The sequence below is a fragment of the Streptomyces sp. NPDC006207 genome (assembly GCF_040613835.1).
In the GTDB taxonomy this organism is placed as follows: Bacteria; Actinomycetota; Actinomycetes; order Streptomycetales; family Streptomycetaceae; genus Actinacidiphila.
In genome coordinates, this window is record NZ_JBEXSX010000004.1 from 113,006 (window position 1) to 169,234 (window position 56,229).

General features: G+C 73.6%; 49 protein-coding genes and 1 pseudogene (1 of these 50 running past the window's edge). 17 read left to right on the forward strand and 33 right to left on the reverse strand.

Annotated elements, in window-relative coordinates:
* Positions 1-596, forward strand: the 3' portion of a protein-coding gene (locus tag ABZ312_RS04470) for an acyl-CoA dehydrogenase family protein (protein WP_500322387.1). The gene continues 529 nt to the left of window position 1, outside the view; the window shows 596 of its 1,125 coding nt (coding positions 530-1,125); its start codon lies off the left edge, out of view; its stop codon occupies positions 594-596.
* 1 nt (position 597) lies between these two features.
* On the opposite strand, the gene ABZ312_RS04475 is transcribed toward ABZ312_RS04470, so the two are convergent.
* The 5 genes from ABZ312_RS04475 to ABZ312_RS04495 all read right to left on the reverse strand — a co-directional run bounded on the left by ABZ312_RS04475 (position 598) and on the right by ABZ312_RS04495 (position 9,023).
* A complete protein-coding gene (locus tag ABZ312_RS04475; protein WP_500436448.1) occupies positions 598-1,416 on the reverse strand; it encodes a TrmH family RNA methyltransferase in 819 nt (272 codons plus the stop codon).
* 46 nt (positions 1,417-1,462) lie between these two features.
* The gene (cobA, locus tag ABZ312_RS04480) at positions 1,463-2,710 is read right to left on the reverse strand and encodes a uroporphyrinogen-III C-methyltransferase (protein ID WP_500436450.1); all 1,248 of its coding nucleotides are present in this window, start codon (positions 2,708-2,710) and stop codon (positions 1,463-1,465) included.
* An 857-nt stretch (positions 2,711-3,567) separates the two neighbouring features.
* Positions 3,568-6,810: a nicotinate-nucleotide--dimethylbenzimidazole phosphoribosyltransferase gene (cobT, locus tag ABZ312_RS04485; RefSeq protein ID WP_500436452.1), complete on the reverse strand. Its 3,243-nt coding sequence runs from the start codon at positions 6,808-6,810 to the stop codon at positions 3,568-3,570.
* Positions 6,811-7,061: 251 nt separating this feature from the next.
* Positions 7,062-8,285, reverse strand: coding sequence for a precorrin-6y C5,15-methyltransferase (decarboxylating) subunit CbiE (gene cbiE, locus ABZ312_RS04490; protein WP_500322381.1), 1,224 nt, complete (start codon positions 8,283-8,285; stop codon positions 7,062-7,064).
* 102 nt (positions 8,286-8,387) lie between these two features.
* Positions 8,388-9,023, reverse strand: coding sequence for a GNAT family N-acetyltransferase (locus ABZ312_RS04495; protein ID WP_499510843.1), 636 nt, complete (start codon positions 9,021-9,023; stop codon positions 8,388-8,390).
* A 212-nt stretch (positions 9,024-9,235) separates the two neighbouring features.
* Between ABZ312_RS04495 and ABZ312_RS04500 the strand changes: the two genes are divergently transcribed.
* Positions 9,236-10,003, forward strand: coding sequence for a class I SAM-dependent methyltransferase (locus ABZ312_RS04500; protein ID WP_500322380.1), 768 nt, complete (start codon positions 9,236-9,238; stop codon positions 10,001-10,003).
* Positions 10,004-10,042: 39 nt separating this feature from the next.
* The gene (locus tag ABZ312_RS04505) at positions 10,043-10,429 is read left to right on the forward strand and encodes an MmcQ/YjbR family DNA-binding protein (protein ID WP_500322378.1); all 387 of its coding nucleotides are present in this window, start codon (positions 10,043-10,045) and stop codon (positions 10,427-10,429) included.
* 34 nt (positions 10,430-10,463) lie between these two features.
* On the opposite strand, the gene ABZ312_RS04510 is transcribed toward ABZ312_RS04505, so the two are convergent.
* From ABZ312_RS04510 to ABZ312_RS04520, 3 genes are read right to left on the reverse strand one after another with little or no spacing between them, the layout of a single operon-like run.
* Positions 10,464-11,294, reverse strand: a complete 831-nt coding sequence (locus ABZ312_RS04510) for a MetQ/NlpA family ABC transporter substrate-binding protein (RefSeq protein ID WP_500322377.1) — start codon at positions 11,292-11,294, stop codon at positions 10,464-10,466.
* 37 nt (positions 11,295-11,331) lie between these two features.
* Positions 11,332-12,051, reverse strand: a complete 720-nt coding sequence (locus ABZ312_RS04515; protein WP_500322376.1) for a methionine ABC transporter permease — start codon at positions 12,049-12,051, stop codon at positions 11,332-11,334.
* A complete protein-coding gene (locus ABZ312_RS04520) occupies positions 12,048-13,085 on the reverse strand; it encodes a methionine ABC transporter ATP-binding protein (RefSeq protein ID WP_500322374.1) in 1,038 nt (345 codons plus the stop codon). The genes ABZ312_RS04515 and ABZ312_RS04520 overlap by 4 nt, the downstream gene beginning before the upstream one ends.
* Before the next feature lie 452 nt (positions 13,086-13,537).
* Here ABZ312_RS04520 and ABZ312_RS04525 point away from each other — a divergent pair, with 452 nt between their 5' ends.
* Both ABZ312_RS04525 and ABZ312_RS04530 read left to right on the forward strand, forming a co-directional pair.
* Positions 13,538-13,906, forward strand: a complete 369-nt coding sequence (locus ABZ312_RS04525; RefSeq protein WP_499510848.1) for a hypothetical protein — start codon at positions 13,538-13,540, stop codon at positions 13,904-13,906.
* Entirely contained in the window at positions 13,899-14,342 is a 444-nt protein-coding gene (locus ABZ312_RS04530) for a hypothetical protein (RefSeq protein WP_500436454.1), read from the forward strand. Before ABZ312_RS04525 ends, ABZ312_RS04530 begins: the two co-directional genes overlap by 8 nt.
* A 13-nt stretch (positions 14,343-14,355) precedes the next feature.
* Here the strand turns inward: ABZ312_RS04530 and ABZ312_RS04535 are convergent, their stop codons facing one another.
* The 3 genes from ABZ312_RS04535 to ABZ312_RS04545 form a co-directional block, all read right to left on the reverse strand.
* A complete protein-coding gene (locus ABZ312_RS04535; protein ID WP_500322372.1) occupies positions 14,356-14,865 on the reverse strand; it encodes a GNAT family N-acetyltransferase in 510 nt (169 codons plus the stop codon).
* Positions 14,866-14,988: 123 nt separating this feature from the next.
* A complete protein-coding gene (locus tag ABZ312_RS04540; RefSeq protein WP_500322371.1) occupies positions 14,989-15,513 on the reverse strand; it encodes a sigma-70 family RNA polymerase sigma factor in 525 nt (174 codons plus the stop codon).
* An 89-nt stretch (positions 15,514-15,602) separates the two neighbouring features.
* Positions 15,603-16,796 carry a glycerophosphodiester phosphodiesterase gene (locus ABZ312_RS04545; protein WP_500322370.1) on the reverse strand — a complete coding sequence of 398 codons (1,194 nt, stop codon included), beginning with the start codon at positions 16,794-16,796 and terminating at the stop codon, positions 15,603-15,605.
* Between the two features lie 301 nt (positions 16,797-17,097).
* Here ABZ312_RS04545 and ABZ312_RS04550 point away from each other — a divergent pair, with 301 nt between their 5' ends.
* On the forward strand, positions 17,098-17,754 hold the full coding sequence (locus tag ABZ312_RS04550) for a lysophospholipid acyltransferase family protein (protein ID WP_500322404.1): 657 nt from the start codon (positions 17,098-17,100) through the stop codon (positions 17,752-17,754).
* 21 nt (positions 17,755-17,775) lie between these two features.
* Here ABZ312_RS04550 and ABZ312_RS04555 read toward each other — a convergent pair whose 3' ends face one another.
* On the reverse strand, positions 17,776-22,194 hold the full coding sequence (locus tag ABZ312_RS04555; RefSeq protein WP_500436456.1) for a tetratricopeptide repeat protein: 4,419 nt from the start codon (positions 22,192-22,194) through the stop codon (positions 17,776-17,778).
* Between the two features lie 161 nt (positions 22,195-22,355).
* Between ABZ312_RS04555 and ABZ312_RS04560 the strand changes: the two genes are divergently transcribed.
* Positions 22,356-23,078 carry a hypothetical protein gene (locus tag ABZ312_RS04560; RefSeq protein WP_500322367.1) on the forward strand — a complete coding sequence of 241 codons (723 nt, stop codon included), beginning with the start codon at positions 22,356-22,358 and terminating at the stop codon, positions 23,076-23,078.
* Positions 23,079-23,109: 31 nt separating this feature from the next.
* Here ABZ312_RS04560 and ABZ312_RS04565 read toward each other — a convergent pair whose 3' ends face one another.
* The 4 genes from ABZ312_RS04565 to ABZ312_RS04580 form a co-directional block, all read right to left on the reverse strand.
* A complete protein-coding gene (locus tag ABZ312_RS04565; RefSeq protein WP_500358401.1) occupies positions 23,110-24,558 on the reverse strand; it encodes an MFS transporter in 1,449 nt (482 codons plus the stop codon).
* The gene (locus tag ABZ312_RS04570) at positions 24,555-25,112 is read right to left on the reverse strand and encodes a TetR/AcrR family transcriptional regulator (RefSeq protein ID WP_500322364.1); all 558 of its coding nucleotides are present in this window, start codon (positions 25,110-25,112) and stop codon (positions 24,555-24,557) included. Before ABZ312_RS04570 ends, ABZ312_RS04565 begins: the two co-directional genes overlap by 4 nt.
* 99 nt (positions 25,113-25,211) lie before the next feature.
* On the reverse strand, positions 25,212-26,639 hold the full coding sequence (gene argH, locus ABZ312_RS04575; RefSeq protein WP_500322363.1) for an argininosuccinate lyase: 1,428 nt from the start codon (positions 26,637-26,639) through the stop codon (positions 25,212-25,214).
* A gap of 90 nt (positions 26,640-26,729) precedes the next feature.
* Positions 26,730-27,923: an argininosuccinate synthase gene (locus ABZ312_RS04580; RefSeq protein ID WP_499510858.1), complete on the reverse strand. Its 1,194-nt coding sequence runs from the start codon at positions 27,921-27,923 to the stop codon at positions 26,730-26,732.
* Between the two features lie 280 nt (positions 27,924-28,203).
* On the opposite strand from ABZ312_RS04580, the gene ABZ312_RS04585 reads away from it, so the two are divergent.
* From ABZ312_RS04585 to ABZ312_RS04600, 4 genes are read left to right on the forward strand one after another with little or no spacing between them, the layout of a single operon-like run.
* Complete coding sequence (locus tag ABZ312_RS04585; protein ID WP_500322362.1) at positions 28,204-29,589, forward strand: ferredoxin reductase family protein; 1,386 nt, start codon at positions 28,204-28,206, stop codon at positions 29,587-29,589.
* Positions 29,590-29,596: 7 nt separating this feature from the next.
* Complete coding sequence (locus ABZ312_RS04590) at positions 29,597-30,133, forward strand: FMN-binding protein (RefSeq protein ID WP_500322360.1); 537 nt, start codon at positions 29,597-29,599, stop codon at positions 30,131-30,133.
* A 2-nt stretch (positions 30,134-30,135) separates the two neighbouring features.
* Positions 30,136-30,912: an FAD:protein FMN transferase gene (locus tag ABZ312_RS04595; RefSeq protein ID WP_500436458.1), complete on the forward strand. Its 777-nt coding sequence runs from the start codon at positions 30,136-30,138 to the stop codon at positions 30,910-30,912.
* 34 nt (positions 30,913-30,946) lie between these two features.
* Positions 30,947-31,726, forward strand: a complete 780-nt coding sequence (locus ABZ312_RS04600) for an SDR family oxidoreductase (protein WP_500358404.1) — start codon at positions 30,947-30,949, stop codon at positions 31,724-31,726.
* Between the two features lie 19 nt (positions 31,727-31,745).
* Here the strand turns inward: ABZ312_RS04600 and ABZ312_RS04605 are convergent, their stop codons facing one another.
* From ABZ312_RS04605 to ABZ312_RS04635, 7 genes are all read right to left on the reverse strand, one after another.
* On the reverse strand, positions 31,746-32,282 hold the full coding sequence (locus ABZ312_RS04605) for an arginine repressor (RefSeq protein WP_499510863.1): 537 nt from the start codon (positions 32,280-32,282) through the stop codon (positions 31,746-31,748).
* A gap of 7 nt (positions 32,283-32,289) precedes the next feature.
* Positions 32,290-33,507 carry an acetylornithine transaminase gene (locus ABZ312_RS04610; protein WP_500322356.1) on the reverse strand — a complete coding sequence of 406 codons (1,218 nt, stop codon included), beginning with the start codon at positions 33,505-33,507 and terminating at the stop codon, positions 32,290-32,292.
* Positions 33,504-34,436, reverse strand: a complete 933-nt coding sequence (argB, locus tag ABZ312_RS04615; RefSeq protein ID WP_499510865.1) for an acetylglutamate kinase — start codon at positions 34,434-34,436, stop codon at positions 33,504-33,506. The genes ABZ312_RS04610 and argB overlap by 4 nt, the downstream gene beginning before the upstream one ends.
* Complete coding sequence (gene argJ / locus ABZ312_RS04620; protein WP_500436460.1) at positions 34,433-35,584, reverse strand: bifunctional glutamate N-acetyltransferase/amino-acid acetyltransferase ArgJ; 1,152 nt, start codon at positions 35,582-35,584, stop codon at positions 34,433-34,435. Before argJ ends, argB begins: the two co-directional genes overlap by 4 nt.
* Positions 35,581-35,769 carry a hypothetical protein gene (locus ABZ312_RS04625; protein ID WP_499510867.1) on the reverse strand — a complete coding sequence of 63 codons (189 nt, stop codon included), beginning with the start codon at positions 35,767-35,769 and terminating at the stop codon, positions 35,581-35,583. The genes argJ and ABZ312_RS04625 overlap by 4 nt, the downstream gene beginning before the upstream one ends.
* Positions 35,766-36,794: an N-acetyl-gamma-glutamyl-phosphate reductase gene (gene argC / locus ABZ312_RS04630; protein ID WP_500322353.1), complete on the reverse strand. Its 1,029-nt coding sequence runs from the start codon at positions 36,792-36,794 to the stop codon at positions 35,766-35,768. Before argC ends, ABZ312_RS04625 begins: the two co-directional genes overlap by 4 nt.
* Before the next feature lie 494 nt (positions 36,795-37,288).
* Positions 37,289-37,894, reverse strand: a complete 606-nt coding sequence (locus tag ABZ312_RS04635; RefSeq protein ID WP_500322352.1) for a class I SAM-dependent methyltransferase — start codon at positions 37,892-37,894, stop codon at positions 37,289-37,291.
* Between the two features lie 150 nt (positions 37,895-38,044).
* On the opposite strand from ABZ312_RS04635, the pseudogene ABZ312_RS04640 reads away from it, so the two are divergent.
* Positions 38,045-38,260, forward strand: a pseudogene (locus ABZ312_RS04640) (hypothetical protein); the annotation flags it as partial.
* 239 nt (positions 38,261-38,499) lie between these two features.
* Here the strand turns inward: ABZ312_RS04640 and ABZ312_RS04645 are convergent.
* The gene (locus ABZ312_RS04645) at positions 38,500-39,252 is read right to left on the reverse strand and encodes a LysR family transcriptional regulator substrate-binding protein (protein WP_500322351.1); all 753 of its coding nucleotides are present in this window, start codon (positions 39,250-39,252) and stop codon (positions 38,500-38,502) included.
* A 59-nt stretch (positions 39,253-39,311) separates the two neighbouring features.
* Here ABZ312_RS04645 and ABZ312_RS04650 point away from each other — a divergent pair, with 59 nt between their 5' ends.
* From ABZ312_RS04650 to ABZ312_RS04665, 4 genes are all read left to right on the forward strand, one after another.
* Positions 39,312-39,707: a DUF5997 family protein gene (locus ABZ312_RS04650; protein WP_500322350.1), complete on the forward strand. Its 396-nt coding sequence runs from the start codon at positions 39,312-39,314 to the stop codon at positions 39,705-39,707.
* A gap of 593 nt (positions 39,708-40,300) precedes the next feature.
* Positions 40,301-41,761: an aldehyde dehydrogenase family protein gene (locus ABZ312_RS04655; RefSeq protein WP_500436462.1), complete on the forward strand. Its 1,461-nt coding sequence runs from the start codon at positions 40,301-40,303 to the stop codon at positions 41,759-41,761.
* 32 nt (positions 41,762-41,793) lie between these two features.
* Positions 41,794-42,537 (forward strand): nucleotidyltransferase domain-containing protein, encoded by a 744-nt coding sequence (locus ABZ312_RS04660; RefSeq protein WP_500436464.1) that lies wholly within the window; start codon positions 41,794-41,796, stop codon positions 42,535-42,537.
* Between the two features lie 95 nt (positions 42,538-42,632).
* Positions 42,633-42,836 carry a DUF1918 domain-containing protein gene (locus ABZ312_RS04665; protein WP_499510881.1) on the forward strand — a complete coding sequence of 68 codons (204 nt, stop codon included), beginning with the start codon at positions 42,633-42,635 and terminating at the stop codon, positions 42,834-42,836.
* 82 nt (positions 42,837-42,918) lie between these two features.
* Here the strand turns inward: ABZ312_RS04665 and ABZ312_RS04670 are convergent, their stop codons facing one another.
* The gene (locus tag ABZ312_RS04670; protein WP_500436466.1) at positions 42,919-44,208 is read right to left on the reverse strand and encodes a glycoside hydrolase family 10-like protein; all 1,290 of its coding nucleotides are present in this window, start codon (positions 44,206-44,208) and stop codon (positions 42,919-42,921) included.
* A gap of 314 nt (positions 44,209-44,522) precedes the next feature.
* Between ABZ312_RS04670 and ABZ312_RS04675 the strand changes: the two genes are divergently transcribed.
* Positions 44,523-45,386 (forward strand): 3-hydroxybutyryl-CoA dehydrogenase, encoded by an 864-nt coding sequence (locus ABZ312_RS04675; protein WP_500330591.1) that lies wholly within the window; start codon positions 44,523-44,525, stop codon positions 45,384-45,386.
* Here ABZ312_RS04675 and ABZ312_RS04680 read toward each other — a convergent pair.
* From ABZ312_RS04680 to rplT, 8 genes are all read right to left on the reverse strand, one after another.
* Positions 45,377-47,968, reverse strand: coding sequence for an AAA family ATPase (locus ABZ312_RS04680; RefSeq protein ID WP_500330593.1), 2,592 nt, complete (start codon positions 47,966-47,968; stop codon positions 45,377-45,379). The two genes, ABZ312_RS04675 and ABZ312_RS04680, sit on opposite strands and share 10 nt — an antisense overlap.
* A gap of 217 nt (positions 47,969-48,185) precedes the next feature.
* A complete protein-coding gene (locus ABZ312_RS04685; RefSeq protein WP_499510885.1) occupies positions 48,186-48,479 on the reverse strand; it encodes a hypothetical protein in 294 nt (97 codons plus the stop codon).
* 88 nt (positions 48,480-48,567) lie between these two features.
* Positions 48,568-49,743, reverse strand: coding sequence for a PP2C family protein-serine/threonine phosphatase (locus ABZ312_RS04690; protein WP_500330595.1), 1,176 nt, complete (start codon positions 49,741-49,743; stop codon positions 48,568-48,570).
* A gap of 218 nt (positions 49,744-49,961) precedes the next feature.
* Positions 49,962-52,463, reverse strand: coding sequence for a phenylalanine--tRNA ligase subunit beta (pheT, locus tag ABZ312_RS04695; RefSeq protein WP_500330597.1), 2,502 nt, complete (start codon positions 52,461-52,463; stop codon positions 49,962-49,964).
* Complete coding sequence (gene pheS / locus ABZ312_RS04700) at positions 52,463-53,596, reverse strand: phenylalanine--tRNA ligase subunit alpha (protein ID WP_499510888.1); 1,134 nt, start codon at positions 53,594-53,596, stop codon at positions 52,463-52,465. Before pheS ends, pheT begins: the two co-directional genes overlap by 1 nt.
* A 136-nt stretch (positions 53,597-53,732) precedes the next feature.
* The gene (locus tag ABZ312_RS04705; protein ID WP_500330598.1) at positions 53,733-54,857 is read right to left on the reverse strand and encodes a sensor histidine kinase; all 1,125 of its coding nucleotides are present in this window, start codon (positions 54,855-54,857) and stop codon (positions 53,733-53,735) included.
* A gap of 45 nt (positions 54,858-54,902) precedes the next feature.
* Positions 54,903-55,736, reverse strand: coding sequence for a TrmH family RNA methyltransferase (locus tag ABZ312_RS04710; protein ID WP_500330600.1), 834 nt, complete (start codon positions 55,734-55,736; stop codon positions 54,903-54,905).
* Between the two features lie 106 nt (positions 55,737-55,842).
* Positions 55,843-56,226, reverse strand: a complete 384-nt coding sequence (gene rplT, locus ABZ312_RS04715; protein WP_018564305.1) for a 50S ribosomal protein L20 — start codon at positions 56,224-56,226, stop codon at positions 55,843-55,845.
* Positions 56,227-56,229: the final 3 nt, after the last annotated feature.

Consider the following 56,229-nt stretch of genomic DNA (forward strand, 5'->3'; position numbering starts at 1 on the left):
TCTACGAGGTGCGCACCGACGCGCCCGGGGTCGCCCTGTCCGTACCGGTGCCCCTCGACCTGACCCGGCCGATCGCGGACGTCTCCTTCGACGGGGCGGCGGCCCGCCGGCTCGCCGGGCCCGAGACCGCTGCGGCGGCCGTGGAACGGGCCCTGCTGACGGGGGCGGGGCTGCTGGCCTCGGAGCAACTGGGCCTGGCCCAGTGGTGCCTGGACGAGACGGTGGCCTACCTGAAGGAGCGTCACCAGTTCGGCCGGGTCGTGGGCTCCTTCCAGTCCCTCAAGCACCGGCTCGCGGACCTGTGGCTCGAGGTCGTCCAGTCCCGCGCCGCCGCGCGCAACGCCGCCGACGCGCTCGCGGCCGACAGCGCGGACGCCCCGGTCGCGGTCGCCATGGCACAGGCGTTCTGCGCACCGGTCGCCGTGCGGGCCGCCGAGGAGTGCGTCCAACTGCACGGCGGCATCGGCATGACCTGGGAGCACCCGGCCCACCTGCGGCTGAAGCGCGCCAAGGCCGACGAGATCGCCCTGGGCACACCCGGCCGCCACCGGGCGGCCCTCGCCGCCCTGGTGGACCTGCCGGCCGCGGCGGGCTGAGTCAGTCCCGGGGGCGGCCGGTCGCCACCGCGTAGAACGCGACCGCGGCGGCCGCCCCCACGTTCAGCGAGTCCACCCCGTGCGCCATGGGGATGCGCACCCACTCGTCGGCGGCCACCAGGGCGCGGGTCGACAGGCCGTCGCCCTCGGCGCCGAGCATCAGCGCCGCGCGTTCCAGCCGGTGCGGGGCGGCATCGTCGATGTCGGTGGCCTTCTCGTCGGGGGTCAGCGCGAGCAGCTTGAAGCCCGCCTCCCGGACCGCCTCCAGGTCCCGGGGCCAGCTCTCCAGCCGGGCGTACGGGACGGAGAAGACGGCGCCCATCGAGACCTTGACCGACCTGCGGTACAGCGGGTCGGCGCAGTCCGGGGAGAGCAGGACGGCGTCCATGCCGAGGGCGGCCGCGCTGCGGAAGATGGCGCCGATGTTGGTGTGGTCGTTGACCGACTCCATGACGACGATCCGCCGCGCGTCGCCCAGCAGGGCCGCCGCGTCGGGCAATTGCCTGCGCTGCATCGAGGCGAGGGCGCCGCGGTGCACGTGGTAGCCGGTCACCTGCTCGGCGAGTTCGGGGCTGACCGCGTAGACCGGAGCCGGGACCTCGTCGATGACGTCCCGCATGACGTCGACCCACTTGGCCGACAGCAGCATGGAGCGCATGCGGTAACCGGCCTGCCGGGCGCGCCGGATGACCTTCTCGCCCTCCGCGATGAACAGCCCCTCGGCGGGTTCGCGGCGTCGGCGCAGCTCCACGTCGGTCAGCGACGTGTAGTCGTGCAGACGCGGGTCGTCGGGGTCGTCGATGGTGATGAGCTCAGCCACAGGGTGATACTGCCTTGTCCGAAGTGCGGTGCCAACGGCACCGACGTCACTTGTTACCGCCGGTTACGCGATCGCCCACGGCGACGACCTCGCCGACGACGATCACCGCGGGCGGCCGGATGCCCTCCTGCGCCACCCGCTCCCCCACCGTCGCGAGCGACGCGTCGACCCGACGCTGGGCCGCCGTCGTGCCCTCCTGGATCACCGCGACGGGGGTGTCCGCGCCCCGGCCGTGCTCCACGAGCGCCGCCGCGATCGAGCCGATCCGCTCCACGGCCATCAGCAGCACCAGCGTTCCGCGCAGCCGGGCGAGGGCCGCCCAGTCCACGAGCGAGCGCGGGTCCTCCGGGGCCACATGGCCACTGACCACGGTGAACTCGTGCGCCACCCCTCGGTGCGTGACCGGGATGCCGGCGGCGGCCGGGACGCTGATGGAACTGGAGATCCCCGGCACGACGGTGCACGGGATGCCCGCCTCCGCGAGCGCCTCCGCCTCCTCCATCCCGCGCCCGAAGACGTACGGGTCCCCGCCCTTGAGCCGCACGACCGCCTTGCCCGCCTTCGCGTGCTCGATCAGCGCCGCGTTGATCGCCTCCTGGGCCATCGCCCGGCCGTACGGGATCTTCGCGGCGTCGATCACCTCGACGTGCGGCGGCAGTTCGTCGAGCAGGTCGCGCGGGCCGAGCCGGTCGGCGATGACGACATCCGCCTCCGCGAGCAGCCGGCGGCCGCGCACCGTGATCAGGTCCGGGTCGCCCGGGCCACCGCCGACCAGCGCTACGCCCGGGGTCCTCCCCCGGTGCTGCGGCGCGGCGAGCGAGCCGTCGCGCAGGCCCTCGACGATCGCGTCCCGCACGGCCGCCGAACGCCGCGGGTCCCGGCCGGTGAGGACGGCGACGGTCACACCCTCCGTACGGCCGGTCGCCGGCGTCCACGCGGTCGCCGCCTCGGCGTCGTCGCTGCGGACGCACCACACGCGGCGCTCCTCCGCCTCCGCGGAGGCCGCGGCGTTCGCCTCGGGGTCGGTGGTGGCGATGAGCGCGTACCAGGCGTCGGCCAGGTCGCCCGGCCGGTAACGGCGGCGCTCCCAGCGGATCTCGCCCGCCGCGGCCATCGCGTCCACGGACGGCGTCGCGGACGGGGAGACCAGGACGACGTCGGCGCCGGCCGCGACCAGCGGGGGCAGCCTGCGCTGGGCGACCTGGCCACCGCCGAGGACGACCACGCGGCGGCCCGTGAGGCGCAGTCCGACGGGGTAGGCGGGTGCGTCGTTGCGGTCCTCGGCGGCAGTCATGGCGGTGCGGCTCCTCGGGTGTGCCTCGCGGCGTGTGCCTCGCGGCGCGACGGGGGGTGGGGTTGCGGGGGTGCGGGGCGACCCTGCCCCGCCCCAACCCTACGGTGCGGGGTGGCTGCGCCGCAGCGCCCAAGATCACACCTGCGGTGCGCTTGCCGTCGTGGTCGTGTGCGGGTTGTTCGCGCCTGCGGCGGGCATCCCCCACCCACCCTCCCTCCCCCAGCCTTCGGCCGGGGGGACCCCCATCCGGCACGGTTGGTGCGGGCCTGCGCGCGTGCATGGTGGGCCAGGGTCGGGGCCTTCGGGGCTGGGCATTCTGGACCGCATATTTATGTGCATGGCGGGCGGTCCAGGTCGGTGCCGTCTCTGCTGCACAACACATACACGTCAGCGTCCAGAACGCCCACCCTCCCCCAGCCTTCGGCCGGGGGTGCCCCCAACGACCCTCCGTATCGTGCGGCGACCAACGGCCGGTGGGAGGTAGGAGGGCGGTCCGGGGTTGCCGCAGGTGCCCTAATTACCCCCCACCGGCCGTCATGCGCCCCAACCGGCATGAGGAGGTGTGGCGGGGTGCGCCCATGGGGGTCCCCCCGGCCGAAGGCTGGGGGAGACGAGCGGCGAACCCGGGCGCCGAACGAGGTAGGGCCAAACCGCGAGCGCAGTGGGGGTCCCCCCGGCCGAAGGCTGGGGGAGTGCGCCGGCGCGGCCCCGACCCCACCACGTACGCAGCGAGGCGGTCACTGACCGCGCCGGGCAATCGGGCGGGCGGGCGGCGGGGAAACCGCCCGCCGCAGGCGCAACGCACCCGCACACAACAACCGGGCCACGAGCCAACCCGCCCACCACGACCGCCCGCGTCAGGACTTCTCGGTGACCCCCGCAGAGTCGAACGTCGCCACCTCGTGCATCGCCCGCGCAGCACTCTGCACCAGCGGCAGCGCCAGCAGCGCGCCGGTGCCCTCGCCGAGGCGCAGGTCGAGTTCGACGAGCGGGCGCAGGCCCAGCTTGGTCAGCGCCGCGCGGTGGCCGGGCTCCGCGCTGCGGTGGCCGGCGATGCAGGCCGCGAGGACCTCGGGGGCGATGGCGCGGGCCACCAGGGCGGCCGCGCCCGCGCTGACGCCGTCGAGGATGACCGGGGTCCGCAGGGACGCGGCGCCGAGCAGCAGGCCCACCATGGCCGCGTGCTCGAGGCCGCCGATCGCCGCGAGGACCTCGATCGGGTCGGACGGGTCGGGCCGGTGGAGTTCGAGGGCGCGCCGCACGACGTCGATCTTGCGGGCGTGCATCTCGTCGTTGATGCCGGTGCCGCGTCCGGTGACCTCCGCCGGGTCGACCCCGGTGTAGACGGAGATCAGGGCCGCGGAGACGGTGGTGTTGGCGACCCCCATCTCCCCGGTGAGCAGCGCCTTGTTGCCCGCGGCGACGAGGTCGCGGGCGGTCTCGATGCCGACCTCGATCGCGCGCAGTGCCTCCTCGCGCGACATGGCGGGCCCGGCGGTCATGTCGGCGGTGCCGGGACGGACCTTGCGGGGCAGCAGACCGGGGGTGCTGGGCAGGTCGGAGGCGACGCCGACGTCCACCACGCACACCTCGGCGCCCACCTGGTGGGCGAAGGCGTTGCACACGGCCCCGCCGCCGAGGAAGTTGGCGACCATCTGGCCGGTGACCTCCTGGGGCCAGGCGGTGACGCCCTGGGCGTGCACCCCGTGGTCACCGGCGAAGATCGCGACGGCCGCGGGCTCCGGGATGGGCGGCGGGCACTGCCGGGACAGGCCGCTGAGCTGCGCGGAGATGATCTCCAGCATGCCGAGTGCGCCGGCCGGCTTGGTCATCCGCTTCTGCCGCTCCCAGGCCTCGCCGAGCGCCTTCGCGTCGAGCGGGCGGATGCCACGGAGGGTCTCCTCCAGGAGGTTGTGCGGCTCCTCGCCGGGCAGGGCCCGGTTGCCGTACTCCTCCTCGTGGACGACCCAGGCCAGCGGGCGCCGCTTGGACCAGCCGGACCGCACCAGTTCGGGGTCCTCGGGGAACTCGTCGACGTAGCCGACGCAGAGGTACGCGACGACCTCGAGGTGCTCGGGCAGCCCGAGTTCGCGGACCATCTCGCGCTCGTCGAAGAAGCTGACCCAGCCGACGCCGAGGCCCTCGGCGCGCGCGGCGAGCCAGAGGTTCTCCACGGCGAGCGCCGACGAGTACGGGGCCATCTGCGGCTGGGTGTATCGGCCCAGCGTGTGGCGGCCGCCGCGGGTGGGGTCGGCGGTGACGACGATGTTGACCGGGGTGTCGAGGATCGCCTCGATCTTCAGCTCGCGGAACTGCTTGGCGCGGCCCTTGGGGAGGGACTTGGCGTACGCCTCGCGCTGCTGCATGGCGAGCTCGTGCATGCGCTCCCGGGTCTTGGCGGAGCGGATGACGACGAAGTCCCACGGCTGGGAGTGGCCGACGCTCGGCGCGGTGTGCGCCGCCTCCAGCACGCGGATCAGCACCTCGTGCGGGATCGGGTCCTTGCGGAAGCCGTTGCGGATGTCCCGGCGCTCGCGGATGACGCGGTGCACGGCGTCCCGCACGGTGGGGTCGTAGCCCTCGGCGGCGGGCAGCAGCAGCTCCGGGTCCTCCTCCTCGCCGGCGACCGGCGCCTCGGGCTCCTCGGACGCCTGGGGCTCCTCGGGTGCCAGGTCCGCCTCATGCTGCGGCTCGGCGACGGTGACCGGAGTGTCCTCCTGCACGACCGCGGCGGGTGCGGGCTCGGCGACCGGCTCGACTGCGACGGGCGCCTCCGGCTCCACGACGGGCACGGGCTCGGGCTCCATCTCGGCCTCGACGACCGGCTCGGGCTCCGGCTCCGGCACGACGGCGACCGGCTCCAGCACCACGGCGACCGGCTCCAGCACCACGGCGACCGGCTCCGGCACGACCGCGACCGGCTCGGGCTCCGCGACAGCTTCAGGCGCCGCGACGGGCTCGGGCGCCTCCGGTACGACCGGTGCCACGGGCACCTCGGCGGCGGGCTCCATGCCGAACGGCAGCGGCTCGTCCGGGGTTTCCAGCGGCGACGCGAGGATGGCCACCGGCTCGGGCTCCGGTGCGGGCACGGGCGCGGGCGCGGGCACGACGGCCTCCGGCACCGGGGCCGTCCAGGTCTCGCCGGACGCGGGGGCCGGCACCGGCGCCTGGGTCTCGGCGGGGGCCTCGTCGCGGGGGATGTCCAGGTACTCCGGTCCGATGGTGGGCGGCCCGGACTGGGGCATGGGCGCCGGGACCGGCTGCGGCGCGGGCGGCGGCGTGGCCGGGCCGCGGTCGGCCAGGGAGCGCACGATGCCGCCGCCGTTGGACGGGTCCGGGATCGGGGGGCCCATGTGCAACGGGCGCCGCGGCGGTACGGGTGCGGCCTCCTGCAGCTGCACCTGCGCGGGCACATGGGGCTGCGGGACCGGCTCGGCCGCCCGGACCTGGACGGCCTCCTCCGCGGGCCCGGGCTGCGCGACGGGCTCCGCGGCCACGGGTACGGCCTGCTCCGGCACCGCGTGCTCGATCACGAACGGGGCGGGCTGCGGCGGCACGGCCTGCTCGGCCGGGAGCGGTTCCGGCGCCGCCATGCCGGGTGCGACCTGCATCTCCGTGCGGACGGCGGAGTAGTCGAGGGAGACGGAGTCACGGCCGCCGCTCTCGTGGGCGTCGTGCTCGATGCCCTCGGGCGCCACCGGGACCCCGTGCGGGGTGTGCTCGACCGGCACGGGGGTGGGGGCGGGGGCGGGGGCCTGCGCCGGGACCGGCGCGGCCGGGATCACGGGAGCGGGCGCCGGAACGGGTACGGCGGCGACCGGCGCCGGCTGCGGCGGCACGGGCTGCGGGTCGCCCCAGGACCCCTGCAGACCGGGCATCAGCAGCATCTCCTCGTCCTCCTCCACCGGCACCGGGCCGGACGGCTGGTCGAGGTAGTGGTACTCGGGAGGAACCGGCGCGGTGAGCGGATCGACGTCCCACGAGGGGACGGACTGCTGCTGCGCGCCACTGCCGGGAAGGTCGGCGTGCGGCTGCAGAACCGCTTCTTCGCCTGCGTTCTCCGGCAGTCCCTCACCCGGGACCTGGCCGGTGTCAGTCATGCGTGCCCCTCGCCCATCGGTTTCGCTCCTTCCATCGCTGCGCCGAGCACACTGCCCACAGAGAGAACGAGCGTGGGCGGCAACCGGCACGACGACGGCGATTGACCGGTACTGACCATTACTGATCAGCCCTCACGCGACGTCAATGCGCGACAACGGCACAGCGGTCCGTCAGCCTACCGTGCGTGTGCCCGCGCATGCTCAGGGGGGTTCACCTCAAACCGGTGCCAATGCGGGCGCAACCCACTGGCTCACCTGCGGTGTCCGAGGAGCGCGAAGACCACCGTGCGCTCCCGCTCGGACCACTCGTCGTCCAGCTCGACTGCCTGCAACAACGTGCGTTCCACGGCGTATCCGCCCTCGTCGAGGGCGCGGCTGACGGCTTCGGCCTCGTCCCGGTTCGCGGCGCTCGCGGCGATTCGCTCCGGCCGGCGCGCGACGCAGGCGGCGACGACCTCCGGTCCGCCGCCTCCGATGCGCACGATGTCCGGTTCCGGAAGGTCCTCCAGCACGTGCGGCGCCAGGCCGTGGACGACCCGGACCTGGACCCCGAAGTCCCGTGCGGTGTCCTCGATCCGGCCGCACGCCTCGGCGTCGGCCTCCACCGCGATGACGGCCGCGCCGAACCGCGCCGCCTCCACGGCGACGGCCCCGCCGCCGGCGCCGATGTCCCAGAGCAGGTCGCCGGCCCGCGGTCCGAGCCGGGCCAGTTGCAGGGCGCGCAGGTGCGCCGGGCCGTCCCCGGGCACGTACCGCTCGGCGGGCAGTGCCCAGCCCCGTACCCGGTCGGACGAGTCGGGGTCCCCGCCGGCGAGCCAGCCGGCCTGCGCGGCGGCGGCCGGAACCGGAACGTGGGCGGGGGCGGCGGCCGGGGCGGCACCGACGACGAGGACGACGTTGGGGTCCCGCCAGGTGTGGTCGGCCACCTTGTCGGAGGTGAGCACGGTGACCTGCTCGTGCTCGGTGCCGAGGGCCTCGCAGATCACGAAGGTGCGGTGCTCGTCGCCGAGCAGCAGGGCGAGTTCGGCCGGCCCGGCGCCGGGGGCCGTGAGCACGGCGACCTTGGGATGGGCGCGGCAGACGTTGACGGCCCGCCGCAGGGTGCGGGTGTGCGCGACGACCACCCGGGCGTCGTCCCAGGGCATCCCGGCCCGGGCGAAGGCCTGGGCGACCGAGGAGACGCCGGGCACGACCTCGACCTCCAGCCCGTACTCGGGGGTGCGCAGGGCGCGGACGACGCCGAAGAAGCCGGGGTCGCCGTCGGCGAGGACGACCGCGGTGCCCCGGTGCCGCGCGATGCGGCGGGCGGCCAGGTCGATGCTGCCCAGTACGATCCGCTCGGCGTCCTCCGGCACGAACGGCAGTGCCAGGTGGTGCCGGGTCCCGGCCACCAAGGTGGCGGCCGACAGCGCGGAGCGCGCTGCCTCGCCCGGTGGTGAGCCGTCCCACCCGATCACGGTGACACGGTCGGCCATCGTCGTCCTGCCTCCTGGGCGCGTCGCGGTGTGGTGCCCGGGGGGTGAGGTGATCCCGGGGTGTGCACAGTACCCCGGCCAGGATCTTGCGCTAGCCCGTGCTCACTGCCAGTCGGCGTACGCCGCGTAGTCGGAGCCGTCGGCGGACTCCTCCGCGAGGCCGTCGAGGTCCTCCGGGAGCAGGCTCCAGACGATCAGGTCGGTGCGGATCTCCTCCCAGCGGCCGCCCTCCGTCTGCGTGCGGACCAGGCCGGCGTTGCGGAGCACGCCCTCGCTGATGCAGCCGATCTTCTGCGCGACCTGCTGCGAGGCGGCGTTGTCGGCGGCGGTGCGCAGTTCCAGTCGCTCGAACTTCTGGTCGTCGAAGAGCCACTGGGCGGTGGCCTGGACGGCCTCCGCCGCGTAGCCCTCGCCGCGTGCCCAGGGGGCGATCATGTAGCCCGCCTCGCTGCTGCGGATGCGCCAGTCGGTGCGCTGCAGGTGGACGGTGCCGACCAGCCGCTGGGTGAGGAACTCGGTGACGGCGAGCACGATGCCGCGGCCTTCCGCGCGCTCGGCGGGGGCGAACCCGGCGATGAAGGAGCGGGCGTCCGCCTCGGTGTAGGGATACGGCACGGAGGTCCAGGCGATGACGGACTCGTCGTTCATCATCTCCGCCAGGGCGGGGACGTCGGACTCCTCGTACGTGCGCAGCACCAGCCGCTCCGTACTGATGGAGATCTCCGGGAAGCTGGTCATTCGACGCTCCGTAGCCAGGGCATGTGTGAAGTGCACAGCATGCAACATCCACCGGGTCACCGCAGGACCGGGTCGCCGCGGGGGCCTGCGCGGCCGTCGCCCCAGCGTACGTCCAACCATCGGCACGACGGGAGCAGTTGGTGTGCTGTTCCCCGGCTTTTCCGCAGGTCCGCTACGCCTGTGGTCCTACGGTCCTGCTAGCGTCTGCCCGCGTGACGGTGCACCACGCAGCAGGAGTCGGATATCAGCGGGCCGCGGGTGTGTACGAGCGGTCGCGACCCTCGTACCCCATGGCGGCCCTGGCCGAGTTGGCGGACGCGCTGCCCCTCGAGGCGGGCCGCACGGTGGTCGACCTGGGCGCCGGCACCGGCAAGTTCACCCGTCTGCTGGCGCTGACCGGCGCCGAGGTGATCGCGGTCGAGCCGGTGACGGAGATGCGGGAGCGGCTCGCGGAGCTGCTGCCGGGGGTGCGGGTGTCGGCCGGGACGGCCGAGGCCACGGGCCTGCCGGACGGGTGCGCGGACGCGGTGGTGGCCGCGCAGTCCTGGCACTGGTTCCAGGAGGAGGAGGCCCTGGCGGAGGTCGAGCGCCTGCTGCGGCCGGGCGGTTCGCTGGCACTGGTGTGGAACACCTACGACACCTCGGTCCCCTGGGTGCGGGACTACCAGGACATCGTCTTCCGGCTCGCGCCGCGTGACCTGCCGAGCCCTCTGGACGACGGCTGGCGCAAGGCCTTCACCGGCCGCCGGGGCTGGTCGCGGGTGCACGAGCGGCACTGGCCGAACCTGCACTCCACGACGGTCTCGGACGTGGTGGAGCGGATGACGTCCTCCAGCCACATCGCGGTGATGGACCCGGCGGAGCAGGAGCGGGTGCTGGCCGAGGTGGAGGCGGTGCTGGCCGGGCACGACGCCACGCGCGGCAAGGACGCCGTGGACATGCCCTACACGACGGACGTGTACTGGGTGCGGCGGCGCTGATCTCGCGGGTGTGTCGGTGGCACCCTGTTGAATGGCCGGATGGACGCGGACCGGCTCAGGGGCTTCTGCCTCGGCTTCAACGGCGCGGCGGAGGAGAACCCCTTCCCGCGGAACACCGAGGTGACCGTCTTCAAGGTCGGCGGGAAGATCTTCGCCATCAGCGCGCTGGGGGACGAGCCGCTGAAGGTGAGCCTGAAATGCGAGCCCGACCTGGCGGTGCGGCTGCGGGCGGAGCATGCGGCGATCGCGCCCGGCTGGCACCTGAACAAGCGCCACTGGAACACGGTCACGCTGGACGGTTCGCTGCCCGACGCGATGGTGCGCGAGCTGGTCGAGGACTCGTACGACCTGGTCGTGGCGCGGCTGCCGCGCGCGCAGCAGCTGCTGCTGGACTGGCCGGGGGCGGCGGGGAGCGGGGCGCGGTGAACGCGCTGCCCGCCCCCCGCCCGGGCCCGGCGGGTCAGAAGGAGGGGATGACGGAGCCGGCGTACTTGTCCTCGATGAACTTCTTCACCTCGGGCGAGGTGAGCAGCTTCTTGAGCTTCAGCACGCGCGGGTCCTTCTCGTCGCCCTCCTTGACGGCGAGGAAGTTGCCGTAGGGGTTGTTGTCGGCGGACTCCAGCACCAGGGCGTCCTTCGCGGGCTTCAGGCCCGCGGAGATGGCGTAGTTGCCGTTGATGACGGCGGCGTCGACGTCCTGCAGGGAGCGCGGCAGCTGGGCGGCCTCCAGCTCCTTGAACTTCAGGTTCTTGGGGTTGGCGGTGATGTCGGCGGGGGTTGCCTCGTTGCCGACGCCCTCCTTGAGGGTGATCAGGCCGTTGGTGGCGAGCAGCTTGAGGCCGCGGGCCTCGTTCACCGCGTCGTTGGCGACGGCTATCGTGGCACCGTTCTTGATCGCGTCGGCCGACTTCAGCTTGTCGGAGTACAGGCCCAGCGGCTCCAGGTGCACCGTGACGACGGGCACGATATGGGTGCCCTTCTTCTTGTTGAAGTCGTCCAGGTAGGGCTGGTTCTGGAAGTAGTTGGCGTCGACGGAGCCGTCCTCGGTGGCGGTGTTCGGCGTCACGTAGTCGCTGAACTCCTTCACCTCGAGCTTGAGCCCGGCCTTGGCCGCCAGGTTGTCCTTGACGAAGTTGAGGATCTCCGCGTGCGGGACGGGGCTCGCGGCGACGACGAGCGGGTCGCTCGCGCTGTCCTTCTTGGAGCCGGAGTCCGCGCCGCAGGCGGTCAGGCCGAGGGTGAGGCCGGCGGCGGCGAGGACGGCGGTCGTGATCTTGATGCTGGTACGCACGAAAAGTGCCTTTCTGGAACGGTGTTGCCTTGCGGTGTCAGGAGGCTTCGGGGGTCGCGGCCGGGCGCAGCAGGCGCAGCCGGGGCGTGGTGGAGCTGCGGCCGCGGTGCGAGGCGCTGCGGGCGGCGAGGTCGCCGGCGAGCTGGACGGCGGTCACGATGACGATCAGCACGCCGATCGTGACGAGCATCAGGGAGGTCTCGAAACGCTGGTAGCCGTAGCGGATGGCCAGGTCGCCGAGGCCGCCGCCGCCGATGGTGCCGGCCATGGCGGAGTAGCCGATGAGCGCGATCACCGTGGTGGTGAGCCCGGCGATCAGGGAGGGCAGCGACTCGGGCAGCAGGGCCTTGCGGACGACGGTCCAGGTGCTGCCGCCCATGGCCTGGACGGCCTCGACGAGTCCGTCGTCGACCTCGCGGACGGAGGTCTCCACCAGCCGCGCGAGGAACGGGATGGCGCCGATGGAGAGCGGGACGACCATGGCCTCGGCGCCGATGGTGGTGCCGATCACCCAGCGGGTGAAGGGCAGCACCGAGATCATCAGGATGAGGAAGGGCAGCGAGCGGCCGAGGTTCACGACCACGCCGACGACCTTGTTGACCGTGGCGTTGCGCAGCAGTCCGCCGCGGTCGGTCAGCACCAGCAGGACGCCCAGCGGAAGTCCCCCGGCCACCGCGATCAGGGTGGACCAGCCGACCATGATCAGCGTTTCCCAACAGGCCTGCGACAGCAGCGGCTGCATTTCCGACCAGCTCACTTCGCGCCCTCCTCGACCAGTTCGTCGCCGCCGACGGGGGCGACGTCGACCTGGAGGCCCTTCTCGCGGAGGAAGCCGATCGGCACCACGTTGTCCTCGAAGGCGCCGGGCAGCTCGATCCGCATCCGGCCGACCTGGCGGCCGCCGATGGTCTCCAGGGCGGCGCCGAGCACGGAGATGTCGATGTTGTAGGTGCGGGAGAGCTGGGAGATGACGGGCTCGGTGGCGGCCTCGCCGTGGAAGGTGAGGTCGACCACGGTGCGGCCGGCGCCGGACGGCTCGCCGCCGACCGGGAAGAGTTCGTGGGCCAGTTCGGAGCCGGGCGTGGCGAGCAGGTCGGTGACCTTGCCGGATTCCACGATGCGGCCTCCCTTCATCAGCGCGGCGGAGTCGCAGATGGCCTTGACCACGTCCATCTCGTGGGTGATGAGCAGGATGGTCAGGCCGAGCTGCTGGTTGAGTTCGCGCAGCAGCTGCAGGATCGAGCGGGTGGTCTCGGGGTCGAGCGCCGAGGTGGCCTCGTCGGACAGGAGCACCTTGGGGTCGCCGGCCAGGGCGCGGGCGATGCCGACGCGCTGCTTCTGGCCGCCGGACAGCTGCGCCGGGAAGGTGCGGGCCTTGTCGGCGAGGCCGACGAGGTCGAGTAGTTCGAGGGCCTTGCGGCGGCGCTCGCGGCCGGAGACGCCGAGGATCTCCAGCGGCAGCTCGACGTTGTCCCGGACGGTGCGCGAGGACAGCAGGTTGAAGTGCTGGAAGACCATGCCGATGCCCGTGCGGGCGGTCCGCAGCGCGGAGCCCGCCCGGTCGGAGCGGCCGGCGAGCGCGGTCAGGTCCCGGCCGGCCACCTCGACGGTGCCCGCCGTGGGCCGCTCCAGCAGGTTGACGCAGCGGATGAGCGTGCTCTTGCCGGCGCCGCTGCGACCGACGACGCCGTACACCTCACCCTCGCGGACGTGCAGATCGACGCCGTCGAGGGCCACCGTCTCCCGGTCACGGGAACGGTAGACCTTGGTCAGGCCCGTTGTGGTGATCACTGGATTTCCGTCACTGTCGAGTGCGCGGCGGACGAAAGCCGCACACGGGGCGTATGGACCGCGGACATGGCATGGCTGCGCCCCTCGGAGGGCGTGGGAGAAAGGTCAGCAGTGGGTGCCGGGCGGCTGGGGGTCGTGCGCCAGCCGGCAGCGGCGGAAGGTCTGCTGCAGTTCCAGGTCCATGGGGAGGTGCGATCCGTGGCAGGAGGGGCGGGTCTCGCTTCGGGGCGCGAGACTCAGGTGGCGTGGGCCCTCAGCGTGCACACATTCGACACATACGACGAACACCGGGCGTCATCGCCTCGGTCGCGCGGCAGCGGCGGTTCGTCGTGGTCATGCGCACCAGTAAAGCAGACGCCCGTACGGCGTACCAATATCCGATCCCGCCGTCCGGAATGTGGACACCCAGGGGGTGGGGACCCGGCGATTCCCGCCCGTAATAGAGTCGCGCCATGCTCGACGCGCTCACGATCGTGGTCTCGGCCACGGCGCTGCTCCTGGCCTCCTGGTGCGGTTACGCGGCCTTCCGCGACCAGCCCACCAAGGACTGGCACTTCATCGGCATGGCCCTGGTGGCGGTGCTGGCGCTGGTCCAGCTGGTGATAGGAGTGGTCAAGCTCACCGGTGGCGAGAAGCCGGTGGACGGAACGACGATCTTCGTGGCGTACCTGATCGGCGCGGCCTGCACCGTCCCGGCGGCGGGCTTCATGTCGCTGACCGAGCGGACCCGCTGGGGCTCGGCGATCGTGGCCGCAGGCGGGGTGGTCCTGGCCGTGCTCGAGGTGCGGCTCCACGACATCTGGGGAGGCGTCAGTGCCTGAGACCGCGAAGGGCAGTACTGCGCCGGCCGCCGCCGAGCGCGGGATCGGCCGCGGGCCGGGCAGGCTGCTGCTCTCCCTGTACGGGGTCTTCACCGTCGCCGCGCTCTCCCGCGCGGTCGTGCAGATCAGCCTGCAGTTCGACGAGGCGCCGCTGGCCTACCTGCTCTCGCTGCTGGCGGGCGTCCTCTACACGGTGATCACGGTGGCCCTGTGGCGGGGCGGCGAGGGCGCGCGGAAGGTGGCGCTGGTCAGCTGCACCCTCGAACTGGTCGGCGTGCTGACCGTGGGCACGCTGACGCTGGTCGACTCCGGGGCGTTCCCGGACCAGACCGTGTGGTCCGACTACGGCATGGGCTACCTGTTCCTGCCCGTCGTCGTGCCGGTGACCGGCCTGCTGTGGCTGCGCCGGCAGGCACGGCCACAGCAGGACTCCTGATCCTGACGCGGGCTCAGGCGCTCGCGGCGTAGGTCTCGGGCCGGTCGGCCGGCTTCTCCATGTGCACCAGGCTCAGTTGCCGGGTGACCGGTTCGACGCTGCCCACCTGCGCGTAGCCCAGCTTGCGGTACAGCCGCAGGTTGAACTCGCTGCGGTGACCGGTGAAGAGCCGGTACCGCTTGGCCTCGCTCTCCGCGGCCAGCCGCTCCTCGATGGCCCGCAGCAGACGGCCGCCGAGTCCGTGCCGCTGCATGCGGGGGTGGACGATCAGCTTGGCGATCCGCGCGGTGCCGTCCTCGTCCACGGAACCGCGGACCGAACCCACCACCTCCTCGCCGAGCCGGGCCACCACCACGACCCCGCCCTCGAGTTCGGCGCGCAGCGCGTCGAGGGTCTGGGTCAGCGGTTCTATGCCGTAGTCCCCGTACAGTGCGGCTTCGTCCTGGTAGCAGAGGTACTGCAGTTTGAGGATCTTCTCGGCGTCGTCGACGGTCGCCGCAGAGATGGTCACGCTCATGCCCATGTGCGCTGGCCTCTCCTTCGAGTCCGCCCGGGCCGCGGGGGGTGAGGGTGCGGCGCGGGACGTTGCCCTGAATCGTTTCCGGAAGGCGGCGCGGCCGTGCACAAGCGTCCGTACGCCGACTGTTTACGGTGCATTACCCCGTCGTACGGGTGCTGCAACCCCGGTTGCGAGGATCGTACGCAGGCAACTCAAGCACCGGGAACGCATCGGCCCGAGGCTGCCCTGTGAGATTCCCAACTCCCGGGAGATTTCCCGGTAAGTGGGGTCGGAACGGGAGATCAGGGCGGATACCAGCTCGGGACAGCGCCCGGGCAGCCGGCGTGCGGCGGCCAGCAGGGTGCGCCGCTGCTCGGCGGCGAGCACCTGCTGTTCGGTGCTCGGCAGGGCCGCGGCGGCGGGGTGGCGGCCGGGGCCGTACGGCGTCTCCCGGCGGGCCCGGCGCACGGCGAGGCGGGCCTCGGCCCGCACCGCACGGCGCAGCCAGCGGGCGGGGTCGGCGGGCGGCTCGGGGAGCTCCAGCAACCGCAGCCACACGGACTGTTCGAGGTCGGCCGCCTCGATGCAGGCGGGGACCGACTCGGCCGCGGCCTCGGCGGCGAGCAGCGGCCGGATGGCGGCCAGTTCTTCGTGTCGTACGCGCGGGGTCATGCCCGCCGGGACACCCGTGCCGCGCCGGGTGGTTGCCCCCTGGCGGGGGAACCACCCGTGCGCGGGAGGGGATCACCTCGTGTTGACGATCACTTCCGGCCGAGGAAGTCCGCGCGGGCCAGGAGCGCGGTGTCGCAGTTGTCCGAGAAGATGCCGTCGATGCCCTGCTCGAAGTAGACCTTGAAGGCGCCGAAGGCGTCGCCGTAGGCGTTGGGGTCCGTGCCGACCCGGAAGTCGGCGGGCAGGAAGCTGTTCTCGTTGCGCATCGTGTAGGGGTGCAGGATCAGCCCGGCCTTGTGGGCGTCGCGCACCAGCGTGGTGGGCGTGCCGAGCTTGCCAGCCGCGTCACGCGGGATGATCAGGTTCAGGGTGGGGCCGATGCCCTGGGCGAAGCCGGCGATCCACTTCAGGCCGGCCGGGGTGACGAGGTCGGCGACCGTGCGCGGGTCCCCGGCGGCGACGAAGTCGTACGGACGGGTGGTCGCCGCGTCCAGCAGGACGACCTTGGGGTTGCGCAGGCCGAGCGCGCCGAGCCGCTGGATGCTGCCGGGCTCGAAGGACTGCAGGAACAGCGGGGAGTTGCGCTTGTCGCGGCCGTAGCGGCGCAGCAGCTTGGCGAGCCGCTCCTCCAGGCCCAGGCCGATGCCGCGGAAGTAGGTGGGGTGCTTGGTCTCGACGTGCAGCCAGACCGCCTTGCCGCGCTTGCGGCCCTGCTCGTCGGCCCAGCGCAGCACCTCCTCGAAGGTGGGCACCTCCCAGTGGCCGTCGTAGAGGGTGTTGCGCTGCCGCTGTGCGGGCAGGCGCTCGACCGCGCGCAGGGTCTTGAGCTCGGCGAGGGTGAAGTCATCGGTGAACCAGCCGGTGGTGGCGACCCCGTCGATGGTCTTGGTGGTCCTGCGGGAGGCGAACTCGGGGTGGTCGGCGACGTCCGTGGTGCCGCCGATCTCCGGCTCGTGGCGGCAGACGAGGTGCCCGTCCTTGGTGGGGACGACGTCCTGCTCGATGACGTCGGCGCCGAGGTCGAGGGCGAGCTGGTACGAGCCCAGGGTGTGCTCGGGGCGGTAGCCGCTCGCACCGCGGTGGCCGACGACGGTCGGGACCGGCAGCGGGAGGACGGGGACGGAACCGTGCGAGGAGCCGTGCGAGGAGTCCCGCTCGCCGGCCACGGCGGTGCCCGCGCCGCCGAGCACGGTGACGCCGGCGCCGAGCGCCGCGGCCCCGATCAGTGCCCGGCGCCCGGGCCCCCTGCGCTGCTCCCGGCCGCCCTGCTGCTCGTGCGTCATGTGCGCTCCCTCGTGTCGGCCGAACGTCTGTCCGGATCCTGCCAAGCGACGCGCGCATCGTAGGCGGGCCGGTGTTGCCGTCGGGCGGCGAGCGACGGAACGCGACGGAAACGCAGATCAACAATGCGTACCGGTCGTGTGAACCCGGTGTGCGTGTCGCGACGTGGCGGAAGTATCGTCCTCACCGGGGGAGGCGCACACTGGTGGGCGAACCCCCGCGGGCGTCCGGCCGGACTCCCGCCGACCACGACCGGAGGACCCGTTGTTCCGCATCATCCTCAAGGCACTGCTCGGAGCACTGATGCGCGTCCTGTTCCGCCCCAGGGTCGAGGGCGCGGAGCACATCCCGGGCGACGGTCCCGTGATCCTCGCCGGCAACCACGTCACGTTCATCGACTCGATGTTCCTGTCCCTGGTCGTGAAGCGTCAGGTCTTCTTCATCGGCAAGGACGAGTACGTCACCACCCCCGGGATCAAGGGCCGGCTGATGGCGGCCTTCTTCACCTCCGTCGGCATGATCCCCGTGGACCGCGACGGCGGTCACGGCGGCGTCGCCGCGCTCATGACCGGTCGTCGCATCCTGGACGAGGGCAGGGTCTTCGGCATCTACCCCGAGGGCACCCGCTCCCCCGACGGCCGTCTCTACCGCGGCCGCACGGGCGTGTCGCGGCTGGCACTGATGACCGGGGCGCCGGTCGTCCCGTTCGCGATGGTGGGCACCGAGCGGATCCAGCCGGGTGGCGCCGGCGTCCCGCGGGTGCACCGCTTCACCGTCCGCTTCGGCAAGCCGCTGGAGTTCTCCCGCTACGAGGGCATGGACCGCGACCGCTACGTGCTGCGTGCCGTCACCGACGAGGTGATGAGCCACGTGATGCTGCTGTCCGGCCAGGAGTACGTCGACATCTACGCCACGAAGGCGAAGGCGTCCAAGGCCACGGACCACGCGACGGCGGCGTAGCACCCCTGCACCCCTCCCCGCTCACAGGCGCGGCATCCGGCCGACCGGCCCGTTGCCGGCGGGCGTCCGCGCCGGGGTGAGCACGACCTCGCCGCGTGGGCCGCGGGAGATCTGGCCGATGCTCGCCGACAGGTCGGCCTCCATCCCGCCCGGGAGTTTGAGCCGGATCAGCACCGGCAGCAGGAACCCGACCGCGATGAGCCCGGCCAGCACCGGCGTCAGCGTCGTGAGCATCACGGCGGTGACGTGGTGCTTCCACAGGAAGTCGACCCAGGCCGCGGCGAGGACGGCGGTCGCCACGAGCACCAGCACCGCGCTGCTCAGCCGGCTCCCCCGGGCGGCCCGGGCGTCCTCCTCCAGCAGCCGCAGCGCCCGCTCCGCGTCCTGGTGCGCCGGGTCGAGGCGGCGGCAGCGGGTCAGGAAACGCCGGGCCCGGCTCCGGTGGAGCAGTTTCAGCCGGACGTCCACGGTCTGCGTGCCCAGGCGCTGCTCCACGACACCCGCCACGAAGTGCGGTTCGGCCTCGCGCTCGGCCAGCCGGATCGCGGCCCGGGCCTCCACGCCCGCGTCGTGGTAACGGTCGGCGCTCTGCTCGGCGTCGCCGGCCTGCACCAGCAGGCGCGCGAGCGCGAGCCGCAGCTGCCACTCCGGCTGGTCCCGCACCCCGCGCCGGCCCAGCACACGCCGCAGTTCCTCCTCGGCGGCGCCGAGGTCCCCCGCGCCCTCCGCCAGCGCCACCGCGAGCCCGAGGGCCGCGCTGCCGCTGTCCGGGTCCACCGCGACGGCCCGGCGGAACTCCCCGGCCGCCTCCGCCAGTGTGACGGCGCCTGCGCCCTCCCGGGCCCGGTGCAGTGCCAGGCTGCCCAGTTCGACGTGGGCCTGCACGTCGTACCAGTCCAGTTCCACGGCCCGCCGCAGCACGGTCTCGGCCTGCGTGTACCGGCCGAGCTGCACGTGGAGCGCGCCCAGTTCGGTGTGCGAGCGCCCGTACGGGTCCAGTTCCACGGCCCGGGACAGGTGCCGCTCGGCGGCGGCGGGCTCCCCACGCCGGTGCGCGATCAGCCCGAGGCAGGTGTGGGCGACGGCGTTGCGCGGGTCCTCACGGCTGACGGCACGGCAGTGGGCGGCCGCCTCGGCGAGGCGCTCGTCCGCCTGCGGGCCGCCGGGGGCGAGGTCCGCCAGGCGCACCAACGACCAGGCGCGGCCGACCCGGAAGTCGTGGTCGTGCGGCCACTGCCGCAGGGTCTCCCCGAAGGCGTCCGCCGCGTCCAGCGGACGCTGGTCCATCAGCGCGACCCAGCCGGTCGCGGCACGGGCCTCGGCCCGGCCGAGGGGACCGGGGGCGGACTCCAGCAGCTCGTCCAGGACCCGCCGGGCCGTGCTGTGGTCGCCGCGCTCCGCGTGCACCGCCGCCAGCTCGAACCGGATGGACGTCAGGTGCGGGCGGCCTCGGGTGAACTCCTCGACGCAGCTCTCGGCCTCGTCCAGGCTGCCGCATTCGCGCAGTGCGGTGGCCCGCTGGTCGTGGGCGGCCACGCTGTACGGGTCGTCGGCCAGGGCGCGTTCGCACTGGGCCAGGGCCTCGTCGTACCGGTGCTGCTCGCGGAGCACGGCGGCCAGCCGGCACCGCACGGACACCGCGTCCGGGACCCGGCCGAGCAGCGCCTCCGCGGCCTGTTCCGCCTCCTGGAAGCGGCCCAGCCCGGCGAGGGTGCCGATCAGCAGCCGGCACGCCCACTCGTGGTCCGGTTCGAGCTGCAGGGCCCGCCGCAGGTGGGGCAGTGCCTCCTCCCGGCGGTAGGTGCCGGCGAGCACCTGGGCCGTCGCGACGTGCGCGGCGGCGATCTCCGGGTGGCTGCCGCGCGCACGGCGCGCCACGGCCTCCGCCTCGTTCCACCGCCGCAGCGCGCACAGCACCTCCACCTTGAAGGTCAGCGTGCGGACGCGGTCGGGCCGCAGGACGAGGGCGCGGTCGACGCTCTCCAGGCACTCCGCGTCCCTGTCCTGGTCCCACAGGCAGTAGGCCAGGTCCATGTGGGCGTCCGGAGCCGTGGGACGGCGTTCCACGCTGCGCCGCAGCACCTGCTCCGCCTCGTCCCAGCGCCGGGAGCGGCGCAGCACCCAGGCCAGCAGACCCACGGCGTCGGCGGCACCACCGGTGAGTTCGCCGGCGCGCCGGGCGAACGGCAGCGCGTCGCCGGGGCGTTCCATCGCCGAGTACAACCGGCCCACGGCGATCAGCACGTGCGGGTCCTCGGGCCGCAGCCCGGCCGCCTCCTCCGCGGCCCGCTCGGCCTCGTCCCAGCGCCCGAGCTTGCGCAGTACCGAGAGCCTGCCGAGCAGCGCGTCCCGGTGGTCCGGTTCACGCCGCAGCGCCTCCTCGTACGCCGCGCACTCCTCTGCCGGGCGGTCCAGCTCGGCGAAGAGCCAGGCGAGCACGCAGGGGCCCGCGGCCGAGCGGGGCGTCGCGGCGGCGGCCCGGCCCGCGGCCGACTCGGCCGCGGGCCCGTCTCCGCGGCCGAGGTGCGCCGCGGTGAGCAGTTCCAGCGCCTCCACGTCGTCCGGACGCAGGCGCAGGCACTCCTCGGCCGCGGCCAGGGCCGCGTCGTAATCGTCCCGCCCCAGGGCCGTCCTGGCACGCTGGGCGGCCACGACGTCGGCGGGTACGCCGCAGCGCGCGGCCTCCTCCAGGGCGGCCTCGGCCTCGTCCCACCGTTCCGCCTCCCGGAGGCCGTCGAGCCGCGCGCCGTGCGCCTGCGCCGAGTTGCCGTCGAGCAGCAGGGCGCGGTCGACGGCGGCCAGTGCCTCGTCGGTGCGCTCCGCGGCGAACAGGACCGTCGCCAGGAGGGCTTGGGCCTCGGGGTCGTCGGCGGCGGCCTCGGCGCACTGCCGGGCGGCGGCCTCGGCGTCGGCGAGACGTCCGAGCCCGCGCAGGGACCGCACGCGCAGGCGGGCCGCGAAGCGGCGTCCCGGTTCCGCCCGCAGCGCGGCCTCGCACTCCTCCAGTGCCCGCGCATACTGCTCCCGCGCGTAGGACAGGCAGGCCTGTTCCTCCAGGAGCAGCCCCTCCAGGTCTCCGGTGCGGTCCGCGGCACGCACCGAGGCGATCAGGTCCGCCGCGTCGTCCCAGCGGTGGGCGCTGCGCAGCAGGGCCAGGGCGCGCTCGATCAGGGAGGTGTCTGCGGGGTCGAGCTCCCTGGCGCGTGCCAGGGCGGCGAGCGCCTCGTCGTACCGGGCGGCCGCGCCCAGGGCCCAGGCGAGGCTCGCCAGTGCCTCCGGGTCGGCGGGCCGCAGCGCGGCCGCGTGCCCGACGGCCGCGACGGCCCCGTCCACGTCGCCGCCGCGCAGCAGCAGCTCGGCGCGGACGCCCAAGCCCCAGCCGGAGCAGGGATCGAGTGCCAGCGCCTCCTCGGTGAGGGCCAGGGCGCGGTCGGGTGCTCCGCCGGCGAGTTCGGCGACGGCCAGTTCGAGCCTGACGCCGGGCGAGTACCCGCACGCCCGCACCGCCCGCCGGCCCGTGGCCAGCGCTCCCGCCAGGTCGCCGCGCAGCCGCTGCACCGCGGCCTTGTACTCCCACGCGAGCGCCCAGCGCGGTTCGAGCGCCAGCGCCCGGTCGCAGGCCAGGGCGGCCTCGTCCCGGCGGCCGAGTTCCAGGAGGCAGCGGGCGTGTTCGACGTGCGCGTCGGGCCGGCGGCCGTACCGGGCCACGAGGCGCTCGGCGGCCTCCAGTGCGGCCCGGCCCGTCCCCCGGCCGCTCTCGTACCTGGCCTCCGCCGTCAGTACGGCGATGTCGTCCCTGTCCAGGGAGCGGGCGGAGACCAGCTTGGCGTGGGCGACCTCGCCCCCGCTCCGGCTCGCCGCGATCCGTACGGCTGCGCAGCGGACCTCGACGGGGTCGGCGAGGCCGCGCTCGGCGTCCTCCAGTCCCCGCAGCGCGGCCGCGGTGTCGCCCAGTTCGACACGCGTCCACGCGGCGCCGATCCAGCCCTCCGCGTGGCGCGGTCCGACGGCGGTGGCCCGCTCGAAGGCCGCCAGTGCCTCGTCCCAGCGGCAGGCGTTGTGGTGCAGCCAGCCCAGCGCGGTGTGGACGTCCACGGCCTCCGGGAGCCGCGCCGCGGCCGCCGTGCCCTCGGCCAGGGCCTCGTCGTGGCGGCCCATGCGGTCCAGGGCCGCCACGCGCCACCCCGCCGCCGGGCCGCATTCCGGGTCGTGGCGCAGGGCCGTGGCGAACTCCGCCAGCGCCGCGGAGTGTTCGTACTGCCGCAGCCGCAACCGGCCCCGCGCGACGTGCAGTCGGGCCGTTCGCCCCGGGTCGCCTTCCGCCCGGGCGAGTTCGGCGCCGATGAGGGCCTCGGCCTCCTCGTAGCGGCAGTCGAGGGTGTGCTCCCTCAGGACGGCCAGGACGTCGGTGTCCTGGCCGGACTGTGCGTCCGTGCTCATGGCGCTCCCTCCCCCGCGGCGGGTACCGGCAGCATACGGACTGCAAACCCGCCTCGCTCGCCGGGAGTTGACGTCGGTGGTCAGCGCGGGCACCGGTGCAACCCGCCGGCCCTCGTGGCGCGTCCCTCCGATTGACGGATCCGCCGGGGGCGGGGGGACGCGTGCAGTACATCGAGGTCACGGAGCTGGCAGGGGTACGGTCGGCGGTCATCCGCTTCCGCAGCCGTGCGACGGCGCTGACCTTCGAGCTGTACCCGATGGTCCACCTGGCGGAGCCGGCGTTCTACGCGGAGGTGACGGCCCGTCTGCGCGCCTCGTGCGATCTGGTGATCGCCGAGGGCGTCCGGGGCGGTACGGCGGCGCTGGCGCTCACGCGGTCGTACCGCAGCCTCGCGGGCCACGAACGTCTGGGACTGGTCGTCCAGGACATCGACTTCGCCACGCTGGGCGTGCCCGTGGTGTGCCCGGACATGACCGGTGAGGAGTTCGACGACAGGTGGCGGCGGGTGCCGCTCAGGGAGCGCGCGACGCTGGCCGCGCTCATCCCCGTCTACGTCGCGGGCATGCGGCTGCTCGGTACGCGCCGGTTCCTCGCCCGGCACCTGCAGCTGGAGGACCTGCCCGGCGACGACGAGGTGGAGGCCGCGGAATTCTGGACGGGGACGGACGACCTGGTCGTGCACCGGCGCGACCGCCTGCTGATCGACGCGGTGACGCATGTGCACCACGCCCGCGCCGGCCGTCCCGAGCCGTTCACCGCCGGGATCCTGTACGGCGCGGGGCACATGCGCGCGGTGACCACGGCGCTGATGGACCTGGGCTACACGCCCGCCGGCTCGCAGTGGCTGACGGTCTTCACGCTCGACGACCCCGGGGCCGCCTGACCGGGCCCCGGACGGTCAGGCCGTCAGCCCGTCAGCGGCCCACCGGGGTGACCCGGCCGTCCGCGAGCCGCTGGCCGCGCAGCAGGCGCCAGGCGGCGGTGGCCGCCAGCAGCAGGACGGCGCCCCCGGCGGCGGAGGCGGCGCGCAGGCCGTCCGTGAAGGCGGCGGGGTCGGCCGAGGCCGGGCCGCCGGAGATGCCGGTGACCACGGAGCCCAGGAGGGCGATGCCAAGGGCGGCGCCGAGTTCGTACGCGGTCTCGGAGACACCGGAGGCGGCACCGGCCTGCTGCGGCGGGACGCTGGAGAGGATGACGTCGGCCGTGACGGTGAACGACAGCCCGGCTCCGGCGCCGACGACCAGCAGGGCCGCGCCGAGGAAGAGGTAGCCCGTGCCGGGGCGCAGGGCCAGGAGGGCGGTCAGGGCGAGTCCGGTGGCGCCGAGGCCGCCCGTGACGGCGACCCGGACCGACCAGCGGCGCGCGACGGCGCCCGCGACGAGCCCGGTGGCGGCGGCGCCGAGGGTCGCCGGGAGTTCGCACAGTCCCGCCTGGAGCGGGGAGCGGCCCTGGACGAGCTGGAGGAACTGGGAGAGGAAGAAGACGCTCCCGGCGAGCCCGAGCACGGTGAGCAGGTCCGCCAGCACCGCGCCGGAGAAGCCCAGGTGCCGGAACAGACGCATGTCCAGCAGCGGCTTGGACAGGGCGAGTTGCCTGCGGACGAAGGTGTACAGGCAGGCCGCGCCGAGGACGCCGGCACCGGCCGCGCCGGGTCCGGGTCCGTGCACGGCGAGCTGCTTGACGCAGTAGACGACGCCGAACATGCCCAGCAGCGAGAGCAGGACGCTGGCCGGGTCCCACGGGCCGGGCGCCGGGTCGCGGGACTCGGGCAGCAACCGGGCGCCCACGACGAGCAGCAGGGCCATGACGGGCAGGTTGATGAGGAAGACCGAGCCCCACCAGAAGTGCTCGAGGAGGATCCCGCCGGCGACCGGGCCGAGGGCGGCGCCCGCGGTCGAGACGGCGCCCCAGACGCCGATGGCGAAGCTCCGCTCGCGCGGGTCGGGGAAGAGGGTGCGGATCAGTGCGAGCGTGGACGGCATGAGGGTGGCGCCCGCGACGCCCATGAGGGCGCGGGCGGTGATGAGCATGCCGGGGGTGGTGGCGTACGCGGCGAGCACGGAGAGCGCGCCGAAGGCGGCGGTGCCGGTGAGCAGCAGCCGCTTGCGTCCGACGCGGTCGCCGAGGCCGCCCATGGAGACGAGCAGGCCGGCGATGACGAAGGAGTAGACGTCGCCGATCCACAGCAGTTGGGTGGAGGTGGGCCGCAGGTCCGCGCTGAGGAAGGGCACGGCCAGGCCGAGCACGGTGGCGTCGACGGCGATGAGCAGCAGCGCGAGGGTGAGGACGCAGAGGGCGAGCCAGCGCCCCGGGTGGCCGCGGTCGTCGTGGCGCGGGGTGGTGACGGGTGCGGCGGTGGTCACGACCCGCTCCGGGGGTCGCGCAGCATGCCGCCGAGCAGCAGTTCGGTGACCATGCGGGCGGGGTCGAGGCGGGCCATGCGGCCGTCCTGAACGGACCAGGCCGAAGCGGCGATGAGCGCGTACAGCGCCTCGACGAGCCAGGCGGGGGTCAGGTCGTAGCGGAACGCGCCGTCTTCCTGGCCGCGCCGGAAGAGGGCGGCGACCCGGGCGTCGATGCGCGCCCAGCCCTCGTTGATCTCGGCGACGTCGTAGATCTGGTTCTCGCCGTAGAGGAAGGCCAGGAAACCGGAGACGGGCACGGCCTCGCTGATGAGCCGGCGGACGGCCTCGACGGGGTCGCCCTCCTCGATGCGCGCCGCGTCCAGGCGCTCCTCGGTCTGCGCGATGCCGAGCAGGCCGAGGGCCCGCACCAGCGCGTCCCGGCCGGGGAAGTGCCGGTGGAGCGTGGCCCGGCTGATGCCGGCGGCCTTGGCGATCTCGTCCATGGAGGCGGTGGCGCGCCGCGACAGCAGGTCGGCCGCGTCCCGCAGGACCTGCTCACGATCGAAGCTCATGAGACAAGGCTAACCCATATAAGACATCAGTGTCTCACGCGCGACGACGAAGAAGCCCGGCCGGGTGGACGGACCCGGCCGGGCTCCCTGCTCGCGGGATCAGCCCTTGGCCTGCGCCCACGCCAACTGGACGGCGAGGTCCCGCTTGACCTCGGCGAGCTGGACCACCACCGCCGACGGAGCGGTCCCGCCGCGACCGTCGCGGGCGGCCAGCGCGCCGGGCACGTTCAGCACGGTGCGCACCTCGGGAGCGAGGTGCGGGGAGATCTTGGCGAACTGCTCGTCGGTCAGCTGGTCCAGCTCGATGCCCTCGGCCTCGCAGACCTTGACGCACTCCCCCGCGACCTCGTGCGCGACACGGAAGGGCACGCCCCGCTTCACCAGCCACTCGGCGATGTCCGTGGCGAGCGAGAAGCCGGCCGGGGCGAGCTCCTCCATGCGCTCCCGGTTGACGGTGAGCGTGGCCATCATGCCCGTGAAGGCGGGCAGCAGGACCTCGAGGGTGTCGCAGGAGTCGAAGACCGGTTCCTTGTCCTCCTGCAGGTCGCGGTTGTACGCCAGGGGCAGCGCCTTCAGCGTGGCGAGCAGGCCGGTCAGGTTGCCGATGAGCCGCCCGGACTTGCCGCGGGCGAGTTCCGCGATGTCCGGGTTCTTCTTCTGCGGCATGATCGACGAGCCGGTGGAGAAGGCGTCGTGGAGGGTGACGAAGGAGAACTCCTTCGTGTTCCAGATGATGACCTCCTCCGCGATCCGCGAGAGGTCGACGCCGATCATGGCGGTGATGAAGGCGAACTCGGCGACGAAGTCGCGCGAGGCCGTGCCGTCGATGGAGTTGGCCACCGAGCCGTGCTCGAAGCCGAGGTCCCTGGCGACCGCCTCCGGGTCCAGCCCGAGCGAGGAACCGGCCAGCGCGCCGGAACCGTACGGGGACACCGCCGTGCGCTCGTCCCACTGGCGCAGCCGCTCGGCGTCCCGGGACAGCGCCTGGACGTGGGCGAGCACATGGTGGGCGAAGAGCACCGGCTGGGCGTGCTGCAGGTGGGTGCGGCCGGGCATGGCGACGTCGAAGTGCGTCTCGGCGAGCCGGACCAGGGCGTGCTGCAGCTCGGCGATCAGGCCGCCGATGATCCGGGCGTGGTCGCGCAGGTACATCCGGAAGAGCGTGGCGACCTGGTCGTTGCGGGACCGGCCGGCCCGCAGCTTGCCCCCGAGGTCGGGGCCGAGCCGCTCCAGCAGGCCGCGCTCCAGGGCGGTGTGGACGTCCTCGTCGGCGATGGTCCCGGTGAAGGAGCCGTCGGCGACGTCGGACTCCAGCTGGTCGAGGCCGGCGAGCATGCGGGTCAGCTCGACGTCGCTCAGCAGGCCCGCCTTGTGCAGCACGCGCGCGTGGGCGCGGGAGCCGGCGATGTCGTACGGCGCGAGCCGCCAGTCGAAGTGGACGGACGCGGAGAGCTTCGCCAGCGCCTCCGCGGGACCGTCGGCGAAACGGCCGCCCCAGAGCCGGACGTCGCCGCTGTTGGTGCTCACTGGTCTGCTCGCTTCCCTCGGGGGTGGATGTGCGGCCGCCTCCCCGCCGGCAGGGGCGGGGAGGCGGGCTGCCGTGGTCGAGGCTACTGACTACGCAAGGTCGCGCTTGGCCGCGATCTTCGACGACATGCCGAAGATCTCGATGAAGCCCTTCGAGAGCGACTGGTCGAACGTGTCGCCGGTGTCATAGGTCGCCAGGTTGAAGTCGTACAGGGACTGGTCGGACTTCCGGCCGGTGACGACGGCGCGGCCGCCGTGCAGGGTCATCCGGATGTCGCCGGTGACGTGCTGGTTGGCCTCGTCGATGAAGCCGTCCAGGGCCCGCTTGAGCGGGGAGAACCACAGGCCGTCGTAGACCAGCTCGCCCCAGCGCTGCTCGACCTGCCGCTTGTAGCGGGCGAGTTCGCGCTCGACGGTGACGTTCTCCAGCTCCTGGTGGGCGGTGATCAGGGCGATCGCGCCCGGAGCCTCGTACACCTCGCGGGACTTGATGCCGACCAGGCGGTCCTCGACCATGTCGATCCGGCCGACGCCCTGGGCGCCGGCGCGCTCGTTGAGCTGCTGGATGGCCTGCAGGACGGTGACCGGCTTGCCGTCGATCGCGACCGGGACGCCCTGCTTGAAGGTGATGACCACCTCGTCGGCCTCGCGGGGGCCGGCCGGGTTCTGGGTGTACTCGTAGACGTCCTCGATCGGGGCGTTCCAGATGTCTTCGAGGAAGCCGGTCTCGACGGCGCGTCCGAAGACGTTCTGGTCGATCGAGTAGGGGGACTTCTTGGTGGTGGCGATGGGGAGGTTCTTCTCCTCGCAGAACGCGATCGCCTTGTCCCGGGTCATCGCGTAGTCGCGGACCGGCGCGATGCAGGTCAGCTCGGGGGCGAGGGAGGAGATGCCGGCCTCGAAGCGGACCTGGTCGTTGCCCTTGCCGGTGCAGCCGTGGGCGACGATCGAGGCGCCGTGCTTCTTGGCGGCGGCCACCAGGTGCTTGACGATGGTCGGCCGGGAGAGCGCGGAGACCAGCGGGTAGCGGTCCATGTAGAGGGCGTTGGCCTTGATCGCCGGGAGGCAGTACTCGTCGGCGAACTCGTCCTTGGCGTCGGCGACCTCGGCCTCCACCGCGCCGCAGGCGAGCGCCCGCTTGCGGATGACGTCCAGGTCCTCGCCGCCCTGGCCGACGTCCACGGCCACGGCGATGACCTCGGCGCCGGTCTCCTCGGCGATCCATCCGATGGCGACGGAGGTGTCCAGTCCGCCCGAGTAGGCGAGTACGACGCGCTCGGTCACGGGTCTCTCCTTTGGTGCGCGAGGTCCGGTGCGTATGGCGGCGATGGTGGTGCATACGCTGTTGGGTATAAGTATGCACTCCCCCGCATGATTCGTCAATCGGCCGTGTCGTCGCAGCTCACAGGCGGGTCGGCCGCTCCCCGCGGCAGCCGCGCCCCGGACGCTCGGGCCGCCCGCACCCGGCCGCCCCGCGGAGCGCACGCAATACCACATCGCGGTACGGCGCGTGGTGGGAAACCGGGCTTTGAGCAGGGGCGCGGAGCCGTGCGTACCCATGCGCATGGCGGCCACGACCACGATGATCCACAACAGCAGGGCGGGCAGGCGGCAGGCCATGCGCCGGATCCGGCCCCGCCGTTCCCCCGCGATCCCGCTGCTCCTGCTGGCCTGGGCGGGCGCCGCCGGGGTCGTGTGGCTGTGGTGGGGCAACACCCCCTACATCCAGCCGACCACGGCCGGCTGGCTCACCGCGGCGGGCCGGATCACCGGCCTGCTCGGCGGCTACGCCATCGCCCTGGTCGTCCTGCAGATGGCGCGCGTCCCCGCGCTGGAGCGGCGTGTGGGCAGCGACCGGGTAGCCCGCTGGCACGCGATGAGCGGCCGGTACGCCGTCTGCCTGGTCGTCGTCCACGTCGCGCTCATCCTGTGGGGTTACTCCGAGCAGTCCGGGCAGCCGCTCGTACAGCAGTCGGTCTCCGTGGTCCTGGACTACCCGCGGATGATCGAGGCGACGGCCGGCACCGTGCTGCTGCTGGTCATCGGCTTCGTCTCGGCGGGCGTCCTGCGCCGCCGGCTGCGCTACGAGACCTGGTACTACGTCCACCTGCTGACCTACGCAGCGGTCTACCTGACCTTCTGGCACCAATTGGCCACCGGTGCCGAGTTCGCCGGCAGCGCCACCGCGCGCGGCATCTGGTACGCGCTGTACGGCTCGGTGACGGGGCTGGTCCTCTGGTACCGGGTGCTGGTGCCGGTCCGGCTCAACATGAGGCACCGCATGCGGGTCGCGGAGACCGTCGAGGAGGCGCCGGGCGTGGTCTCGGTGCTGATCACGGGACGCAGGCTGCACCGCCTGGGCGCCGAGCCCGGCCAGTTCTTCCGCTGGCGCTTCCTCGCCCCGGGGCTGCGCTGGAGCGCCAACCCGTACTCGCTGTCGGCGCCGCCCCGGCCCGACCTGCTGCGGATCACCGTCAAGGCGGTGGGCGGCCACAGCTCCGCGCTGGCCTCGCTCGAACCCGGCACACGGGTGTGGGCCGAGGGCCCCTACGGCGCCATGACGGCCGCCCGCCGCCGCGGCGGCAAGGTGCTGCTGCTGGCGGGCGGCGCCGGGATCACCCCGCTGCGGGCGCTGTTCGAGACGCTGCCGGCCGCGCCCGGCGACCTCACGCTGCTGTACCGGGCCCGCAGCAGGCAGGACCTCGCGCTGTGGGCGGAGCTGGAGGAGATCGCCGCCGAACGCGGCGCACGCCTGGTGTACGCGGTGAACGGACCCGGCGGCGCCCGCCCGGAGATCACCGCGCAGGGACTGCGGCGGATGCTGCCGGACATCGACCGGCACGACGTGTACCTGTGCGGCCCCCCGGGGCTGGCCGAGGAGTCGTACTCCGCGCTGCGCGAGGCGGGAGTGCCCGAACGCCGTATCCACCACGAGTCCTTCGAGATGTGAGGTCCGAGTGAAGAAGAAGCACCCGCTGCGCCGGATCCTCCTGAGCAGCGTGACGACCGTCTCCGGGGTCGTGCTGCTGCTCGCCCTGAAGCCGACGACGGCGCCCTTCACCTCGCAGGCCGGGGCCCCGGCACAGCAGGTGCCGCCGGTCTCCGCGGCCCCCTCGCCCGCCGGCCCGGACCCGTCGGTGCCGGTGGCCTCGGCCCCGGCGGACGGACGCGGCACCGGCGGGGCGCGGGCCCCGGGGAAGCAGGGTGGCGCGCCCGCGCGGAAGACCGTCACCGGGGACGTCGCGCAGACCAGCTACGGCCCCGTCCAGGTCAAGATCACGGTCGACGGGGGGCGGATCGTCTCGGCCGCGGCCGTCCAGGCGCCCGCGGGCACCCCCACCAGCGACCAGCTCACCGCCAGCGCCGTCCCGCAGCTCGACCGGGCCGCGGTCACCGCCCAGAGCGCGCAGATCGACACCGTCTCCGGTGCCTCCTTCACCAGCGAGGGCTACCGCAAGTCGCTGCAGAGCGCCCTGGACAAGGCCGGTGCCTGACGATGTCCGACAACCCCCCGCGCCTGCGGCACGTGGAGCACTGCATGGGGACGGTGTTCTCCTTCGACGTGCGCGGTGCCCGCGAGCCGCGCGTCCGGGCGGCCCTGGACGAGGCGGTGGCGGGCCTGCACCAGGTCGACGCGGTGTTCTCCACCTTCCGGGCCGACAGCGAGATCAGCCGGCTGGGCCGTGGTGAACTCGCCCTCGCGCAGTGCTCACGCGAGGTGCGCGAGGTCCTGGGGCTGTGCGAGGACGCCGAGCGCCGCACCGACGGCTGGTTCACCCCGCGCTACGCGGGCCCCGGCACCGCGCTCGACCCCACCGGCCTGGTCAAGGGCTGGGCGGTCGAGCGGGCCGCCACGACGATCGCGGCGGCGGGCGCCGGGAAGGTCTGCCTCAACGGCGGCGGCGACGTCCAGCTGACCGGCGGCCCCTGGCGGGTCGGCATCGCCGATCCGCTGCGGCCCGGGGGGCTGGCCACCGTCGTCGAGGCGGACGGCGAGCTGGCCGTCGCCACCTCCGGTCCCGCCGAACGCGGCTGCCACATCCTCGACCCGCACACGGGTGCGCCGCCCGCCGGGGGACTCGCGTCGCTCACCGTGGTGTGCGCGTCCCTCACCGAGGCGGACACCTGGGCGACGGCCGGCTACGCCATGGGCGGCCGGGCCCGGGAGTGGCTGGAAGGACTCCCCGAAGTGGAGGCCTTCGCCGTCGACCCCGACGGCACGACCTGGCACACCTCGGGATTCGGGCGTTTCGTCGCCAAGTTGAGCGCTTGACGATCAGCTGTTCCAGGTGGCAAGAATGCGTCACATGGATCTGCAACTGAACGGCAAGGTCGTGCTGGTCACCGGAGGGTCCGACGGACTCGGCGCGGCCCTTGTCCGGCGGCTGACCGCCGAGGGCGCCAAGGTGGCGCTGTGCGGACGTGACCCCGAGCGCATCGAGCACGTGGTGAAGGAACTGGGCGCCACCGGCGCCGACGTACTGGGCGTGCCGGCCGACGTCACCCGCCCCGAGGACCTCGAGCGCTTCGTCGCCGCCGCCGACGGGCGCTGGGGACGGATCGACGCCGTGGTCAACAACGCCGGGCGCAGCGCGGCCGGCTTCTTCGAGCGCCAGGACGACTCGGTGTGGGAGGAGGACCTGCAGCTGAAGCTGCACGCCGCGGTGCGGCTGACCCGGCTGGCACTCCCCCACCTGCGCGCCGCGGGGGGCGGCAGCGTCGTCAACACCCTCGCCGTCTCCGCCAAGTCCCCCGGCGCGGGCAGCACCCCGACCTCGGTCTCCCGCGCGGCCGGCCTCGCGCTGACCAAGGCGCTGTCCAAGGAGCTCGGGCCCGACAACATCCGGGTCAACGCCGTGCTCGTCGGCCTGGTCGAGAGCGGCCAGTGGACCCGGCAGGCCGAGGAGCGCGGGATCACCGTCGAGGAGCTGTACGCCACGATGGGCCGCGAGTCCGGCATCCCCCTGGGCCGGGTGGGCCGCGCCGAGGAGTTCGCGGACCTGGTGGCCTTCCTGCTGTCCGGCCGGGCCGGCTACGTCACCGGCACCGGCATCAACTTCGACGGGGGCCTGAGCCCCGTCGTCTGACCGGGCCCGGGGCCCGGTCCTAACCGCCCGCGGCCAGGCGCAGCAGGTGGTCGGCGACCGCCTGCCCGCCGGCCGGGTCGCGGCTGATCAGCATGACCGTGTCGTCGCCCGCGATCGTGCCGAGGATGTCGTACACCTCGGCCTGGTCGATCGCGGAGGCGAAGAACTGCGCCGCGCCGGGCGGGGTGCGGACGACGACGAGGTTGGCCGAGGCCTCCGCGGAGATCAGCAGTTCTCCGGCGAGGCGGCTCATCCGCTCCTCCTTCACCGACTCCCCGAGCGGCGCCATGGGGGTGCGGAAACCGCCCTCGCTGGGCACGGCGTAGATGAGTTCGCCGTTGTTGGTGCGGATCTTCACCGCGCCCAGTTCGTCGAGGTCACGGGAGAGCGTCGCCTGGGTGACGCTCAGCCCGTCGTCGGAGAGCAGCTTGGCGAGCTGGCTCTGGGACCGCACCGGCAGCCGGTTGAGGATGTCGACGATCCGCCGGTGGCGTGCCATCCGGGTCTGCGGTACGGCGGCGGCTCCCCCGCCGGCCTGCTGCTGCGCCTCGCTCATCGTCGTGTCATTCTCCGGATCGGTGTCCCTCTGCGGCATGTACGGCGTCGAGGACACCCGGCAGCGCCCCCAGGAACGCGTCCACCTCGGCGTCACCGAGGATCAGCGGCGGGGCGAGCCGCACCGTGTCGGGTACGGCGGCGTTCACCAGGAGTCCGGCGTCCTGAGCCGCCTTCTGCACCTGCGCGGAGAGCGGCTCGGTGAGCACGATACCCAGCAGGAGGCCCGCACCGCGCACGTGATCGACCAGAGGGTGGTCCAGCGCCTCGACGCCCTGGCGCAGTTTCTCGCCCTGGCGCTTGACGTTGTCCAGCACGCCCTCCTGGGCGATGGTGTCCAGGACGGCCAGCGCCGCGGCGCAGGCCACCGGGTTGCCGCCGAAGGTGGTGCCGTGCTGACCGGGAGTCAGCAGCTCGGCCGCGGGGCCGAAGGCGAGCGTGGCGCCGATGGGCAGGCCGCCGCCGAGCGCCTTGGCGAGGGTGACGACGTCCGGCTCGACGCCCTGCGCCTGGTGCTCGAACCAGTGGCCGGTGCGGCCGATGCCGGTCTGCACCTCGTCCATGACGAGCAGGGTGCCGGTGGCGCGGGTGATCTCCCGGGCGGCGGCCAGGTATCCGGCCGGGGGCACGATGACGCCGTTCTCGCCCTGGACGGGCTCGAGCATCACCAGCGCGGTCCGCTCGGTGACGGCGGCGCGCAGCGCGTCGGCGTCGCCGTAGGGCACATGGGTGACGTCACCGGGCAGGGGGCGGAAGGACTCCTGCTTCCCCGGCTGCCCGGTGAGCGCGAGCGCGCCCATGGTGCGGCCGTGGAAGCCGCCGTCGGTGGCCACCATGTGCGTACGGCCCGTCAGCCGGCCGATCTTGAAGGCGGCTTCGTTGGCCTCGGCGCCGGAGTTGCAGAACAGCACACGGCCGGGCCGGCCGGACAGCTGGAGCAGCCGCTCGGCGAGGGCGACCGTGGGCTCGGCGATGAAGAAGTTCGAGACGTGGCCGAGGGTCGCGATCTGCTCGGAGACCGCGCGGACGACGGCGGGGTGGGCGGTGCCGAGGGCGTTGACCGCGATGCCGCCGAGGAAGTCCAGGTACTCGTTGCCGTCGGCGTCCCAGTACCGGGCGCCCTCGCCGCGGACCAGGGGCAGCCGCGGGGTGCCGTAGTTGTCCATCAGGGAGCCCTGCCAGCGCCGTGTGAGCGCCTCGTTCCCCTGGTCGCCGGTCCCGGTCATGCCCGTTCCCCTTCGTTCCGCGATGTGCCGCCCGCCGTGTCGACGCCGTCGGGTACCACCATCGTGCCGATTCCCTCGTCGGTGAAGATCTCCAGCAGGATCGAGTGCTGGACCCGCCCGTCGATGACCCGGGCGGTGTGGACGCCGTTGCGCACCGCGTGCAGGCACCCCTCCATCTTGGGCACCATGCCGCTGGACAGCTCGGGCAGCAGTTTCTCCAGCTCGCTCGCGGTGAGCCGGCTGATCACCTCGTCGCTGTTCGGCCAGTCCTCGTACAGGCCCTCGACGTCCGTGAGGACCATCAGGGTCTCCGCGCCGAGCGCGGCCGCGAGCGCCGCCGCGGCGGTGTCGGCGTTGACGTTGTAGATGTGGCCGTCGTCGGCGCTGCGGGCGATGGAGGAGACGACCGGGATGCGGCCGTCGTCCAGCAGGGCCCGGATGGCACCGGTGTCGATCTCGGTGATCTGCCCGACCCGGCCGATGTCGACGGCCTCGCCGTCGATCATCGGGCGGTGCCGGGTCGCGCTGATGGTGTGGGCGTCCTCACCGGTCAGGCCGACGGCGAGCGGGCCGTGCTGGTTGAGCAGGTTGACCAGCTCGCGCTGCACCTGCCCGGCGAGCACCATGCGGACGACGTCCATGGCCTCCGGGGTGGTGACCCGCAGCCCCGCCTTGAACTCGCTGACCAGGCCCTGCTTGTCGAGCTGCGCGCTGATCTGCGGGCCGCCGCCGTGCACCACGACCGGCTTGAGGCCGGCGTGCCGCAGGAAGACGACGTCCTGGGCGAAGGCCGCCTTCAGCTCCTCGTCGACCATGGCGTTGCCGCCGAACTTGATGACGACCGTTTTGCCGTGGTGCCGGGTCAGCCAGGGCAGCGCCTCGATCAGGATCTGCGCCTTGGGCAGGGCCGTGTGCTTGCGGGCGCTCATGAGCTGTAGGCGCTGTTCTCGTGGACGTACTCGGCGGTCAGGTCGTTGGTCCAGATGGTCGCGGTCTCGGTGCCGGCGGCGAGGTCGGCGGTGATGTGGACCTCGCGGTAGCGCATGTCGACCAGCTCGCGGTCCTCGCCGACGGAGCCGGACTTGCAGACCCACACGCCGTTGATCGCGACGTTGAGGCGGTCCGGCTCGAAGGCGGCGGAGGTGGTGCCGATCGCCGAGAGCACCCGGCCCCAGTTGGGGTCCTCGCCGTGGATCGCGCACTTGAGGAGGTTGTTGCGGGCGATGGAGCGGCCCACCTCGACGGCGTCGTCCTCGGTCGCCGCGTTGACGACCTCGATCTTGATGTCCTTGGAGGCGCCTTCGGCGTCGCGGATCAGCTGGCGGGCGAGGTCGGCGCAGACCTGCTCGACGGCGGCGGCGAACGGCTCCGGTGCGGGGGTGACGCCGGAGGCACCGGAGCCGAGCAGCAGCACCGTGTCGTTGGTCGACATGCAGCCGTCGGAGTCGGCCCGGTCGAAGGTGGTGCGGGTGGCGGCGCGCAGCGCCCCGTCGAGGGCGGCGGAGTCCAGGTCGGCGTCGGTGGTGAGGACGACCAGCATGGTGGCCAGGCCCGGTGCGAGCATGCCCGCGCCCTTGGCCATGCCGCCGACCGTCCAGCCCTCGCCCTCGTACACGGCGGTCTTGTGGACGGTGTCGGTGGTCTTGATGGCGATGGCGGCCTTCTCGCCGCCGTGGGCGGAGAGCTCGGCCGCCGCCTTGGCGACGCCCGGCAGCAGCTTGTCCATAGGCAGCCGGACGCCGATCAGCCCGGTGGAGCAGACGGCGACCTCCCCCGCGCTCTGCCCGAGGGCGTCGGCGACCGCCTCGGCGGTGGCGTGGGTGTCCTGGAAGCCCAGGGGGCCCGTACAGGCGTTGGCGCCACCGGAGTTGAGGACGACGGCGGAGACCTGACCGCCCTTGAGGACCTGCTCCGACCACAGGACGGGGGCGGCCTTGACGCGGTTGGAGGTGAAGACGCCGGCCGCGGCGAGCCGCGGACCGTTGTTCACCACGAGGGCGAGGTCCGGGTTGCCGTTCTCCTTGATCCCGGCGGCGATACCCGCCGCCGTGAATCCCTGTGCTGCCGTGACGCTCACTGTGTCGTCTCCTTGTCCGCTTCTGGGCCGACGCACCGCAGGGGCGCGGCCTTCGCCGTGATGTCGGTGTACGGCCCGGTCACCGGGGCCGTGCCGGGCGCGTCGGCCCCCGCGCCGCAGGGCGCGGCCCGGGTGAGCAGCTCGGCGACGGCGCGGCGGGCGCGGGCGGCGGGGCGGGGGGTCATGGTGCGACCCCCGCGGTGCTCAGGCCCAGTCCCTCGGGGAGGCCGAGCGCGATGTTCATGCTCTGCACCGCGCCGCCGGCGGTCCCCTTGGTGAGGTTGTCGATGGCGCTGACGACGACGACCCGGCCGGCGGCCTCGTCGTACGCGACCTGGATCAGCGCGGCGTTCGAGCCGTACACGGCGGCGGTGGCGGGCCACTGGCCCTCCGGCAGCAGGTGCGCGAACGGTTCGTCGGCCAGCGCCTTCTCGTAGGCGCCCCGTACGGCGTCGGCGGTGGTGCCGGGCCTGGCCTTGGCGCTGCAGGTGGCGAGGATGCCGCGGGGCATCGGCGCCAGCGTCGGGGTGAAGGAGACGCAGACCCGCTCCCCGGCCACCCCGGAGAGGTTCTGGATCATCTCGGGGGTGTGCCGGTGCGTACCGCCGACGCCGTACGGGGTCATGTTGCCCATGACCTCGCTGCCCAGCAGGTGCGGCTTGGCGGCCTTGCCCGCACCGGAGGTGCCGGACGCGGCGACGACGACGGCCTCGGGCTCCACCAGGCCCGCCGCGTACGCGGGGAAGAGCGCGAGCGTGACCGCGGTGGGGTAGCAACCGGGCACCGCGATGCGCCTGGAGCCCGCCAGCGCGGCGCGCGCACCCGGCAGCTCCGGAAGGCCATACGGCCACGTGCCCGCGTGCGGGGAGCCGTAGAACCGCTCCCAGTCCGCGGCGTCCTCGAGCCGGAAGTCGGCGCCGCAGTCGACGACGAGGGCCGTGTCACCGAGCTGCTCGGCGACGGCGGCCGACTGCCCGTGCGGCAGCGCGAGGAAGACGACGTCGTGTCCGGCCAGCGCCTCCACGTCGGTCGCCTCCAGGACGCGGTCGGCCAGCGGCAGCAGATGCGGCTGCAGGCCGCCGAGGCGCTGCCCGGCGTTGGTGTTCCCGGTGAGCGCGCCGATCTCGATCTCGGGGTGGTTCAGCAACAGGCGCAGGATCTCCCCGCCCGCGTACCCGCTCGCTCCCGCCACCGCTGCCCGGAATGCCATGGACCCTCCTCGTCGATGGCATGACTATACGGCGCCCGGAAGTTTTATGCAAAGCTTTTCGGCCCGTTCCGGCCCCGCCGCCTATGACGAGGCTCTGCGCATGGCCCCTCAGGACGATAGTTGGCCCTCGCTCCGGACTCGCCACTACCACGTGAACATGCCGAGACGACCGGTATGGCTTCGTGCGGCCAAGTCGGGTCGGCGGGACACCGGCCACAGGCGTTCGCCCCAGACCGTGTCCTGTGCGGTGAGGATCAGAGGACCGCCCGCCGCGACCGCTCGGTAAGGCTCGGCCCCGGGTACGCAGACGGTCACCAACCACGGCAAGTCACCCTCCGGACCGGCCACCACCACCGGTGCCGTGAAAGCGCCACTGACCGCCTGGCGCGCTCAGTACGGATGGACGACCTTCAGCGCCACAGCCCGCCCGGCAAGCAAACGGCCCAAGAACACGCGACCCATACCGCCTGCACCAAGACGGCTTCCGGGATCTTTCAGCGCCGGTGGACGCTGACCGCGTAGCCGCCGCCCTCATAAGGGTCGGCGTCCCAGGTGGCGAAGCGGTCGACGAAGGCGAGGCTCGCCGCAGCGCAATAGGTGTCGTACTCCGGCAGCGTGATGCTTGGCGGCACCGGCAGGTGGGCCTCATCCAAGCCGAATCCGGAGACGAACAGACCCCCCGGGCGCAGCACCGCGGCCAGTCGGCTGACGGCCGCCGCCTCGGTACCTGTGGCGAGAAGCGGGAAAATGTTGCCGGCGGCGACCACGAGGTCGAAGCCCGCAGCGGCATGAACATCGGCCGGGGCAAAATCGGTCAGGTCGGCCCGGATCCACGTCAGGTCCGGCGCTTCCCTGCGGGCCACCGCCAGCATGGACTCATCGAGATCCACCCCGACACAGTCGTACCCGAGCTCCGCGAGCCGGATCATGACCCGTCCGGTACCGCACCCGGCGTCCAGCACCCGCGCTCCCACGGGCACGAGCGCGGCGCAGAATCGCGCCTCACCATGCATGTCCTTGCCGCCGTCGGCCACAACCGCCAGACGCGCGGCGTAGTCCTCTCCGGAGCTCCCACCAGTCAGCTCTTCCCAGCGATTCATGACGGCAAGGCTAGTCAAGCGGAACGATCACTCTGCCATCGCCCTCGGATGCCAGGGAAAGCCGGCGCCGAGTTCCCGGCCCGAACCCTGTCCGACCCCTGCGCGCCACGCGCTTGGCCCTGCGTCCGAGGTGACAAGACCTGGGCGAAGTCAACCCAGTCCACCGTCGACGAACATCGCGCCCTCGGCGTCTTCGCTGCCAACCCGGACACGGTGTTGGAGATCGGCCCTGGGTCCGGACGGTACCTGGAGAAGACGCTGAGAGAGTGTTCACCAGGCCGCTACGAGATCTACGAGACGGCAGCTCCCTGGGCCGCCTACCTGGTGGACGCGTTCAGCGTGGTCGCCCAGCCGACCGCAGAATCCCCGCGGCGCACCCCGTACGGGGCCGACCTGGCTCTCGGGGTGGGGCTGGTCGGCGGCCCCGGCACCGGCAACGGCCTCGTCGCATCGCGGCCACTGCTGATGGATGTCAGATCCGCCAACTGTCGTTCGTCGTCACAGCCGCCCTGGGGCCGGTGGGGCGCCCCGGAGTCCGGCGAGTCTCGGCACCCCGGTCGGCGTCCGGACCTCCGGCCGGTGGCGGCCGCGTGCCCTCACCGCGTCTACGAGCGGCGGCGGGGCTTGCCGCGCTTCGCGGGGCGGGGGGTCTTGGCGGACGTACGGCCGGACGACCTGCCCGCCGCCGGCTTGCGGCGCGCCGCCCCCTCCTCGGGGCGCTGCTTCTTCGGCTGCGGCTGGGCCTGGGTGCGGCCGCGGGTGCTGTTGACGGTGCGGCCGCGCACGATGCCGATGAAGTCCTCGACCCGGTCGGTCGTGGTGTCCTCGCGCCACGACAGGGCCACCCGCGACTGCGGGGCGTCGACCACCGTGCGGTAGGTGAGGTCGCGGCGGTGGTGCAGGCGCGCCAGCGACTGCGGCACGACCAGCACCCCCACGCCCGCCGCGACGAGCTCGACGGCGTCCGCGGTCGTGGCCGGGCGCTCGATCGCGGGCCGCCCGGGGGGTTGCTCCCACTCCAGGGTGTCGTCGAGGGGGTGGAACACCACGTCGTCGGCCAGGTCCGCCAGCGACACCTCCTCGGCGGCCGCCACGAGGTGGTCCTTGGGGACGACGACGACCGTCGTCTCCGTGTAGAGGGGGATGGCGCTGAGGTCCGTCCGGTCGATCGGCAGCCGTACGAAGCCCGCGTCCGCGTCGAGGCCGCGGAGCATCCCGGGGACCTCGGCGGCCGTGACCATGACGAGCTCGAGCGGGACGTCCGGCAGCCGTTCCTGCCAGATCCGCACCCATTTGGCGGGGGTCACGCCCGGGACGTAGGCGAGGCGGAACGAGGGGGGAGCTTCCGAGCCGGTCATCCGGCCAGGCTACCCCGGCGCCGGTCGGGGACCGCTCCCGCGATCGATATCCTTGAGGCATGACGTCGCACCAATCCGCCCAGACCATGAAGCCCGCCACGGCGGCGAAGAAGCTGGGTGTGTACCTCGAGGCCACCCCCGCCGAGTTCCGGGAGGGCGTCGTGTCGCGCGACGAGCTGAACGCGCTGCAGGCCGACCCGCCCGAGTGGCTCCGGGAGCTGCGCCGCAACGGCCCGCACCCGCGCCCGGTGGTGGCGGCGAAGCTGGGCATCTCCAACTCCGGCCTCGCCCGCGGCGGGGTCACCGAGGCGCTCACCACGGAGCAGATCGAGGCCCTGAAGCAGGAAGAGCCCGAGTGGCTGCAGAAGGAGCGCGCCACCCAGGCCGAGGTCCGCAAGGAGGCCGCACGCCTCAAGGAGCGCGACGCGGAGCGCGCCGGCGGCGCCGACGCCTGACGTCCCCCTCTCGCCTCCGTACGCCGCCCCGCGCCCACCGCGCGGGGCGGCGTCGTTCCGGCTCGCCACCCGGACCCGCCGGCGGCTTGGGCACCGCTGGGGGTACCCGCGCCGTCTGCCAGGCGGCCGACCGGCGCAGCCGCCGGTCGCCCCCGCGCGCGGCTACTTGCCGGCCCCGTTCCCCCTCGTCGTCATCGCCTGGGCGACCGATGATCCCGAGTCCGTCAGCTTCACGGTGCAGCGCCGCTTCGCGCTCTCCCCGGCGCGCCGCGCCGTGAGCGCTCGCCGGGCGGCGGCCACCTCCTCGCAGGTGCCGTCTCTCCCGACGGCGGGTTGACGACGCGCCGAGGACCGATCTTCGGGAGCCGCGGCCCGAGCGCCGTCCCGGCCTTCCGGCGGACCGGGCGCAGGCCACCGTCGCCTCGCGGAGCGAAGGCCGGACCCCGGCGCGGGCTGGCTCCCGCCACCTCCACAAAGCGCGTTCCGGTCCGTTGACAGCGCCGTGGGCGCGTCGCAGACTCGGTGCTCAAACGTTCAATGAACGATAGTTCACTGTGCGAACGAGGGCGTTCGCGTGCCAGACAGGGGCTGCCATGACCATCACCCGCGAACTGCTGATCGGCGGCAAGGACGTCCCGGCCGTCTCCGGACGCACGGCCGAGGACGTGAGCCCCTTCACCGGGGAGGTGTACGCGACCGTGGCCGCCGGGGGTGCGGAGGACATCACCCGGGCGGTGGACGCGGCCGAGGCCGCGTTCCCGGAGTGGGCGGCGCTCAGCCCGTTCGCACGGCGCAAGATCTTCCTGACCGCGGCCGACCTGCTGGAGGCCCGCACCGAGCAGGCCGCCGAGATCATGGCGCACGAGGCCGGCGGCACGCGCCTCTGGGCGTACTTCAACGTCGGGCTGGCCGCCAACATCCTGCGCGAGGTGGCCGCCGCCGTCACCGCGCCGCGCGGTGAGGTGCTCAGCGCGCAGGAGGAGGGCGTCCTCGGCATGGCGGTGCGCGAGCCGGTCGGCGTCGTGGGCGCCTTCGCTCCGTGGAACGCCCCGGTCATCCTGGGTGTCCGCGCGGTCGCCGCGCCGCTGGCGGCGGGCAACACGGTGGTGGTGAAGCCGAGCGAGGACGCCCCGGTGGCCTGCGGCCTGTTCGTCGCGGACGTGCTGCGCGAGGCCGGGCTGCCCGACGGCGTGCTGAACGTGGTGACCAACGCCCGTGAGGACGCGGCGGAGGTCGCCGAGGCCCTCATCGCCGACCCGAGGGTCCGCATCGTCAACTTCACCGGGTCGACCGAGGTCGGGCGGATCATCGGCACCCATGCCGCGCGCCACCTCAAGCCCGCCGTGCTGGAGCTCGGCGGCAAGAACGCGATCGTCGTGCTGGACGACGCCGACGTGGACTACGCCGTCGACGCCGCCGTCTTCGGCGTCTTCCTCAACTCCGGGCAGATCTGCATGTCCGGCGACCGGATCCTCGTCCACGAGAGCCTCGCCGAGGAGTTCACGGCCAAGTTCGCCGCCAAGGTCGGCACGCTGCCCTCGGGCGACCCCTCGCACCCGCACACCGTGATCGGCCCGCTGGTGAGCTCCGCCTCCGCGCGGCGCGTCGCGGAGCTGGTGCGGGACGCGGTCGCCAAGGGCGCCACCGTGCTGACCGGCGGCGGTGAGCCAGACGGCGCGGTGCACCCGGCCACCGTGCTGCGGGACGTGCCCAAGGACGCGGAGGTCTACTACGGGGAGGCCTTCGGCCCCGTCGTCACCGTGGCCTCCTTCGCCGACGACGACGAGGCCGTGGCCCTGGCCAACGACACCGACCACGGTCTGACCGCGGGCGTCATCACGGAGAACGGCACCCACGGGCTCGCCGTCGCCCGCCGGCTGCGCACCGGCATCGTGCACGTCAACGACCAGTCCGTGGCGGACGAACCGCAGGCGCCGTTCGGCGGCTTCAAGGCCTCCGGCTACGGCCGCTTCGGCGGCCGCTGGGGCCTGGAGGCGTTCTCCAACACCCGCTGGGTCACCCTGGCCACGCAGCAGGCGCACTACCCGTTCTGAACCCCGTGGTGAGCGGGGCGTAGGGTCCGACCATGGACGATCCGGTCGGCGCGGCCCGCGCCCTGCTCGCAGAACGCTTCCCCGACGCCCTGGCGGGCTTCCTGGGCGGGTCCACGGCCCGCGGTGAGGGGACGGCGACGTCCGACCTGGACGTGGTCGTCGTCCTCGATCCGCCCGCCGGGTGCCACGCGGAATCGTTCACCTGGGGCTCCTGGCCGGTCGAGCTCTTCGTGCACACCACCGAGTCGCTGCCTGCCTTCATGGGGTGGGACCGCGACCGCGGCAGCGGCACGATGGCGTTCATGTGCGCGCGGGGCGTCGTCCTGCTCGACCGCGACGGCACCGCCGCCCGGCTGCGCGACACGGCGGAGCGCATCCTCGCCGCCGGGCCGCCCGCCGTCCCGGACTCCGAGCGCGACCACCGGCGCTACGCCGTCACCGACCTGCGCGACGACCTCCTCGGCGCCCGGGACGAGGAGGAACTCCTCGCCGTGGCCGCTGCCCTGCTGGACCGCGCCGCCGAGCTGCTGCTTGCTACGCGCGGCCACTGGCGCGGTGGCGGCAAGTGGCTGCCGCGCCGGCTGCGCGAGGCCGAGCCCGAGCTCGCGGGGCTCCTGCTCGGCGGTTACCGGGATCTCGTCCGCGGCGGCCCGCGCGAGCCCTTCGCCGCGGCGGTCGACGCGGTGCTGCACGCCTGCGGCGGCCCGCTGTGGGCGGGTTACCGGCGCACCCCCGACCCGCGCATGCTGGCGGAACTCGGCCTGCGGCCGGACTGAGCCCCGGGCGGCGTTCCAGAGGGTGCGGAGCGGACGCCCGAACCTAGACTGGAGGGGCAAGGCTGCGGACCGCCGAGTTCTCAGGAGGTCTACCGATGCACGCGAACAAGGGTGACCGGGTCAGGCAGCACGGGCGGGTAGTCGGCCAGCACGACAAGGTGGCCGAGATCGTCGAGGTCATGGGGCAGGAGGGCGAGCCGCCGTACCGCGTCCGGTACGACGACGGGCACGAGTGCATCCTGTCCCCAGGACCGGACTCGACGGTGGAGCACGGGCGGGGCGCGACCCCGACCCGCTGAACCGTTCCGCACCGGATCGTGCCGGACCGCGGCCGTCGCACCATGCGGCCGCGGTCCCGCTCGACGGCTCCCGCGCCCCCGGTCAGGGGCGGGGCGTGCGGACCCGCGTCGTGTAGTGGTCGGCGACGACCCGGGACATCGCGCCGATGGGGTCGGCGGCGACCTCCTTGGCGGAGAAGAAGACGTTGCCGAGCACCTGGGGATGGTTCCGGTCCAGTTCGAGGTGGCGGGAGAGTTCGGCCGGGTCCTGCCAGGCCTTGGCCTCGCCCGCGGCGCCCGCGCGGTACAGGGCCTCGCCGATGTAGAGCTGGACGCGGGTGCCGTCGACGACCTGGGCCCACCAGGGCACGAGCGTGGCGTAGTCGGCGACGTCGAAGCCGATGTGCCAGTACACCTGCGGGACGATGTAGTCGATCCAGCCCTTGCGGACCCAGCCGCGCGTGTCGGCGTAGAGGTCGTCGTACGTCTGGACCCCGCCGCGGGTGTCGGAGCCGCGCGGGTCCGTGCGGCGGTTGCGCCAGACGGCGAAGGGGCTGACGCCGAAGCGGGTGGCGGGGCGGAGCGCCCGGATGCGGGCGGCGGTCTCGCTGACGAGCAGGTCGATGTTGTCGCGCCGCCAGGACGCGAGGTCGTCGAAGCCCTCCCCGTACCGGGCGAAGGCGTCGTCGTCGGCGAAGTGCCGGCCGGCGACCGGATAGGGGTAGAAGTAGTCGTCCCAGTGCACCCCGTCGAGGGGGTAGCGGCGGACGGCGTCGAGCATGGCGTCCTGCACGAAGCGCCGCACCTGGGGGATCCCCGGGTTGTAGTAGAGCTTGCCGCCGTAGGCGACGAGCCAGTCGGGGTTGACCCGGGCCGGGTGGTCCGGGGAGAGCCGTTCCGGGTCGTCGTGGGTGGCGACGCGGAACGGGTTGAACCAGGCGTGCAGTTCCAGCCCGCGCGCGTGCGCCTCCGCCACGGCCGTGCCGAGCGGGTCCCAGCCGGGGTCCCGCCCCTGGACACCGGTCAGGAACTCCGACCAGGGCTCGTACGGGGATGGCCACAGCGCGTCGGCGGTCGGCCGGACCTGCATGACGACCGCGTTGAGGCGCCGCTCGACGGCGAGGTCGAGGAAGCCGACGAGTTCGTCGTGCTGCTGACGGGCCGACAGCCCGCGGGCCGAGGGCCAGTCGCGGTTGGCGACCGTCGCCAGCCACATGCCGCGGAACTGCCCCGTCGCGCCGGCTCCGCCCGTCACGGCCCCGGCCGGGCCCGTCGCCGCCGCGGCCGCCCCGGCCGCCCCCTCCGCCGCCCTCGCGACCTCGCCCGCGGCGAGTACGCTGCCCAGTGCCCCGGCGGCGCCCGCGGCGAAGCTCCTGCGTGAGAGTCGGCGCATGGCTGTCCCCTGATCGCCCGTCATATTCATATTTCGCTGATACTGGGCCGAATCGGTCCGTCCGGCAACCTCCCCGGACCCCGGCGTGTCCGGGGCGCCCCCGGCCCCCGCCCGCCCCGTGCGGCGCCCGCGCCACTTCCGGCGCGCGGGCGGCACCGGCGGTGTCGGGGCCGGTCAACGGGGCGGCCGGGCCCGCCGGGGCGGGCCGCCCCGGGACCCGGACCGGTACGCCGGCCGGGTGTAATGTCGAGCGGGCTGGTCCGGACCTCACGACGGTCCGGGTCTCCATCTCGCGATCAGGGAGAGGCTGGGCGTTGAACGACGACATCCGTTATGTCGGTGTGGTGGGCTGTGGCCAGATGGGCGCGGGCATCGCCGAGGTGTGCGCCCGGGCCGGACTGGAGGTCCGGGTGGCGGAGACCACCGGCGAGGCCCTGGAGCTGGGCCGGACGCGGCTGACGAGCTCGCTGCAGAAGGCTGCGGAACGCGGCAAGATCACCGAGGAGGAGCGCGACGCCGCGCTCGAGCGCCTCTCCTTCACCACCGACCTGGGCGACTTCGCCGACCGCGACCTCGTCATCGAGGCCGTCGTCGAGAACGAGCAGGTCAAGACCGAGATCTTCCAGGTGCTCGACCAGGTGGTGACCCGCCGCGACGCGATCCTGGCCTCGAACACCTCCTCCATCCCGCTGGTGAAGCTCGCCGTGGCGACCTCCCGCCCGGAGCAGGTGCTCGGCATCCACTTCTTCAACCCGGCGCCGGTGCAGAAGCTCGTCGAGCTGATCCCCGCCCTCACCACCGACGGCCAGACGCTGGTGCGCGCCGAGAAGCTCGTCACCGACGTGCTGGGCAAGCACCCGATCCGGGCCCAGGACCGCGCGGGCTTCGTGGTCAACGCGCTGCTCATCCCGTACCTGCTGTCGTCGATCCGGATGTTCGAGACCGGCATCGCCAGCCGTGAGGACATCGACAACGGCATGGAGATGGGCTGCGCCCACCCGATGGGCCCGCTCAAGCTCTCCGACCTGATCGGGCTGGACACCGTGGCCTCGGTCGCCGACTCGATGTACGAGGAGTTCAAGGAGCCGCTGTACGCCGCTCCCCCGCTGCTCCAGCGCATGGTCGACGCGGGCCGGCTGGGCCGCAAGAGCGGCCACGGCTTCTACGACTACGTGTAGTTCGGCGTCCGCGCCGTCGTCTCCCGCCGCGCGTCGAGCCGGGCCAGTTCCGCCCTGGCCCGGGCCTCGACCGGGGCGGCGCCGACCGCGGAACTGATCTCCAGGGCCTCGACCAGGGCGCCCCGGGCCGCCGGCGCCCGCCGCGGACGGCGCTCGGCGGCACCCAGCACGATCAGCGTGCGGGCGAGGTCGATGGGGAGGGAACGGCCCCGCAGGCGGTCGGCGGCGGCCTGGATGCGGGTGACGCCCCGCTTGGAACGGCCCAGCACGCAGTCGCGCAGCCCCTCGGCGCGGTCCAGGGCGGACTGCACGCTGGCGGAGGGCCGGGCCCCGGCGCGGCGGCGCGCCGCGCGCAGGATCTCGGCGGCGGAGTCCGTGTCACCGAGGATGACGGTCGCCTCGGCCAGGTCCCCGTACCAGCGCAGCATCACCGGGTCGGCGATGCCCATCGTCTCCCCCAGCCTGCGCACCTGCCGCAGGGTCTCGACGGCCGCCGCGGTGTTCTCCCGCCCACCGGCCAGCAGTTGCGCCCGGCCGCGGACGCCCAGGGCCCGCAGCAGGAAGAGCTGGTCCCCGTCGGTCATGCAGGCCCGGATGGTGCGGTCGGCGAGCTCCAGCGCGCGCTCCAGGCGCCCCCCGGCGGTCTCGGCGAGCGCGGCGGCGTACAGCACCGGCGGTGAGTCGCTGCCGGCCCTGACGGGGAGCACGGCGCAGCGGGCGACGTTGTCCAGGGCCTCGCGGCAGCGTCCGGACCGCACCTGGATGCGGATCAGCGCCACCAGCGTGGCGGCGGTCTCCTCGACCGAGGCGTACTCGCCGGTCCTGCCCAGGAGACCGGCCACCTCGCCCTCCGCCTCGGTGATGCGGTCGGCGTCGGCGGCCAGGATCGCGCGGGTGCGCACCAGTTCGCGGGCGCCGGGCCCGTCGGGCGCCACCGGGAGGCCGAACGCCTCGCCCAGCGCTGCCTCGGCGGCCCCCGCCTCGCCGTGCAGCGCGTGCAGCCGGGCGAGCAACGCCAGGGCGGCCACGCGGGTGTCGACGGCGCCCGCCTGGACCGCGATGTCGGCGGCCCGGCGGGCGTGGGCGGAGGCCTGCGCGGGCCGCCCGCAGATGAGGTGCCGCAGGGCGGCCCAGTGGTGCAGCCGGGCCTCCAGCTCGGGATGCCCCTCGGCCTCCACCAGGCCGTCCGAGATGAGGCGGCCCGCGGCGCCGAGCGCCTGACCGGCGTTGCCGAGCATGATCAGCCGGGCCAGTACCCGCTGCCGGGCGGATGCGGCCTCGGCGAGCACGGTCTCCGCGGCCCGGTCGGCGTCCCCCCGCAGCCCGGCGTCGCTGGCGTACTCGGCCGCGGCCAGCAGCCGGTCGGCGCGCTCGGCCGGGCGGTCCTCGGGGGTACGGCGCACCGCCAGGGCGGCCAGTTCCGCGGCGGTGGCGGGGGCGCCGCGGCGGCGCGCGGACCCGGCGGCGGCGGTGAGCGTGGCCGCGGTGGCCTCGTCGGCGTGCGGGTGGGCCAGGGCCAGGTGCCGCGCCTGTTCCACGGGCTCGGGGACCACGCGGGACAGCAGCTTGTGCGCGGTGCGCCGGCCGTGCTCGGGGGCGTCGGTGTACACGGCGGCCCGGATCAGCGGGTGCTGGAAGCGAATCGTTCCTTCGGCGTCGGCCGCGGCGACCCCCAGGCTCTCGGCGGTGCCCAGGTCGCCCTCCGGGTCCGGGATCCCCGCGGCACCGAGCAGCGGCAGCGTGGGGCGGGCCGCGGCGCTGGCGACCAGCAGCGTCTGCCGGGCGGAGGCGGGCAGCAGCCGCACCCGGTCCAGCAGCAGGTCGCGCAGCCGCGGCGGTACGGACAGCACGTCCCCGGCCTCGAAGGGCGTACCGTCCCGCAGCAGGGCGCGGCCGAGTTCGAGGGCGTACAGCGGATTGCCCGCGGCCGTGTCCTGGACGGCCCGCACGGCGCGTTCGGGCAGCTCCGCCCCGGTGTCGTCCAGCAGCAGCTCCGCCACGTCGCCGTCGGACAGCGGAGGGACGAGCAGCGCCGTGGTGCCCGGCGGGCAGCACCGCAACCCGGGCGGCTCCTCGCCCTCCACGACCCGCTCGGCGGCCAGGAAGCGCACGCCCTCGCCCGGCGGGAGCCGTCGCAGCGCGAGCGACAGGACCTCCGCGCTGGGCACGTCGAGCCACTGCAGGTCGTCGACGACGATCAGCACGGGGCCGGCCGCCGCGAGCGCCCGCAGCAGCTCGACGGCCGCGTCGCGCACCGCCAGCCGGCTCTGCGTCGCGACCGGCTCGTGCCCCCGCAGCAGCGCCGCCCGCAGCGCGGCCCGTGGCCCCGCGGTCAGCCCGTCGACGTACTCCTCCGGCACGCGGGCGAAGAGGTCCATCAGCGCCACGAAGGGCAGCTTGGCGTCCTCCTCGACGGGCACCGCCCGCAGCACGGAGCCTCCCGGCGGGACCTCGTCGGTCAGCGCCGCGAGCAGGGCGGACTTGCCGATCCCGGCCGCTCCGTGGAGCAGTACACCCGGACCGGCGGTCAGCTGTGTCCGGGCATGGTCGAGGATCTCTCGACGCCCGATCAGGGACGGCATATGCTCATGACAACGTTTGCTCAACTGCCTTGTCAATGGCCGCAGTCACGTCGCCCTCCGGGTTGCCCCGTGTCGCCCCTTGCGGCCGGTTGTTGTGTGCGGCTCCACTGCGCCTGCGGCGGGAAACCGCCCGCCGCAGGCGCAAACAACCCGCACACGACAACAGGCCGCAAGGGGCACCCCGGGGCGCAAACGACCCGCACACGGCGACACGGGGTCAGGCAACCCCATCGGGATGAGGCAGCAGCACCACGCGGTGCGCCCCCGCATCCGCGGCCACCGCGCTGTCGCACGCCGCGACGACCGTGATCCCCGCGGCCGCCACGCGCCGCAGCTCGCTCCACGCGCCGCGGCTGATGACGGTCGTCGTGACGGACGGACCCCGGCTCCAGGGTGCGCTGTTGAGGGCGAGCTGCAGGGCCGAGCGCTGCGGCCCGGGCGGGCCGACCACGGCGATCAGTTCTCCCGTGGGCGTGGACAGTTCGGCTCCGGTGACGGTGGAGGTTGCCATGCCTGCCCCTCTCCTCGTTCTGGCCGGTATACGAGCAATGGGCGTTTCGCTCGGGGATCGACCCAGGTTTACCAAGGAATGGGCCGGATCAAGGGCGCGGCACTCCGGGAACCCCGGTTGCGGTGGGGGCGGCGCCCGTCTGGGCGGGCACCCTGGAGGCGTCCCGGTGGAGCACGAGCAGCGCCATGTCGTCGGTGAGCCGCCCCCGCGTGTGCCGCAGGAACGATGCCCGCACCCCGTCGACCAGGGACCGCGCGCACAACGCGCCGCCGCGGGCGGCCGCCTGGGCGGCCCCCTCCAGGGCCGGCACCAGGGGGAAGAACTCCCCGGCGGCGTCCCGGGCGTCCATCACGCCGTCGGTGTGCAGGAACAGCGCATGGCCGGGCAGGAGTTCACCGCACGGGACGGCCTTCGTACCGGGACCGGGCTCGAACAGGCCGAGCGGCGGGAACGGTTCGCCGGCCTCCAGCGGGTGGGCGCGCAAGTGGCCGGGGCGGCCGGGGCGGAGCAGGTACGGCTGCGGATGGCCGCAGTTGATGACCTGGACGTCGCAGTCCTCGCCCAGTTCGAGCAGCATCAGGGTCACGAACTCCTCGGCGGCGTGCGAACGCCCCCGCAGGTGCCGGTGGAGCGCCCGGTCCAGGCGCCGGAGCACGCCGGCGAGCTCAGGCTCGTCGTGCGCGGCCTCCCGGAAACTGCCCAGCAGCGCGGCGACGGTGCCGATGGCCTCGAGACCGTGACCGCGCACGTCGCCGATGACCGCGCGCACCCCGTGGGGCGTGGCGAGCACCTCGTACAGGTCGCCGCCGACGCGGGCGCCGCGGCTGGCCGAGAGGTGGTCGCCGGCCACCGCGAGGCCGTCGACGTGCTGCGGCAGCGGGGGCAGCAGCACCTGCTGGGCCGAGAGGGCGATCTCCCGGGTGCGGTCGAGCTCGGCGGCGAGCCGGGCCCTACGGTCGACGAGCAGGAAGCAGACGGCGAGGACGGCGAGGACGGCGACCTCGGTGCCGAGCCGTTGCCCGGTGTCCGGCACCGCGACGGCCGCCACGGCGAGCGCGCCGCTGGCCAGGACGCAGCGGCGGCGTCCCGTCCCGGCGCAGGCGATCACGGGGGCCGCGACCACGGCGGGCACCCACTGGACTCCCCCGGGCACCGCGTAGACCAGGCCCAGTACCGCGGCCACCCACAGCCCCGGCAGCGACAGGAGCGCCAGCCCCCGCACCCTGTGGCCGGTCGGGCGGCCCACTGCCCTGGGTCGGATCATGCCTCGGGGCTCCCCCTGAAGCCGTTGACGCGGTCGGCGACGACACAGCCCCCGCGTCGAGTGGGCCCTGGTTCGCGATCGATTGTGGCGACTCGGCGCGACGAACCGGATACCCAGTGGAGCCATTTCACCCGATCGGGCTACGTGACCGGCAGGAACGCCGGTGGGGCGCACCCGGCGGACCGGGGGCGCCCCACAGGGACCCGCATGCGTGCGCCTCAGGCGCCGCGCAGGGCCGCTCCCGTGCTCTCCGCCGCAGCGGCGACGGCGGCGTCACGGGCCGCGGAGGCCTCCTCCGCGGTGAGCGTACGGTCCGGGGCGCGGAAGCGCAGGCTGTAGGCCAGCGACTTCTTGCCCGCGCCGATCTGCTCACCGGTGAAGATGTCGAACAGCCGCAGCGATTCGAGCAGTTCGCCGGCGCCGGAGCGCAGGGCGCCCTCCACCTCGGCGGCCGGGACGGAGGCGTCCACGACCAGGGCGACGTCCTGGGTGGCCACCGGGAAGGTGGACACACGGGGCGCGACGACCGGGCCGCCGGCGGCCCGCTCAAGGCGGTCGAGGTCGAGCTCCATGGCGGAGGTGCGCTCCGGCAGGTGCAGCGCCTTGATCACCCGGGGGTGCAGCTCGCCGGCGTTGCCGACCAGCACCTCCTCGCCGTCGACGACCGCGAGGAGCGCGGCACAGCGGCCGGGGTGGAAGGGTGCCTGCTGGTCCTGGCGGACAATCAGCTCGACCCCGGCCTCGCGGGCGACGATCCGGCCCGCCTCGATCGCGTCGGCCGACCCCGCGGGACGGCCCGCGCCCCACCAGCCGGCCTGCTCACGGGCTCCGGCCAGGACGACGGCGACGCGCCGCGGCTGCCGCGGCAGGGCGGCGTCCAGGGCGGCGATCTCGGCGTCGGTCGGGCGCCGGTCGACCGGCAGCCGCGGCGGCGCGGGCTCCTCACCGCTGGGGCGGAAGACCAGTCCGGTCTCGAAGAGCGCGAGGTCGTGCGCGCCGCGCCCGACGTTGCGGCGCAGCGCGCCGAGCAGGCCGGGAAGCATGGACGTGCGGAGCGCGGGCTCCTCGTCCGACAGCGGGTTGGCCAGCTTGACGGTGATGCGGCGCGGGTCGTCCGCGTCGAGACCGAGCTGGTCGAAGACGGCCTCGCCGAGGAACGGGTAGTTCTGCACCTCGACGTAGCCGGCCCCGGCGAGCGCACGGCCGACCCGGCGGCGCAGCTTCTGCGACTCGGTCAGACCGCGGCCGGAGGGCAGGTTCGGCAGGGTGGAGGGCAGGTTCTCGTAGCCCTCCAGCCGGATGACCTCCTCGGCGAGGTCGTTGGGGTCGCGCAGGTCGGGCCGCCACGACGGCACGGTGACGATCAGCTCGTCGGCACCGTAGACGTCGCAGCCGACCTGCTGCAGCCGGCGCACCACGGTCTCGCGGCCGTACGCCATGCCCGCCACCTTGTCCGGGTGGTCGGCGGGGATGGTGAGGGTGTGCGGCGCCGAGGGCGCGATGACCTCGGTGACGCCCGCCTCGGCGGTGCCGCCCGCGAGCAGTACCAGCAGGTCGACGGTGCGCTGCGCGGCGGCGGCCGCGGCCTGCGGGTCCACGCCGCGCTCGAAGCGCTTGGACGCCTCGGAGGACAGCTTGTGGCGGCGCGCGGTGCGGGCGATGGCGACCGGGTCGAAGTGCGCCGCCTCGATGACGACGTCGGTCGTCGAGGCGCCGGTGTCGTCGATCTCGGTGTTGGCGCCGCCCATGACCCCGGCCAGGCCGATCGGCCCGCGGTTGTCGGTGATCACCAGGTCCTCGGCGTCCAGGACGCGGACCTGGCCGTCGAGCGTGGTCAGCTTCTCACCCGGCTGGGCCCGGCGGACGCCGATGGCGCCCTCGATGCGGTGCCGGTCGTAGGCGTGCAGGGGCTGGCCCAGCTCCAGCATCACGTAGTTGGTGACGTCCACGGCGAGCGAGATCGGGCGCATGCCGGCCTTCTGCAGCCTGCGCTGCAGCCAGATCGGCGAGCCGGCCTCCGGGTCGAGCCCGGTGACGGTGCGCGCGGTGAAGCGGTCGCAGCCGACCGGGTCGGCGACCCGCACCTCGTAGCCGTAGGAGTTCGGGCCGGGCACGTCGAGCAGCGCCGGGTCGCGCAGCGGCAGACCGTAGGCGATGGCGGCCTCGCGGGCGACGCCGCGCATGGACAGGCAGTAGCCGCGGTCCGGGGTGACCGCGATGTCCAGCACCTCGTCGACGAGCTCCAGGAGCTCTATGGCGTTGGTGCCGGCCTCGTGCTCCGGCGGCAGCACGATGATGCCGTCGTGGTCGTCGCCCATGCCGAGCTCGCGGGCGGAGCAGATCATGCCGTGCGAGTTGCGGCCGTAGGTCTTGCGCGCGGAGATCTCGAAGTTACCGGGCAGCACGCCACCGGGCAGGATGACGACGACCTTGTCGCCGACGGCGAAGTTGCTCGCGCCGCAGACGATCTCCTGCGGCTCGCCGGTGCCGTTCGCGGTGCCGACGTCGACGGTGCAGAAGCGGATCGGCTTCTTGAAGCCGCTCAGCTCCTCGATGGTGAGCACCTTGCCGACGACCAGCGGGCCCTTGAGCCCGGCGCCGAGCTGCTCGACGGTCTCGACCTCGAGGCCGGCGGAAATGAGCTTGGCCTGGACGTCGCGGCCGGACTCGCCGGCGGGCAGGTCGACGTACTCCCGCAGCCAAGAAAGCGGGACCCGCATCAGATCTCCATCCCGAACGGAAGGGTGAAGCGCACGTCACCCTCGACGATGTCTCGCATGTCCTCGACGTTGTGACGGAACATCAGCATGCGCTCGATGCCGAAGCCGAAGGCGAAGCCGCTGTACTTCTCCGGGTCGACGCCGCAGGCGGTGAGCACCCGGGGGTTGACCATGCCGCAGCCGCCGAGCTCGATCCAGCCCTCGCTGCCGCAGGTGCGGCAGGGACGGTCCGGGTTGCCGACGGACTCGCCGCGGCAGACGTAGCAGACCATGTCCATCTCGGCGGACGGCTCGGTGAAGGGGAAGTAGTTCGGGCGGAGCCGGGTCGTGATGTCCTCACCGAAGAGCGACTGGACCATGTGGTCCAGGGTGCCCTTGAGGTCGGCCATGGTCAGGCCCTCGTCGACGGCGAGCAGCTCGACCTGGTTGAACACCGGGGTGTGGGTGGCGTCCAGCTCGTCGGAGCGGTAGACCCGGCCGGGGCAGATCACGTAGACCGGCGGCTCGCGGTCGAGCAGGGAGCGGATCTGCACCGGGGAGGTGTGGGTGCGCAGCACGACGCCGCTCTCCTCCGGGCCGGAGCCCGCGGGCTTGTCGCCCTCGACGAAGAACGTGTCCTGCATGGTGCGGGCCGGGTGGTCCGCCCAGATGTTGAGGGCGTCGAAGTTGAACCACTCGGCCTCGACCTCGGGGCCCTCGGCCACCTCGTAGCCCATGGCCACGAAGACGTCCTCGATGCGCTCGGAGAGCGTGGTCAGCGGGTGCCGGGCGCCGCGCGGGGCACGGTCGTACGGCAGGGTGACGTCCACCGCCTCCTCGACCAGCACACGCTCGTCGCGCTCGCTCTCCAGCACCTCCTGCCGGGCCTTGAGCGCCTGGTTGACCGTGCCGCGGGCCTGGCCGACGCGCTTGCCCGCGTCCGCCTTGGCGTGCGGCGGCAGTGCGCCGATCTCACGGTTGGCCAGGGCGAGCGGCGAGCGGTCCCCGGTGTGCGCGACCTTGACCTCGCGCAGCGCGTCAAGGTCGGCGGCCTCCGCGATCGCGGCGAGCGCCTCGTCGCGCCGGCGCTCGATCTCTTCCGGTTTCAGTGCCTCGACCTCGACAGGGTCGTACGACTTGTTCGGTGCCGACATTTCTTCCCGTTCCGATGTGGGTGATGGCGTGGCCGACCTGCCTTGCCCGACCGCTGAATGCCAAGGGTCGAGTCTATCGGGGCCACGGGGAAAGGCTGGTCACGCCCGTCGGGGCCGGTGGATCACCACGCGATGCTCAGACCGTGAAGGCCGGCGCCCCGACGGGCAGGATAAATCGGAACTGGGCGCCCTTCCCGGGCGCGCGACCCACCGTGATCGTGCCGCCGTGGGCCTCGACGATGCCCTTGACGATGTAGAGGCCCAGGCCCGTGCCACCGCGTTTGCTGCCCCGCCAGAAGCGGGTGAAGACGCGGTTCATGGACTCCTCCGGGATGCCGGGGCCCTCGTCGCTCACGGTCACTGCCGTTCCGGACCATCCGCGCTCGCGCGGTGACGACGAAGGTGCTACGTCAATGGTGACAGTTCCCTCGCCGTGGCGCACGGCGTTTTCCAGCAGGTTCCCCAGGATCTGGTCGACCTTGTCGGGGTCGGCCCACAGCGACGGGAGCGACTCCGTCACCCGTACGGCGAAGCGGTCCGCAGGCTGTCCTGCGGCGACGAGGGCGTCCACGTGGCGCCGCACCGCGGCGGCGATGTCGACCGGCTGGCGGCGCACCTCCAGGCGGCCGGAGTCGATGCGGGAGATGTCGAGCAGCTCGGCGATCAGCCGGGTGACGCGGTTGGCGTCGGCGTGGACGGTCTCCAGCATGAGCTTCTTCTGGTCCTCGGTGAAGCGTTCCCACTTCGCCAGCAGGGTGGCGGTGAAGCCCTTGACGGATGTGAGCGGGGAGCGCAGCTCGTGCGCGACGGTGGCGATCAGTTCGGCGTGGCTGCGCTCGGTGCGCCGCCGCGCCTCAGTGCCGCGCAGCGCGACGACCAGCCGGCGCACCGGGCCGGTGGGGTGGTCGCGGACGTACCTGGCGGAGACCAGCACCTCGCGTCCGCCGGGGAGCAGCAGGTTGCGCTCGGGCTGCCCGGTGCGGGTGGCCAGGCCCGCGTACGGGTCGGTGAGCTGCCACCAGCGGCGTCCGTCCAGGTCCTCCAGGGGCAGCGCCTGCTCGAGGGGGCGGCCGAGGACGTCGGCGGGGTCGAGCGCGGTGATCCGGGCGGCGGCCGCGTTGAAGCAGAGGACGAGTCCGTGCTCGTCGGCGACGACGAGGCCGTCCGGGAGCTCGTCGGGCGTGATGCCGAGTTCGGTCAGGACAGTCGGCCAGCCCTCCAGCGCGCTCGGCGGCGTGCCGCCGGTCGTCCTGACGTCCATCCCCGTAACCCCCTCTCCAAGGCGGTCCCCGAGGGCGTCACACTACTAGCTCATTGTTACGGTGCGGCACCCTCCGGGAGCACGCTGCGCGCGGGCGGAGGCGTAGAGGCACACGGCGGCGGCCGTGGCGAGGTTGAGGCTCTCGGCGCGGCCGTGGATGGGGACGCGCACCACTTCGTCCGCGAGTGCGCGGGTCTCCTCCGGCAGACCCCAGGCCTCGTTGCCGAAGATCCAGGCCGTGGGGCCGCCCATCGTGGCCTCGTCCAGTTCGGCGTCCAGGTCGCGCTCCCCCGCGCCGTCGGCGGCGAGCAGCCGGACGCCCGCCCCGCGCAGGCCGTCGACCACCGTCTCCATGGGGACGCCGACGGCGACCGGAAGATGGAAGAGGCTGCCGACGGAGGCCCGTACGGCCTTGGGGTTGTACAGGTCCACCGAGGCGTCGGTGAGGACGACCGCCTCCGCCCCGGCGGCGTCCGCGCAGCGCAGCACGGTGCCGGCGTTGCCGGGGTCGCGCACGTGGGCCAGGACGGCGACGAGCTTGGGCCGGGCGCGCAGGATCTCCTCGAACGGGGTGTCCAGGAAGCGGCACAGGCCGATGATCCCCTGCGGGGTGACGGTGTCCGACATCTCCGCGACGACCTCCTCGGTCGCGGTGAACACGGGCACCCGGGCGGCGTGGGCCGCGGCGACGATCCCCTCGTGCCGGGCGGCGGCCTCGGGCGTGACGTAGACCTCGACCAGGTGCGCCATGGCCTCGCGCACGGCCTGCGGACCCTCGGCGAGGAAGCGCCGCTCCTTGCCGCGGAAGCTGCGCTTGGCCAGCCGCCGCGCGGCGACGACGCGGGGGGATCGCAGGGAGGTCAGCTCGGGGCCGGGCATGGGGGTGCACTCACTTCGGTCGGGTCCGGCCGGACGCGCGGCGCGGCGCTCCGGGACACAGCACGGACCCGCAGGCACACGGCCTGCGGGTCCGGAAGAGCGTGGGTCAGGCCGCCTTGGGGGCGTTGACGTCACTCGGCAGGGCCTTCTGGGCCACCTCGACCAGCGCGGCGAACGCGTTGGCGTCGTTCACGGCCAGCTCGGCGAGGATCTTGCGGTCGACCTCGACGTTGGCGGCCTTCAGACCCTGGATGAAGCGGTTGTAGGTGATGCCGTTGGCGCGGGCAGCGGCGTTGATGCGCTGGATCCACAGCTGACGGAAGTCGCCCTTGCGCTTCTTGCGGTCGTTGTAGTTGTAGACGAGGGAGTGGGTGACCTGCTCCTTCGCCTTGCGGTACAGGCGGGAACGCTGGCCGCGGTAACCGCTGGCCTGCTCGAGGATCGCCCGGCGCTTCTTCTGGGCGTTGACTGCCCGCTTGACGCGTGCCACTAG

What these genes read in the sequence shown, in the direction of transcription:
- ABZ312_RS04505 (WP_500322378.1), top strand. Translation starts at nt 10,043, where the DNA reads ATGGACGCGGACCGGCTCAGGGGCTTCTGCCTCGGCTTCAACGGCGCG.
- ABZ312_RS04650 (WP_500322350.1), top strand. Translation starts at nt 39,312, where the DNA reads ATGACGTCGCACCAATCCGCCCAGACCATGAAGCCCGCCACGGCGGCG.
- ABZ312_RS04570 (WP_500322364.1), bottom strand. Translation starts at nt 25,112, where the DNA reads ATGAGCTTCGATCGTGAGCAGGTCCTGCGGGACGCGGCCGACCTGCTG.
- ABZ312_RS04550 (WP_500322404.1), top strand. Translation starts at nt 17,098, where the DNA reads ATGCGCGTCCTGTTCCGCCCCAGGGTCGAGGGCGCGGAGCACATCCCG.
- ABZ312_RS04680 (WP_500330593.1), bottom strand. Translation starts at nt 47,968, where the DNA reads ATGCCGTCCCTGATCGGGCGTCGAGAGATCCTCGACCATGCCCGGACA.
- ABZ312_RS04690 (WP_500330595.1), bottom strand. Translation starts at nt 49,743, where the DNA reads ATGATCCGACCCAGGGCAGTGGGCCGCCCGACCGGCCACAGGGTGCGG.
- ABZ312_RS04585 (WP_500322362.1), top strand. Translation starts at nt 28,204, where the DNA reads ATGGCGGCCACGACCACGATGATCCACAACAGCAGGGCGGGCAGGCGG.
- ABZ312_RS04610 (WP_500322356.1), bottom strand. Translation starts at nt 33,507, where the DNA reads ATGACCGGGACCGGCGACCAGGGGAACGAGGCGCTCACACGGCGCTGG.
- ABZ312_RS04635 (WP_500322352.1), bottom strand. Translation starts at nt 37,894, where the DNA reads ATGAATCGCTGGGAAGAGCTGACTGGTGGGAGCTCCGGAGAGGACTAC.
- ABZ312_RS04525 (WP_499510848.1), top strand. Translation starts at nt 13,538, where the DNA reads ATGCTCGACGCGCTCACGATCGTGGTCTCGGCCACGGCGCTGCTCCTG.
- ABZ312_RS04545 (WP_500322370.1), bottom strand. Translation starts at nt 16,796, where the DNA reads ATGACGCACGAGCAGCAGGGCGGCCGGGAGCAGCGCAGGGGGCCCGGG.
- ABZ312_RS04555 (WP_500436456.1), bottom strand. Translation starts at nt 22,194, where the DNA reads ATGAGCACGGACGCACAGTCCGGCCAGGACACCGACGTCCTGGCCGTC.
- pheS (WP_499510888.1), bottom strand. Translation starts at nt 53,596, where the DNA reads ATGTCGGCACCGAACAAGTCGTACGACCCTGTCGAGGTCGAGGCACTG.
- ABZ312_RS04495 (WP_499510843.1), bottom strand. Translation starts at nt 9,023, where the DNA reads ATGACCAGCTTCCCGGAGATCTCCATCAGTACGGAGCGGCTGGTGCTG.
- cobT (WP_500436452.1), bottom strand. Translation starts at nt 6,810, where the DNA reads ATGACTGACACCGGCCAGGTCCCGGGTGAGGGACTGCCGGAGAACGCA.
- ABZ312_RS04660 (WP_500436464.1), top strand. Translation starts at nt 41,794, where the DNA reads ATGGACGATCCGGTCGGCGCGGCCCGCGCCCTGCTCGCAGAACGCTTC.
- cobA (WP_500436450.1), bottom strand. Translation starts at nt 2,710, where the DNA reads ATGACTGCCGCCGAGGACCGCAACGACGCACCCGCCTACCCCGTCGGA.
- ABZ312_RS04670 (WP_500436466.1), bottom strand. Translation starts at nt 44,208, where the DNA reads ATGCGCCGACTCTCACGCAGGAGCTTCGCCGCGGGCGCCGCCGGGGCA.
- ABZ312_RS04710 (WP_500330600.1), bottom strand. Translation starts at nt 55,736, where the DNA reads ATGCCCGGCCCCGAGCTGACCTCCCTGCGATCCCCCCGCGTCGTCGCC.
- cbiE (WP_500322381.1), bottom strand. Translation starts at nt 8,285, where the DNA reads ATGGCCGACCGTGTCACCGTGATCGGGTGGGACGGCTCACCACCGGGC.
- ABZ312_RS04600 (WP_500358404.1), top strand. Translation starts at nt 30,947, where the DNA reads ATGGATCTGCAACTGAACGGCAAGGTCGTGCTGGTCACCGGAGGGTCC.
- ABZ312_RS04655 (WP_500436462.1), top strand. Translation starts at nt 40,301, where the DNA reads ATGACCATCACCCGCGAACTGCTGATCGGCGGCAAGGACGTCCCGGCC.
- argC (WP_500322353.1), bottom strand. Translation starts at nt 36,794, where the DNA reads ATGGCATTCCGGGCAGCGGTGGCGGGAGCGAGCGGGTACGCGGGCGGG.
- pheT (WP_500330597.1), bottom strand. Translation starts at nt 52,463, where the DNA reads ATGCGGGTCCCGCTTTCTTGGCTGCGGGAGTACGTCGACCTGCCCGCC.
- ABZ312_RS04705 (WP_500330598.1), bottom strand. Translation starts at nt 54,857, where the DNA reads ATGGACGTCAGGACGACCGGCGGCACGCCGCCGAGCGCGCTGGAGGGC.
- ABZ312_RS04605 (WP_499510863.1), bottom strand. Translation starts at nt 32,282, where the DNA reads ATGAGCGAGGCGCAGCAGCAGGCCGGCGGGGGAGCCGCCGCCGTACCG.
- ABZ312_RS04665 (WP_499510881.1), top strand. Translation starts at nt 42,633, where the DNA reads ATGCACGCGAACAAGGGTGACCGGGTCAGGCAGCACGGGCGGGTAGTC.
- ABZ312_RS04685 (WP_499510885.1), bottom strand. Translation starts at nt 48,479, where the DNA reads ATGGCAACCTCCACCGTCACCGGAGCCGAACTGTCCACGCCCACGGGA.
- ABZ312_RS04595 (WP_500436458.1), top strand. Translation starts at nt 30,136, where the DNA reads ATGTCCGACAACCCCCCGCGCCTGCGGCACGTGGAGCACTGCATGGGG.
- ABZ312_RS04645 (WP_500322351.1), bottom strand. Translation starts at nt 39,252, where the DNA reads ATGACCGGCTCGGAAGCTCCCCCCTCGTTCCGCCTCGCCTACGTCCCG.
- argB (WP_499510865.1), bottom strand. Translation starts at nt 34,436, where the DNA reads ATGAGCGCCCGCAAGCACACGGCCCTGCCCAAGGCGCAGATCCTGATC.
- ABZ312_RS04535 (WP_500322372.1), bottom strand. Translation starts at nt 14,865, where the DNA reads ATGGGCATGAGCGTGACCATCTCTGCGGCGACCGTCGACGACGCCGAG.
- ABZ312_RS04540 (WP_500322371.1), bottom strand. Translation starts at nt 15,513, where the DNA reads ATGACCCCGCGCGTACGACACGAAGAACTGGCCGCCATCCGGCCGCTG.
- ABZ312_RS04625 (WP_499510867.1), bottom strand. Translation starts at nt 35,769, where the DNA reads ATGACCCCCCGCCCCGCCGCCCGCGCCCGCCGCGCCGTCGCCGAGCTG.